Origin of the sequence: Mesorhizobium kowhaii (assembly GCF_042431665.1) — a bacterium.
GTDB lineage: Bacteria > Pseudomonadota > Alphaproteobacteria > Rhizobiales > Rhizobiaceae > Mesorhizobium > Mesorhizobium kowhaii.
In genome coordinates this window covers 503,833-559,526 of the sequence record NZ_JBHLYT010000033.1, presented here as the reverse complement: position 1 = coordinate 559,526, position 55,694 = coordinate 503,833, and the positions used below count along the sequence as shown (strand labels likewise).

Here is a 55,694-nt window from a genome sequence, read left to right as displayed (position 1 = left end):
CGCCGCCTGGGTGATCTACAAGACCGAAGGCGATCTGCAGAGGAAGGCGGTGCGCTGGCTGCGCACCGCACTTGTGCTGACCGCGCTCGGCATGGCCGCAGTGTCGCTGGCAACGCCCTTCGCCAGCCCGCGCATCTTCGACAAATGGTTCGTCTGGCCCTCGATGCTCTATCTGTCGCCGCTGCCGATCCTGTCGGCACTGTTGTTCCTGTGGCTGTGGCGGCAGACTTTTCATCTGCCCAGGCCCGACGACCGCCATTCGCTGACGCCGTTCCTGACGCTGGCCGCCATCTTCGCGCTCGGCTTTGCCGGTCTCGCCTGGTCGTTCTATCCGTTCGTGGTGCCCGATCGTCTGACCATCTGGCAGGCGGCTTCGGCGCCGGAAAGCCTGGCCATCATCCTGGTCGGCACCGTGGTCGTGCTGCCGGTCATCATTTTCTATTCGTTCTATGCCTACCGGGTGTTCGGCGGGAAGGCGACCGACCTGACCTACGACTGAGAGCGGTTCTAAGCACGGACCTCAGGCGCCAGGCACCCCCTCTGTCCTGCCGACGCCTCCTTCGATCAAATCAGCTCAGTTGCTCGCCGACAGCACCAGCACCGGCTTGTCGCTGTACAGTGCCGGGAACAGCTGCTTCAGGTTCGCCACCTTGGGCAGGTCGTTGTAGACGATGTAGGGATAGGTCGGGTTCAGGGTCAAAAAGTCCTGGTGGTAGTCCTCGGCCGGATAGAAGGTCTTGCCGGTTTCCAGCGTGGTGACGATCGGCTTGGGGAAGACCTTGGCCTGGTCGAGCTGGGCGATGTAGCTCTGCGCGATCTTCTTTTGCGCATCGTTTTCGGCAAAGATCGTCGAGCGGTACTGCGTGCCTGAATCGGGACCCTGGAAATTCAGCTGGGTCGGGTTGTGGGCGACCGAGAAATAGACCTGCAGCAGCTGGCCATAGGTGACAACAGACGGATCGAAGGTGATCTCGACGGATTCGGCATGTCCGGTGCGGCCTGAGCCGACCGTCTCGTAGACGGCGGTGTCCTTGCTGCCGCCGGCATAGCCGGAGACCGCCTTGCTGACGCCCTTGACGTGCTGGAAAACGCCTTGCACGCCCCAGAAGCAGCCGCCGGCGAAGATCGCCTTCTCACTGCCGCTGGCCGCCTTCTCGTCGATCGACGGCGGCGGGATGACCACCGCGTCCTCGGCAGAAACCGCTGGCGTCAGCCAGAAGGCGGCGCCCGCGGCGGCAAGCGCCAACGCGGCGAGCGCGCTCCTGAGAAAATTCGACGACAATCTGGCGGCTGGTTTTCGAATGTCGGTCATGGCTGAGCTCCTGTGACGTCCATCATGTGGAGTCTATTGGATAAGAGTGGATCATGCGACGGGTGAGTTGCGGCCGAAGCCTCACTTTCGCGTGCGCCCGGATCCGGTCCTGGGGTCAGGACCGAAGCCGGAAACAGCGCTAGTTGGTCGGGGCCATGGCATCCGTCGCCGGCTTCATGGCGTCTGTTGCCGGCTTCATCGCATCGGCCGCTGGCTTCATGGCATTGGCTGCCGGCTTCATGGCATTCGTGCTCATCGCGTCGGGTGCCATCGCGCCGGCCGGTTTCATCGCATCGGTCGCCGGCTTCATGGCGTTGGCGGCGGGCTTCATCGCGTTGGTCGCGTCGTCGGCTCGGGCGGCGGCAACCAGCGCCGTCGAGCACAAAGCGAGAGCGAGCGCCGGCAGCGTCAGGCGGGAAAAAGCGGTCATGATGGTCTCCTGGTTGGTCGTTGGGGATGATGGCGCACCTCTTCGGTGGCCGGGCTGTTGCGGCGCCGCTCATGCGGCGTTGCGCGGTCTGCGCATGATGCTTTCTGGGATCATGCGCGGGGAATTTCAGTTGGTGGCGGCGGCGAGGATCGGTCCGCCGGCCGGCGACTGGACGAGCACGGCGGTGCTGAGCCCGCCGGAAGCGGCCGGCACATCCAGCGCCGTGGCGTCGCCGGTCCAGCTGCCGAGCTTCTTCAGCGAATGCACGACATTGGCGTGCGGCAAGGTGCGGCCGGTGTTTTCGCCGCGCGCCACCGGCACCTCGACGACACCCTTGGCATAGCGCACCAGCCAGACATCGGCCCGGCCGCCAGGCGCCGAGCCGGCGCCGATGCTGACCTTGCCGCTGTCGAGCGACAGCGACGGGCCGCTGGTGTGGCCGCCGCTCGAGATCAGATGCTGGATTTCGCCGGGTGCGGCGCCGACGACATCGGCACGGCCATTGACCACCACTTGCGGGGTGAACGGGCCGTCATGGCCGAGCGAGGGTTCGTAAGTGACCTGGCGCTGGGTGAATTCCTGGCGGCCGAACGTGTCCTTCCAGCCGAGATAGTCCCAGTAGGTGACGTTGAACGACAGAGCCAGCACATCCGGCTGGTCCTTGACCTTGATCAGATTGGCGTTGGCCGGCGGGCAGGACGAGCAGCCCTGGCTGGTGAACAGCTCGACCACGGTGAGCGGCTGAGCTTGCGCCGCACCGAGCGACACTGCCAGCGCAAGCGCGCCCAGGCTGGACACGACGATAGACTTGCAGGATCGCGACATCGGCTGGCTCCGTGGGTGGCGGCGCCTGGATGCACCGCTCATGTCCCCACTTCGCCGCAGGCCGAGGCTTCGTTACAGCGCTCACCGGTTTGTGATGCAAGTTCGTCGCCTTTGCGACGCTGGAGATTGGCAAAGCCGGCCGCAACAGCCGATCTCCCCCCTCGTGGGGGAGATGTCCGGCAGGACAGAGGGGGGCGCCGTAGAGCACCAAAGGCGCGATTCGACGGCGGCGTCGCGCAACAGTGGGCAACAGTAGAATGGTGGTCAGATCGGTCTGAGAAGCGTGGGGGCGAATATCGCCGACAATGGCAAGGCTGGCGGGACAGCGCCCCCCTCTGGCCTGCCGGCCATCTCCCCCACGAGGGGGGAGATTGGCAGCCTTACTGCGTCAGCACCGTGTTGGAGGGCCGCTTGTTGAAGTCGCACTTGCCGGTGACGGAGTAGGAGAAGTCGGTATTGGAGACCGGCGCCGGCACCGGGTTGCCGCCATCCTCCCAGGCCTGGGTGCTGGGCTGGCCGCAGGGCACGGCGGAGAAGATGTCGACGACCGTGCCGTTGGGCACCTCGGTGCCGTCGATGTAAAGCCGGTTGGAGGTGGTCGCGTCGTTCGTACTGAGGTTTTGCGGGTTGCCCTGTTGCACGTACATCTGCAGATTGAGGCCGCCCATCAGGCTGACGTCGATCGCCGCGCCGGCGCTGTTGGCTGGAACCATCGTGTCGACACAGTAATATTTCGTGCCATACTGGTCGGTGTTGAGCGTCACCCCGCTGGGGGGTTTTTTGCCGACCTTGCAGACCTGCGTCTGGACCACCGTGGAGACGCCCAAATTGTTGATGGTGCTGACGGTGGTGGTGCCGTAACCTTTGGGATCTGTGCCGCCGCCGTAGACGTAATCGATCGTCATCAGCGGCTTGGCAACCGCCGCACCGAATTGCGTGCCGTAGAGCGTCATCGTCTTGTTCCAGTAACCTGACACCCCGATCACCTTGAAAGTGGACGTTACCAACGCCGGCTTCTTGCTAACCGCAGACGCGACGGCGACCGGCACAGTGTTGATCCTGGCGATCTGCATGAAAACGGTCGGCATGGAGTAACTTGCCGTGGCCTGCGCGGTGGCGGTGCCGCCGGCGTCAACCGCGAAACTGTTCAGCGTCGCGGTGGCCCCCGCCGGTGCACCGTTGGCGGCGAAGGAATCCTGCAACACCACCTGGCGCTGCGCCAGCGTCGAGGTCGTATCCATCGTGGTGATCGCCAGGATCCCGGCATCGAGCGCTGACTGCATGTCCGCCCTGGTCTGGACCGCCGAGGTGTAGTCGACCGAGAAGCCGATGGCGGCAATGAGCGGCATCATACTAAGGATGAGGATCGGCGCAAACGAGCCGCTCCTCGATCTGACAAACCTGCCTGGTAGCCCCCACATGCCTTGATCCTTACAAACGAATATCTCTCCCGGCTAACATGACAGTCACAAATTATGCTCTAACGCACGTGGTTAAAATTTATCGATTTTTCGGGAACCCGCCCGATAAAGGCGACAAGTCCCCGCGCCCCGCAGCGGGCAGCATAATCGCTTCAGGTTTGGGTTCGCCCCCACCCTTCTCCAGATGTCGGTGCTGCCGACTTTCGACAATTGGTGGTCTCCGCCACAAGTTGGAACTGTCATAGGTCTGCAGCGATTGCCCCGGCAGCGGGACGCCCCGCTTGCCCGGCAGCGGTACACCGCTTGCCTCGGTATCGGCGGTGCCGCTTGCCGCAGCAACAAGCCCCTGCTAAACGCGCGCCATGAGCACGCCCCTCGACCACATCCGAAATTTCTCCATCGTCGCCCATATCGACCATGGCAAATCCACGCTTGCCGACCGGCTGATCCAGCTGACCGGCGGGCTGGAGCTGCGCGACATGAAGGAGCAGGTGCTGGACTCGATGGACATCGAGCGCGAGCGCGGCATCACCATCAAGGCGCAGACCGTGCGGCTGAAATACCACGCCAACAATGGCGAGGACTATATCCTCAACCTGATCGACACGCCCGGCCATGTCGACTTCGCCTATGAAGTGTCGCGCTCGCTCGCCGCCTGCGAGGGCTCGCTGCTGGTGGTCGACGCCTCGCAGGGCGTCGAAGCGCAGACGCTGGCCAATGTCTACCAGGCGATCGACAACAATCACGAGATCGTCGTGGTGCTGAACAAGGTCGACCTGCCGGCCGCCGAGCCGGAGCGCATCCGCGAGCAGGTCGAGGAGGTGATCGGCATCGACGCTTCCAACGCCGTGCTGATCTCGGCCAAGACCGGGCTTGGCATTCCCGATGTGCTGGAGGCCATCGTCCACCAATTGCCGCCGCCGCGCGAGGGCGATGCCTCCGCGCCGCTCAAAGCCATGCTGGTCGACAGCTGGTACGACGCCTATCTCGGCGTCATCGTTCTGGTGCGCATCATCGACGGCGTTTTGAAGAAGGGCCAGACCATCCGCATGATGGGCACCGGCGCCAAGCATCTGGTCGAGCGCACCGGCGTGTTCACGCCGGCCCGCATCAATGTCGACGAGCTCGGCCCCGGCGAGTTCGGCTTCTTCACCGGCTCGATCAAGGAAGTGGCCGACACCCGCGTCGGCGACACCATCACCGAGGACAAGCGCCAGACGGCCAAGGCGCTGCCCGGTTTCAAGCCGGCGCAGCCGGTGGTGTTCTGCGGCCTGTTCCCGGTCGACGCCGCCGATTTCGAGGATTTGCGCGCCGCGGTCGGCAAATTGCGCCTCAACGACGCCAGCTTCTCCTATGAAATGGAAACCAGCGCCGCGCTCGGCTTCGGTTATCGCTGCGGCTTCCTTGGCCTCTTGCATCTCGAAATCATCCAGGAGCGGCTGGAGCGCGAGTTCAACCTCGACCTGATCGCCACCGCGCCGTCGGTCGTCTACCGGCTGCTGCTCACCGACGGCTCGATGAAGGAATTGCACAACCCGGCCGACATGCCCGACGTGGTCAAGATCTCGGCCATCGAGGAGCCGTGGATCCGCGCCACCATCCTGACCCCCGACGACTATCTCGGCGGCATATTGAAACTCTGCCAGGACCGGCGCGGCATCCAGGCCGACCTGTCCTATGTCGGCAAGCGCGCCATGCTGATCTACGATTTGCCGCTCAACGAAGTCGTCTTCGATTTTTATGACCGGCTGAAGTCGATCTCCAAGGGCTATGCCTCGTTCGACTACCATCTGACCGACTACAAGGAAGGCGACCTGGTGAAGATGTCGATCCTGGTCAATGAAGAGCCGGTCGACGCGCTGTCGATGCTGGTGCACCGCACGGCGGCGGAAAAGCGCGGCCGGCAGATGTGCGAGAAGCTGAAGGAGCTGATCCCGAACCATCTGTTCAAGATCCCGATCCAGGCCGCCATCGGCGGCAAGGTCATCGCCCGCGAAACCATCTCGGCGCTGCGCAAGGACGTCACCGCCAAATGCTACGGCGGCGACGTCTCGCGCAAGCGCAAGCTGCTGGACAAGCAGAAAGAAGGCAAGAAGCGGATGCGGCAGTTCGGCAAAGTGGATATCCCGCAGGAAGCGTTTATCCAGGCCTTGAAGATGGGGGATTAAGCGGTTCGGCCTTAGGCCGAACGCATCGACCCGGTGGGTCGATGCGAGCGCAAGTCCGGGTGGGAGCTGCCGAAGGCAGCGGGTCCCACCCCGGGGGTTGCGGCAGTGCGTTCCACCACCCTTGCGGTTGGAGCTCCACCGCCTCTACCTCTCGGCACCTCACCTCACCCGCCATGTCCGCCTCGTCTAAATCAGCAACAGCAACTCCGGGAAGCACTTTCCCGCACGTGGGCCGCCCATCGGCGCAGCGCTCGGCTGTGTCCCAGGGAAGGGTTGGTACGCGTCCGCACCAACCCTGAGTTGGTTGATCCTGCAGCACCGTAGCGGTAGAGAAATCGGGCGGCGGACCTTAATCAGTTCGCCAGTGGCCGGCGCGGGCTCAGGCAACTGCCCTCACCGGCATTCGCGCCGGCCATTTCCCGGGATGGTATGGGGGTGGGTGGCAATCACCCGAAGCAGACGGCGACCGCTCGACGCCTCTGCCGCTTTCGTTTTGCGACTACCCTCCGGACAACGGCTTTTAGATCGCCCCGCCTGGGAGTATCCTCTGCACGGCTTGGGGGAGATCTCAAATGCGTTCCAGCCCTCTGGACATCGTTGCCGCGATCGGCCTTGCCATCGGTGGCGCTTTCGGGCTTGCCGGCACCTTTGTGGGCGGCGACGCGCTGCGCGAAACGCTGTGGATGATCGACGGCGCAGCACTTGTGGTGGCGACCGCGCTGCTGACGATGAAGTATCAGCGGCTGGGCAACGACTGCGTCGCGGCCGGATTTCTGACCTTCCTCGCCGGCGAGAGCCTGCTGCTCGCCGGCAACGCGGCAGGCCTTCAGGCCAGCGTTCCCTCCTATGTCGGAGGCATCTCGCTGTGGGCGGCAGCGCTGGTCATGGTCAGTGTGCCGAGAACCTTCGCTGTGTGGATGCGGCTCACCGCTGTCGTGGCGGCCGCGCTGTTTGTCGTGTCGGCAGGCCGGATCATCTGGGGCACTCCCTTGCTGCCGACCTCGTCGCCACTGCCCGCCGCCGGCTATCCGTTCCTGGTGCTTACCTTCATTGGGTGGATCTGGACCTTGCTCAGGCCTGGGCGGTGAAGAGGGCGGCGGGCCTGTGCCCCTTGCCTTCCCCCCCTGTGGGAGAAGGGAAGATCGCAGGGCAGCGAATCCGGTTAACGGGTCTCTTCGAAGCCTTCGCCGACGCGTTCTTTGACGAAGCATCAAACGTAAAAACCCGCCTCGGCAGCGGGTCATTGGCGCAAATCAGCACCATGGGGAAATATGTAGCATAGCTGCCCTCACCCTGTCAAGAATAAATTCCTATCGACATGAGAACCTACCGGCACAAAAGGCGCTGTTGCCCGCCGCCGGCTATCCGTTCCTGGTGCTCACGTTTGTTGGGTGGATCTGGACGCTACTGCAGGGCGAGCGGTGACAGTGCTGACCTTCTCCCCTTGTGGGAGAAGGTGGATCGGCGCGCAGCGTCGAGACGGATGAGGGGTGCTGGACGGAACGAGGCGTTGGTGGTTCTCGCTCAAATGCACTGTTGACGTACAGCCAAGCTGGAACACCCCTCATCCGTCTTGCCGCTTCACCAGCGATGAGGACCTAAGTACAGATCAGGTCTCAATCCACACTTTCTCAAAATGCTGTTCCAGCGCCTGGTGCTGCTCGCAACCCTCAACACCCTTGCGGTAGGTGCGGTAGACCGAGCGCCAGTAGGGTTGGATGATGATGCCGGAATCGCGCAGATTCTGCTCGATCTTGGCCATGATCTCCTGGCGCGCCTTGGCGTCCGGTGTCGCCAGCGCCTTGTCGAGCAAGGTGTCGAACTCGGGATTGGCGTAGGCGCTTTCGTTCCAGGCGGCGCCCGATTTATAGGCCAGCGCCAGCACCTGGACGCCGAGCGGGCGGCCGAGCCATTCGGTGCAGGAGAACGGGTATTTGCTCCAGTCGTTCCAGAAGGTGGCGGCGGGCAGCACGGTGCGCTTGATCTTCAGGCCGGCCTCGCGCATCTGCGCGGCAATGGCATCGCCGGTGCTCTTTTGCCATTCGACATCGACGGAGATGAGGTCGAACTCGTGGTCAGCCTTGCCGGCCTCGGCGAGCAGTTTCTTCGACCCCTCCACGTCACGCTTGGCCGGGCCGATATCGGCATATTCGGGGTGCATGGGGCCGACATGGTGGTTGTCTGCGGGCTTGCCGCGGCCGCCGAGACCGAGCCTCAGCACCGCCGAATTGTCGACCGCGAGTTGGGCAGCGCGGCGCACCTTGGCGTCGTCATAGGGCGCGTTGCCGACATTGAAGCGGGCGACGATGGTGGAGCCGGTGGCGATCTCGGAATTTTTGAGCCCCATCTGATCGGTCTGCGAGACAGCATCGGAGGCGGTTTCGTGGTCGGTGTCGATCTCGCCGGATTCGAACGCCGACAGCATGGCGTTGGGGTCGGAGCCGTAGTCGACCCATTTGATGCCGTCGAGCCAGAACTCGCCCTTCCACCAGGGCTTGGCCTTGAGCTTCACCTCGGCGCCGGTCTCGGCATCCCAGCTGACCAGCTCGCACGGGCCGGTGGTGATGGAAAGCGCCTTCATGGGATCGCCGTCGCCCTCGTAGGAGCGGTGCATGATCAACGCCGGGTAGTCGGCCATGCCGGCGATCAGCGAGATGTCGGGTTTCGGCAGATTGAGTTTTATGGTGAAGTCGTCGACCTTCTCGATGCCGCCGTCGACAAGCTTCTTGGTGTCGGCATTGACCAGCGCGCCCATGCGCGCGGCGACCGAATTGCCTGCTACCGAGGCGTCGCACCAGCGGGTGAGATTATGGATGACATCGTCGGCGTTGAAGGCATCGCCGTTCGACCAGGTGATGCCCTTGCGGACGTGCAGCGTGAGCGTCTTGGCGTCGTCGCTCGCCTCCCAGCTTTCGAGCAGCCAGGGCTCGAAGGAGAAGTCGGTGTTCCAGCGCACCAGATATTCGTTGCAGTGGCGGGCGACATTCGACATCTCCACGCCGTCGAAGGTGCGCGGGTCCTTGAAACCCTTGACGTTCATGGCGACGCGCAAGGTGCCGCCACGCTTGGGCTCAGCCGCGCGGGCAGGGGTGGGGGCAAGGCCGCCCAGCGCCAGCGCGCCTGCGGCGCTGACGCCGAGGCCGGCCATCAGCGCGAGATATTCGCGGCGGTTGATGCCGCCTCTCCTGAAATCGTCGGCGACGGGTTTTGCCCGGGGGTGCAATTTTGCGTCGGTCAGCATGAATTTCATCGTCGTTCCCTCTTGTTGGGCGCCCGGCGGAACGCGGGGCCGGACGCGACCGCCGGGTGCCTGAGAGCCGATGATAGGGCGGGGTGACGCTGGGGAGTGTTCGGTTTTCCGCAGTTCTTGTGCGGTGCTCCGCAGGGCGTACAGCCGATCTCCCCCCTTGTGGGGGAGATGTCCGGCAGGACAGAGGGGGGCGCTGTCCCGCCAACCTCTCAGCCAAGTTCAACTGAGCCCTCAAAGGATTTCGGAAGATCAGAGGATCGAAGGTCGCGATCCTTCGCGCCCCCCTCTGCCCTACCGGGCATCTCCCCCACGAGGGGGGAGATTGGCGCTTCACCGTTGGCGTTTCAATACGGCCACTCGCCCTTACCCAGGGCAGCAACCGCGGCAATGATCCGCGCAAACGCTCCCGCCGCCGCCGGCACGGTCGTGCGGGCGCGCAGGAAGCTGTGCACCAATCTCGGCTCCTCGTGCCGCCATGCCTTGCCGCCGCTGGCCAAAATGCGGTCGCGGTAGGTCTCGCCATCCGACGACAGCGGGTCGCAGTCGGCGGTGACGATCACCGTTGGCGGCAGGCCGGAGAAGTCGCGGTCGCGCAAGGGCGAGAAGGTTGGATCGTCTGATGATTGCGCCTTGGTCGAGCGGACGTCGCGGTAGAAGGCGATGTCGTGCAGCGACAGCAGCGGAGCGTCGGCGTGCTCGACATAGGAGCCGGTGCTCTGGTCGCCGCCAAGCTCGGGATAGATCAGCACCTGGCCGATCGCGGCGCCGCGGCGCGTTGCCTGCGCCACCCCTGCCGCCAGATTGCCGCCGGCGCTTTCGCCGCACAGCACGAGCGGCAGGCCGGTGGTCGCCGCCGCCCATTCGAAGGCGGTGACCGCATCGTCGAAGGCGGCGGGGTGCACATGCTCCGGCGCCAGGCGGTAGTCGACCGACAGCACGTCGAAACCGGTGCCGGCGCAGATCTCGGCGCAGATGTCGTCATGGCTTTCGAGCCCGCCGAGGATGAAGCCGCCGCCGTGATAATAGACCACCATCGCCGCTGCCGCCTTGCCGGCAAGCCGGTAGCGGCGGACCGGGATGTCGCGGCCGGCGGCGGCAATCAGGCCGTCTCTGGCCTTGACCCCTGGCGGGCGGCCCTGGTGGAAGGCCCGGCACATCTTGTCATAGACCGCGCGCTGCTTGTCGATCGGCAAGCCGATGATCTCCGGGGGATACCAGGCGTTGAGCGCGTCGATATAGGCCCACAGAGCGGGGTCGAGCCGAGTTTCGTATTTGCCGTGGTTGGTCATGTCCGTCTTTGCCGACAAAGACACATCAAAGCTCGCTGTAAAGATCGGCCGCGTTTTCAAAAGTGAAGCGCAGCGGCACTGAGCCTTCGACCTGCCAGGCGGTGACGCTTTCGCCCGCCAGCAGCCGGCAGGCGCCGTCGGTGTCGGTGACGGCGCCGCCATAGAGCCGGTTGGCGAGGTTGAGAATGCCGGTCTGGTGCATGGCCGCACTGCCGCTGCCGCAGGCATCCTTGACCAAGAGCACGCGAAAGCCTTTGGCGACGGCGTCCTTCACCGTGGCGTCGATGCAGGCCTCGGTCCACACGCCGGCGATAACAAGCCATTCGATGCCGACCGACTTGAGGTCGCGGGCCGCCGGGCCGGTGCGAAAAGCGCTGGCCTCGGCCTTGATCAGCAGGGCCTCGCCATTGGCGGGCGCGACCTCGTGGCAGATCTCGGTCAGCGGGTCGCTCTTGTCGGAAAAAGCCGATTTGCCGTCGGCACCGACCGGATGAAACGGGCGATCCTGCTTGTCGAGATCGACGATGTAGGCCCAGTGGTAGAGCGGCACATGGTTTTGCCGCGCTGCCGCCTGCAGGCGCTGGACGTTGGCGAGGATGTCGGCAAAACCCTCGACCAGATAGCGCTGGTCCTGCCGGTGCTCTTCCTGCAGGTCGATGAAGACCGCGACCACGGTGCCGCGTTTGAGGGCGATGGGGGTTTTCATGGGGCAGTGCCTGAGAGAGGCGACGCAGTCGCCTTCAGCGGGCTATCGCCCTTGGGGGTTGGCCGAAGCGCCCGCGACTTCGTCATCCACGGGCGGAGCGGGAGCGAAGCGGACACGCAGACCCGAGGATCCATGCCGTGACGTTGATCGACAGCGGAGCAGATCAGCACCGCAGCAGCGCTCTGAAGTCGCGGCATGGATCCTAGGGTCTGCGCCGCGTCGCTGCGCTCCTTGCTTCGCCCTAGGATGACGACGGCGTGGTGGTGGGCAGCTGATATCAAACCTGCTTCTCCAGAAACTCGTCCTCATAGGGGAAGCGCGACAGGAGTTCGGTTCCGGTGTCGGTGATCAGGATCTCGTCCTCCAGCTTGACGCCCTCGCGGCCGCCCTTCTCGCCAATATAGCTTTCCACGCTCACCACCATGCCTGGCACGATATGGCCGTCGCGGCCATAGGTCTCGTAGTCCATGGCATGGGCGATGAACGGCGTTTCGCCATGCATGCCGACGCCGTGCATGACCGAGGTGTAGCGCTGGTCGACGAAACGGTCGGGGATTTTCCAGGCCTTTTCGGCGATCTCGCGGAAGGCCATGCCGGGCTTGACGATCCCGATGTTGTGCTGAACCTGGTCATGCGCCATGCGGTAGAGCGATTTCTGGTAGGGCGTAGGCTTGCCCGGCCCGCAGCGGAAGGTACGGGAGAAGTCGGAATAGTAGCCGTAGCAGCCGATGGTGTCGGTATCGAGCGCCAGCAATTCGCCGGGCCGGATCTTGCGGCCGCTGGCTTCGTTGAACCACGGATTGGTGCGCTGGCCGGAGGTCAGCAGCCGGGTCTCGATGAATTCGCCGCCCTGGCGGATGACCTCGCCATACATGATGGCGAACAGGTCGTTTTCCGATACGCCGGGCTTGATCGCCTCGCGCACCGCATAGACGGCGGCCTCGGCGCCGGCCATCGACACCTGCAGACATTTGACTTCCTCGGGCGTCTTCACCGCGCGCACCGCGAGGATCTCGCCCTGGCAGTCCCGGACCTCGCAGCCGCGCTTTTCCAGCGCGAGGGCCTGCAGATGGCTGCAACGGTCGAGGCCGAGCTTCATCGAGCCGCCGCCGTGCTGCTTCAAAAGCTCGGCGATCTCATCGGCGAAGGGGCCGGCGGTTTCGTCGTCGCGGCCGGAGACCGACGACCAGACCAGCTTGGAAGGACGCGCCTCGTCGATCGTGTCGAGCACCATCGAGACATGGTAGCTCTGCGGGTATTCGAACAGCACGATCGGCCCGACGGTGGGGATGAAGAAGTAGCGGGTCGAGTTGCGCAGGAAATAGCCGAACATGTTGCGCGAGCCGGTGGCGTAGCGCTGGTTGTAGGGGTCGAACAAAACGACGCCGCCATAACCCGCCTCGCGCATCCAGCCGCGCAGCTTGGCCAGCCGGCCTTTGCGCAGGGCGTCGGCGTCGATGAAGGACGGCTCGGTGTCGGACAGCCACATGCCGCCGGCCGGATCGGCCGCGGCGGGGTGGCGCATGCGATCCTTGAAGTCGACGTCCTCGGTGCTGTCGGGATCGAATACGACGATGCTCATGGGTGTGCGGCCTTGGCTGGGTTGCGAGGTCTGAGCATGGCGCATGAGGGGCGAGAGCATTGTGCGGAAAACCGCGTGGGTTGTGCGGGATGCCGCTGACCTTACTTACGTGGCGCTACCCCCGCACCCTAATGCCGCCTCGCCAGCTTCGGCGGATGCCCATGCTCCTCGCGAAAGGCCCGGGCAAAGCTCGACATCGAGGCAAAGCCGCAGGCGAGCGCCACGTCGCGCACGGCGAGCGTCGAATGCGCCAAGAGGTCGGCGGCGCGCTTCAGCCTGAGGCGCCGGTAGTAGCCATTGGGCGAGATGGCGAGTTCGGAGCGAAAGCTGCGTTCGAGCTTGTCGGACGACACGCCGAGCCTGGCCGTCAGCTCGGCCATGCCCAGCCTTTCCTCGACCGCATCCTCCATGATGGCGATGGCCGACAGCACCAGCTCGTTCTGGACGCCGGTCCGCAGGCGCAGCGGCATCATCTTGCGGTCGATGCTGGAGCGCAGCTGGCTGTGCACGAACCATTCGGCGACGCCGGCGGCGAGCTCGGCGCCGTAGTCGCGGGTGATGATCTCCAGCATCATGTCGAGGCTGCCGACGCCACCGGCCGAGGTGAAGCGCTTGCGGTCGATGACATAGAGGTCGCGCCTGAGCTCGATGTTGGGGAAGGCCTCGGTGAAGGCGGCCTGGCTGGTCCAGTGCAAGGTGCAGGCATGGCCATCGAGCAGGCCGGCGCGAGCGAGAAAGAACGCCGCGTCCGCCACCGCGCCGATATGGGCGCCGTTGCGCAGGCTTTTGCGGATCCAGTTGGCGGCGTCCTCGGCGACGAGGTGATCGGCATCGCCACCCGAGCAGACGACGATGCGGTCGACCTTGGGCGCATCCTCGGCGTAAAAGCCCGGCTGGATGACGACGCCGTTCGAGGCCTCGACCGGGCCTGGGGTCGCCCCGACGATAATCCAGCGATAGCACTGCCGCTTGGCCAGCACATTGGCGGCGCGCAGCGGCTCGATGACCGAGCTGAACGCCATCATCGGAAAGCCTGGAAACACCAGCACGGCGAAGGTGAGGGGCGTCTCGGCGGATTTTGGTGGGGCGTGCGCTGCCATGGGGCGCTACAATTCGGGCAGATGGGGTTCGGGGTCAACCGGGTGGTGGAGGTTGGCGCCGCCCCTCACCTGCCTACCGGCATCCTCTCCCCGTATAGTGACGGGGAGAGGGACGCTGTCATCGATGGTTTCGCCAATCACCAGCATTGCAAGGAGGACGACGGCGTTGCGACCAGCCTCTTTCTCCCCGTCACTATACGGGGAGAAATGCCCGGCAGGGCAATGAGGGGCAGCGCCGACATTGGTAAATATTCACGCGTGCGAGCTGCGGCGTGCCTAACCCCCCAGCGCCTGGTCCAGATCCGCGATCAGATCGTCGCCATCCTCGATGCCGGCCGACAACCGCACCAGCGAATCCGAAATGCCGATCTCCGTCCGCTTCTCGGCCGGGATCGAGCCATGCGTCATCAGCGCGGGGTGTTCGATCAAGCTCTCCACCCCGCCGAGGCTTTCGGCCAGCGTGAACAGTTGCGTGCGTTCGAGGAAGCGCTTTGTGCCGGCAAGGTCGCGGTCGAGCACGGCTGATATCATGCCGCCGAAGGCGTGCATCTGCCGTTTGGCAATGTCGTGCTGCGGATGGCTGGCGAGGCCGGGATAGATGACGCGGCGCACGTCTTTGCGGCCTTCCAGCCATTGCGCGATCTTGAGGCCATTGGCGGAATGGCGCTCCATCCTGAGCGCCAGCGTCTTCAGGCCGCGCAGCGCCAGAAAACTGTCGAACGGGCCTGAGATGGCGCCGATGGCGTTCTGCAGGAATTTCAGCTGGGCGGCGAGATCCTTGTTGTCGCCGACCACGGCGACGCCGCCGACCATGTCGGAATGGCCATTGAGATATTTGGTCGTCGAGTGGACGACGATGTCGATGCCGAGTTCCAGCGGCCGCTGCAGATAGGGGCTGCAAAACGTGTTGTCGGCGACGGTGAGAACGCCCCTGCGTTTGGCCAGTGCGGCGACACCTTCGAGGTCGACGATGCGCAGCAGCGGGTTGGTCGGCGTCTCGACCCAGAGCAATTTTGTTTCGGGGCGGATCGCCGCCTCGACGGCGGCGAGGTCGGTGAAGTCGACGAAGCTGACCTGCAGGTTGGCCGAGCGCTTGCGCACCCGCTCCATCAGCCGGAAGGAGCCGCCATAGATGTCGTCGGTGGCAACGATATGGGCGCCGCTGTCGAGCAACTCCAGCACGGTGGCGATCGACGCCAGCCCGGAGGCGAAGGCGAAGGCTGCCGTGCCGCTTTCAAGGTCGGCCACCGCGCGCTCGAAGGCAAAGCGCGTCGGGTTCTGGCTGCGGGCATATTCAAAACCCTTGTGCACGCCGGGCGACTGCTGGCCATAGGTCGAGGTGGCGTAGATCGGCACCATCACCGCGCCGGTCAGCGGGTCGTGGCTCTGGCCGCCATGGATGGTGCGCGTCGAAAAGGCCAGGCGGTTCTTGCCCGATGAAGATGGGCCTGGTGGCGGGGTGTGGGTGGTCATCGTGCGCGCCTCAAATGGTTGATCAGGTCGATGCGGGTTATCAGGCCGACGAACTCGTCGCCGTCGAAGATGATGGCGACCTCGTTGCGGTCGAACACCGGCAGCAGCGCGTCCAGCGTCTGGCTCGCCTGCAGCGTGTGCAGGTTGGAGGTCATCGCCGTGCGCACCGGACCGTTGAAGCGCTCCCAGCGGCCGTCATAGGGACCGTCGACATGGGCGAGGATATCGCTCTCGTCGACGATGCCGACGAGCTTGCCGTTGTCGAGCACCGGCAGCTGCGAAACATCGGAGCGGCGCATGCGGCCATAGGCGTTGAGCAGGCTTTCGTCCGGGCCGACATAGACGGTGTCGCCGGTGCGGTGCGTGCGCATCACCAGGTCGCGCAGGTCGCCATGCTGCTCGTGCTCGGCCAGGCCCTGTTCGGCCAGCCAGAAGTCGTCGAACACCTTCGACAGATATTTGTTGCCGCTGTCGCAGACGAAGGTGACAACGCGCTTGGCGACAGTCTGTTCGCGGCAATAGCGCAGAGCGGCCGACAGCAGCGTGCCCGACGACGAACCGGCCAGAATGCCTTCCTTCGACAAGAGGTCGCGAACGGCCAGCATGCTCTGCTTGTCTGATATGGCGTAGGCCTTTTTCACCAGCGACAGGTCGGCATTGGGCGGCACGAAATCCTCGCCGATGCCTTCCACCGTCCAGCTGCCGGCCTCTTCCATCTTGCCGGTCTTGATCAGCGGCGCCAGCACCGAGCCGACCGGATCGGCCAGCACCATCTCGGTCTTCGGCGACACTTTGGCGAAGTAGCGGCCAAGCCCGGTCAGCGTGCCGCCCGAACCGACGCCGACGACCACCGCGTCGACATCGCCGTCGAGCTGGGCGAAGATTTCGGGACCGGTTGTGGTTTCATGCGCCAGCGGGTTGGCCGGGTTGGCGAACTGGTTGGCATAGAAAGCGCCGGGCACCTCGGCGGCGATCTTCTCGGCCATGTCCTGATAATATTCGGGGTGGCCCTTGCCGACGTCGGAGCGGGTCATATGCACCTCGGCGCCGAGCGCGCGCAGATGCTGGATCTTTTCGCGCGACATCTTGTCGGGCACGACCAGCACGATGCGATAGCCCTTGGGGATGCCGACCTGGGCGAGGCCAAGGCCGGTATTGCCGGCGGTCGCCTCGACGATGGTGCCGCCCGGCCTGAGCTTGCCCTGTTTTTCGGCGGCGGCGATCATCGACAGGGCGATGCGGTCCTTGATCGAGCCGCCGGGATTCTGGCTTTCGAGCTTGATGAACAGCCGGCACTTGCCGGTGTCGAACTTGGTCAGTTCGACCACAGGCGTCTGGCCGATCAGGTCGAGAACCGACGCATAGGGCGGACGCAGGCGGGATGTTGTGCTTCCCAAGGGGGCGCTTTCCGACGGCGCGCTGCCTGCTGCGGCGATCTTCTGCTCGCTCATATCGATGCTCCATGATCAAGCGACCGCCTCTGGGCAGAGCGGCAGCGTATCCTCTTTTCCAGCCCTTTGCAGTCGGAAAGAAGATAGATCGTGCCAATCAACCGGCCAGATGGAGAATGTCATTCCAGGTTTGGGGCCAGAATTTGCAGCTTGGAGCGTTCCACCCTGACAGGCTGATTTCCTCGACACGGCCACCGGCCGTTTCCACGCACCATCTCGTTCGTTGCGAGCTGCAATTTCCGCATGCTAGCCGGGATGCATGAGGCGCCCTGATGCGGTCGCGGATGGCGCCGGCAGCCATGGATCGCGAGCGGGTTGGTTCGGGGCCAAACGCAGAGAAACCTTCAATGAAGATCATCGCCTATGACAACTTCAAACCCGGCGTCACCATCGACGATTTGAAACCCTATCTGCGCGACGAGGTCTCGAATGTCTGGCGGCTTTGGAAGGCGGGGATCGTGCGCGAAAACTACGCACGCGCCGATGTCGGCGGTGTGATCATCGTCTTCGAGCTCGACAGCGTCGAGGCGGCCAGGCGCTACACCGACGACTTTCCGCTGTCGAAGGCAGGGCTGCTGGAATGGCATTTTCTCGCCTTCGACGCCGCACCATTACCGCTCGAATATCTGTTCGACCCCACCGTCGACATCGCCCAACCCTGGGACCGGACGGCCGCATGATCCGGTCAAGCGAAGGCATCGAGATCCCGACCAATATGGCGGAGTGGTGCGATCCGCCCCGCATGGCGCTGGTGATCTACGACATGCAGGTCGGCATCTGCCGCCAGATCGCCGGTGCGGCTGATATCGTCGAACGCACCGGCATCGCGCTCGAAGCGGCCCGCTCGGCGGGCATGCGGGTGGCGTTCACGCGCCATTTGTCCCTGCCGCGCAAATGGATGGGCGCAACCCAGCTGCGCACCGCCATGGCCTGGCAGCGGCGCGACCGCCCCGACACGGTCGAGCCGTGGTTTCCGCGCGATGCCGAAGCCACGCAAATCGTCCCCGAACTCGCGCCACGCGCCGATGAAGCCGTGTTCGACAAGCTGACCATGTCGGCCTTCGATTCCACCGCGCTCAGCTTCGCCTTGCGGGATTGTGGGGTGCGTGCTGTCGCGCTCGCCGGAGTGGCGATGGAAATCGGCATCGAGCCGACGGTTCGGCAGGCGACCGACAATGGCTTCGTGGCGGTGGTGATCGAGGACGCCTGCGGCTTCGGCAACCGGGAAGCGCGCGACCGGTCGATGGCCACGCTGGGCTTCCTTGGCGAAGCAGTCGTCACCGATGTCGCGGGTTTTTGCGGCGCGCTCGCCACTGGGAGATGAGCGCCTTGTCAGGCCTCGATCTCGGTGCGGAAGCGGACGCCGACAGCGCGTCCGTGCACGTCACCCCAGTCGTAGAGCGCCTGCAAGGGGGCCGCCAGATCGCGGCCACGGTCGGTCAAGGTGTAGCGCCCCTTGCCATCGGGCGACGCCTCCAGCACGACAAAGCCGATGTCGACGAGATCGGCCAGCCGCTGCGTCAACATCTTGTCGGACAGCGACGGGATCGTCCGCCGCAGTTCGGAATAGCGCATCGGCTGTTGCTTGATCCGCGCCAGGATCACCGTCCTCCATTTGCCGCCGAGCGCATCGAGCGCGAACTCGACCGGACAGCCGTAAAGTCTACCGCGTTGGGTCATGCGCGCATCGTAGGCAAGGCCGGGAAGCGACGGAAGCAGAATTTGCCAGGCCATGTGGCCAGCTAGGCGCCGCACGGCCGCGTCCGTATCTGTCGGCAACAGGCTTCAAGGGGAGAGCGACGATGAGTGTACGGGATGCCAATCCGGTCAATGCGCTGAAGCCTAAGCGCGTGGCGATCGTTATCGCCAACCCGGCTGTCTCGACCACGACCGGATGGCCGGTCGGCTTTTGGTGGAGCGAGCTCACCCACCCGTGGTTCGCCTTCACAGAACGCGGCTACGCGGTGGAGATTTTTTCGCCCGATGGCGGCAAATGCGAGGCCGATGCGCTGAGCGACCCGCGCGATCCATCGGGCTATTCCGAGACCGACCTTATCTCGCTCGGCTTCCTGTCGAGCCCGAAGCTTGCGGCCCTGGTCGACAACACGCGGCCGGTGGCGGAGATCGAGGTCGAAAGTTTTGACGCGATTGTCGTCGCCGGCGGCCAGGCGCCGATGTTCACCTATGAACACGCGACAGGCCTGCAACGGACATTCGTCGCCTTCCATGAAGCCGGCAAAGTAGCCGCCGCTTTGTGCCACGGCACCGCGCTGCTGCGCTATGCCCAGCGCGCGGACGGATCGCTGCTCGTGGCCGGCAAGACGGTGACGGGCTTCGCCAATGTCGAGGAGGATTTTGCCGACAAGGCGACCTGGGAGATAGGCGCGCTCGAGCGTGGAAAGCATCTGATGCCGTGGCGGATCGAGGATGAGTTGAAGGCCCTCGGCGCCAACTACATCTACGCCGGGCTGTGGCGTCGCTTTGCCGTGCGCGACGGCAATTTGATCACCGGGCAGCAGAATTTCTCGGGCGCGGAGACCGCGCGCGTCGTTTGCGAAGCGCTAGGCGGCTAGGCTTCTAGCCGAGCAGCCGCTTGCTCAGCCTGGCGCATTGAACGCGAATGTCGGGAATGGCGTCGATCTCGAAGAAGGTGCCGCGCGTCAGCGGGCCGACGGCCAGGATCTTGGCCGAAACAGTGCCGTCGCTGGCGAGGATCTCGCAATTGGCCGACACGTCGAGGCCGATGCGCAGCGGATCCGGTCGCGCCAGGCCGCGGTCGACCAGCGAGCACACGACGCTGTTCGACGAGGTCGAGATGTCCCTGACGATGCCGGCGCAATCATAGATACGGGCGACCTCGAATGTCTCGAGGCGCTGCGTGTGGCGCGACTGGACCTCGACCGCCAAGTCGCCGTCCCGCGCGATGTCGACAACGCGCCCGGCGACCAGGCGGATGCGGCCGGATTGCACGGCCTCGGTCACGCGGGCATAGACTTCGGGCGCCATGCGATGGCGGTGGATGTCCCACCAGGCCTTGGTGTGTTCGACGAAGCGGCGCTTGGCGGATGCGGGCCAGTTCTGCCAGATCTTCTGGTTGAACGGCCGCAAGCCGTCGACGACGTCGCGCCAGTCGATGCCGGCCTTCTGGTTCTCCTTGATCAGGTCGCGGAACCAGCCGACGAAATAGGACAATTGGGTGCCGAGCGGAATGTCGGCGACGTCGAGCTTGATCGGATTGCCCTTGCGATGCGGCGAGGGCAGCAGGCCGCGCCGCGACACCGCGATGATGTCGCCGCGATGGCCGCGCTGCTCTAGGGAGAGGAAGGCGTCGACCATGCTGAGACCAGTGCCCAGCACCATGACGCGGCTGTCCGAGGGCAGTGCCGTGTCGGCTTCCGAGCCCATCCTGATCGCATGCCCCTGCGCCGGCTCCTCGTCATGGCCGGTGGCCAGCACGGCGAGATGGGCGACGACGCTGGTGCCGTTGGCCAGCGCGACCTCGACGCCGGAGGTGGTCGGCGTGATCGAGAGGCTCTCCTCGCGGATCAGGCGCAACCGGCCGGTTTCGCGCTCGCGCGTTTCCAGCTCGTCGAGCAATTCCTTGAGGTAACGGGCATAGAGGCTGCGCGGTGCGTAGACCGGCGCCTGGTCCGGGGCAGCCAGGCCGCGCTCCAGCAGCCAGCGCCAGAAATTGCCGGGATCGTCGGCATAGGCGCTCATGCCGGCGGCACTGACATTCAGCACATGCGCCGACAGCAGCGTCGAATAGGCGATGCCCTGGCCGAAATGCGGGCGCTTTTCGATCAACGTGACGCGCAGATCGGGATTGGGCGATTTCAGGAGATGCGCGGCCATCACCACGCCGCTGGCGCCGCCGCCGACAATGATGATCGAGTTGGCGCGCCCGGTCATGCGCCCGGCCTTGTGCGAAATGCGCGCGTCAGGCCTGGACCTTCACCGGCAGGTCGTCGATGCCCTTCGCGACCGGAAGGTCGTCGATGGCGATATCGCGCATCTCGGCGAGGCTGCGCTGATCGAGCACCTCGGCGATCGCCTGCCGGACCTCGAGCATCAGATGTCGGACTTGGCATGTCGCCTCGTTGCAATCTTCACAGCGCTGGTACTGGGTGCGGCTGGCGCAAGGAATCGGCGCCAGCGGCCCGTCGAGCACGCGCACGACATGGCCCACCTTGATCTCGTCGGCAGGCCGCGCCAAGCGATAGCCGCCCTCCTTGCCCTTGCGGCTCTGGACGAAGCCGGCATTGCGCAGCTCGCCGAGGATGGCGTCGAGAAATTTCTTCGGGATGTTGTTGCCGGTAGCGATGTCGTTGACGAAAGCGAGCTGTCCGGCCGGCAGTTGCGCGAGGTGTACGAGCGCCTTGAGGCCGTACTTGCCCTTTTTCGTGAGCATGAGATCAAAATTTCTCTGTCATGCGACGGCGCGGAACCATCGGTTGCGAAACGCCTGGCGTGCGTTCCCGCCGCGTCCAAGCCCACATGACACATAAATTCTAGTGACATGATGTACAAGCCGAGAGCTGTTGATTTTGCTTCGTTTTCAAGCCGCTATGGCCATTTTGTCAGGACTTTGTGCCCGCAGGGACACAACGGCACGGCTTTGACGGCCAAAGCGCGTCGTCAGCGATCATCGCGATACGGTGGCCGCTCATCGTCGCCTCCAGTTCCCAATGTCGATAAGATTACTATACTTACCTTCGAACACGCGGAACAGGTTTTTAAATCCACGGCTATTTGAGGCATGGATTTGCCTGGGATGGGGCAGGACAGGAATTCTCGTTCATTCTGGATGGCGTCCCCAGCTGTCGACAGTCCCGACCTCGTCATCCACGGGCGGAGCAGGAGCGAAGCGACGTCGCGGAGACCCGACGAAGCTGGTGGGCTTCACCGACCTCCAAAGACCGCAGCCTCCTTGTCCGCTTCGGCACCGCACCGCCGATGCATTTTTTCTAATAAGCCTGTCCTGGCTGGAAGGATTTAACTCTACAAGAACGATAGAATTAGCGGACTATCATAGGGCATTCCGGTTTTCTCTTTTTCAGGAGCCCTTCATGTCCACAATTTCGCGACGCATCATTCTGCTTTCATCGGCGGCCCTTGCGGGTGCTGCCTTCCTCGGCCCGGCCTTTGCCGACGACCTCAAGATCACCATCGGCTACCAGACGGTGGTCGAACCTTCGAAAGTGCCGCAGGCCGACGGCACCTATGAAAAGGCGACCAAGGCGGCCATCGACTGGCGGAAATTCGATTCCGGCGCCGATGTCATCGCCGCGGTCGCTTCCGGCTCGGTCGACATCGGCTATCTCGGCTCGAGCCCGCTGGCGGCTGCGGCGAGCCGCGAGCTGCCGATCCAGACCATCTTCGTCGTCGGCCTGATCGGCGAGTCCGAAGCGCTGGTTGCCCGCAACGGCGCCGGCATCGAGAAGGTCGCCGACCTCGCCGGCAAGAAAGTAGCCGTGCCTTTCGTTTCGACGACGCATTACAGCCTGCTCGCCGCGCTGAAGCATGAGGGCGTCGATCCGAAGTCGGTCGAGATCCTGAATCTGCGGCCACCGGAAATCGCGGCGGCCTTTGCGCGCGGCGACATCGATGCGGCCTATGTCTGGGATCCTGCGCTCGGCCAGATCAAGACGACGGGCAAGGTCGTGCTGGACTCTTCGCAGGTTGCCGCCTGGGGCGCGCCGACCTTCGATGCCTGGATCGTGCGCACCGACTTTGCCGAGAAGAACCCGGAAGCGGTGCGCGACTTCGTCAAGGTGACGGGCGCGTCCTATGCCGAATTCCTGGCCAAGCCGGATGCGTGGTCGGTGTCGTCGCCGCAGGCGGCCAAGATTGCCAAGCTCACCGGCGCCAAGCTGGAGGAGGTGCCGCAGCTGCTCAAGGGCTATGTCTTCCCGACGCTGGAAGAACAGGCGTCGGACAAGTTCCTCGGCGGCGGCACGGTCAGGGCGGTCGAGGCAACCTCCGCCTTCCTCAAGGAGCAGGGCAAGATCGACGCCGTGCTGCCTGACTATTCCAAATACGTGTCGTCGAAATATGTCACCGAGGCGCTGGCCTCAAACTGAGCGCAATGAACCCGACGCGCGCGGATTTTCTTCCCTGACGCCGCGTGCTGACTGCCCCGGGACTGCTGACGAGGAGCGGTTCCGGGGCAGTCGGATTCTCCATTCGTTTGAACATGATCTCTAGCGAAAACCCGACGCCACTTTTCGGGATCATGCTCTAGAACCTCCTGCGAGGGCTCCATGTCGCATCTCGTGCTCGAAGGAATTTCGATCCACTATGACGGCCAGCCGACGCCCCCCGTCGAACGGGTGTCGATCGACGTTGCCAAGGGTGATTTCGTCGTGCTGGTCGGCCGCTCCGGCTGCGGCAAGACCTCGCTGCTCAATGTCGCCGCCGGCCTGGTCGCGCCGGCGCGCGGCTCCGCCGCCATCAATGGCAAGCCGATCACCGGGCCTGGCTCTGACCGGGCGGTGGTGTTCCAGAACGATGCGCTGTTTCCGTGGCTGACGGCGCGCGAGAACGTTGCCTTCGCGCTGCGGCTGCGCGGTGTCAGGCCAGCCGAGCGGGCGCGCCGTGCTGATGAATTGCTTGATCTGGTGAAGCTCGCGGACGCCGGCGACAAGCGCATCTGGGAGCTTTCCGGCGGCATGCGCCAGCGTGTCGGCCTGGCCCGGGCGCTGGCCGCCGAACCCGAATTCCTGCTGCTCGACGAACCGCTCGGAGCGCTCGATGCGCTGACACGCGAGCGCATGCAGACGACGCTGCTCGACCTGTGGACGGCAAGCGATGTCGGCGTGCTGATGGTGACGCATGGCATCGAGGAGGCGCTGGTGCTCGCCACCCGCATCGTCGTGCTGGCACCCGGACCGGGCCGAGTGGTGCAAACCTTCGAGCCCGGCTTCTCCAGGCGCTACGCGGCCGGCGAGGCCATTCGCTCCATAAAGGCCGACCCGGCCTTCGCCGCGGCGCGCGGCGAGCTGACCGACGCGATCTTCGAAGGAGAAGCGGCATGACCATTTCCTCCTATACGGAACGGCCGGGCCACAAGGTCGACGAGGCCGACGGCCTGTCGGTGCCATGGTCGCGACCCAGTCCGAAGCGCAAAGGCGTTTCGGCGCGCATGGTCAGCGCGGTCACCATCCTGGTGGTGCTGGCGGTGTGGGCGCTTTCGGCCCGACTGCAACTGGTGTCGCCGGTTTTCCTGCCTTCGCCTGCCGCCGTGTGGAACAAGTTCATCGTCGTCGCTCGCGACGGCTTCGTCGATGCGACACTGCTGCAGCATGCCGTCGCCAGCCTGGCCAGGGTGTTTGCCGCGCTGATCGCCGCCATCCTGATTGGCGTGCCGGTTGGTCTGGCCATCGGCATCAGCACTGTCGGGCGCGGCATCTTCGATCCGCTGCTCGAATTCCTGCGGCCGATCCCGCCGCTCGCCTACCTGCCGCTGGTCATCATCTGGTTCGGTATCGGCGAGCCGTCGAAGATCCTGGTGATCGCCATCGCCATGCTGGCGCCGGTCGCGCTGTCGACCGCCTCGGGCGTGCGCGGCGTCTCGCAGGAGCGCATCAATGCGGCCCGCTCGCTTGGCGCGACGCGCGCCCAAGTGGTCCGCCATGTGATCCTGCCCAGCGCGCTGCCGTCGATCCTGACCGGCTTGCGCATCGCGCTCGGCGCCGGCTGGTCGACGCTGGTCGCCGCCGAACTGGTGGCGGCGACGCGCGGACTTGGCTTCATGATCCAGTCGGCCGCCCAGTTCCTCGTCACCGACGTGGTGGTGATGGGCATACTGGTGATCGCGGCCATCGCCTTCGTGCTCGAATTCACCATCCGCAGAATCGAGCGCGTGCTCGTCCCGTGGGCGGGAAAGGAATGATCGGAAAAGGGAGAATGACGATGACCCATTCCACCGCCGTGCTGTTCAGCCATTTCGGCGCCTGGCTGCTCAGCCTTTCCAGGGACAAGGCGCACAGGCTGCAAGAGGACGGCCCGGCGTCGCCGACGCCAGTCCAATTGCAGGCCAGGCACAACCGCCTGCCACCGCGCGACGAGAGTTTTTACTGGGCCTGGCAGTATTGGTCGCAGTGAAGGGCGGCGGTGCCGGTTGGCGTCGATCGGCAGCGAACGTCGACACTCAGCAGCCAGTCGCACGCCCTCTTCGTGATCCACGGGCGGAGCGGGAGCGAAGCGGACGCGCAGACCCGAGGATCCATGCCGTGACGTTTGAGCGCTGCGGCGGTGCAGAAGTTTGTGCGATGTCGGCAGGACAGAGGGAGTGGGAAGGATCGCTACAGAGCAAGCTTCTCTTCTGCGCCGCTGCATTTTCCTCGTCGTCACGGCATGGATCCTAGGGTCTCCGCGACGTCGCTTCGCTCCTGCTCCGCCCTAGGATGACGAAGGCATGGGGCTTCCAGCAAATCGCCTGCGTTGGTGATTTGCGCCGATCGGCAGCAAAACAATTCCATCTTTCCCACCTAACTCGCAAAATCGTTTCTCTACTAAGTTTATAGACCTACCTAGCCTGATCCATCTTCCACCCGGCGAGGACATTTCCCGACGCCGATCCGCATCGAAGGAGAGGGATCATGTTCAACCTAACAAGACGTGTTTTCGGCATCGGCCTGCTGGCGGCCAGCGTTGCCATGTCGTTCGGCGCCGCGACGCAGGAGCTGAAGCAGTTCAGCATCGGCTATCAGAAGACCGGCCTGCCGGTGATCGCCAGGCAGCAGCAGGTGATTGAAAAGGCGCTGAGCGACAAGGGCGTCACAGTGAAGTGGGTCGAGTTCACCGCCGGTCCGCCGCTGGTCGAGGCGCTCAATGTCGGCGCCATCGATGCCGGCTGGACAGGTGATGCGCCGCCGATCTTCGGCCAGTCGGCCGGCGCCAACATTGTCTATGCGGCAGCACTGCCGGCCAACGGCGACGGCGAGGCGATCTTCGTCAAGCCGACGTCGCCGATCCAGTCGGTCGCCGACCTCAAGGGCAAGCGCGTCGGCGTCGGCAAGGGCACCAGCGCGCATAATCTGCTCGTCGCGGCTTTGGAAAAAGCGGGCGTTCCCTTCGACCAGATCACGACGGTCTATCTCAGCCCGGCCGATGCGGCCGCCGCCTTCGCCAGCGACCAGATCGACGCCTGGGCCGTCTGGGATCCGTTCTTCGCCATCGCCGAAACCCGCTACCAGCCGCGTGTGCTGGCCCGCTCCAGCGAGGTGCTCAAGGTCAACACCTATTTCCTCGCCAACAAGGATTTCGCCAAGGCGCATCCCGAGATCGTCACCACGACGATCACAGCCCTTGGCGAGGCGGCGAAATGGGCCGACCAGAACCGCGACAAGGTGGCCGCGGCGCTGCACGAGGTGACCGGGGTGCCGCTCGATGCGCAGACCATCGCCGCCAACCGCACCAAGTTCGGCATCTTTCCGATCACCGACGAGATCATCGCCGGCCAGCAGGCCACCGCCGACCGCTTCTACAAACTCGGGCTGATCCCGAACGCGGTGCGGATTTCCGACGCGGTGTGGACCGCACCGGGCAATTGATTTTTGTCCAGGCGGCGCCGGGTGAGACCACCCGGCGCCGTCTCCCGTTTTCGCCTGCATCTCCGAGAGGCCTGCCATGACCGCGTTAGCCAGCCCACTTGATTTCTTCTGGTTCATCCCGACGCATGGCGATGGTTCCTATCTCGGCTCCGAGCAACAGCAGCGGCCGCCGGAGTTCGGCTATTTCAAGGAGATCGCCCAGGCGGTCGACCGGCTCGGCTTTCCCGGCGTGCTGTTGCCGACCGGGCAGAACTGCGAGGATTCCTGGATCACCGCGACAGGCCTCGCGACACTGACCGAAAGACTCAAATTCCTCGTTGCACTTAGGCCCGGCGTGACGCTGCCGACCTTCGCCGCCCGCCAGACGGCGGCCCTCGGCCGGCTGAGCAACGGTCGCCTGTTGCTCAATGTCGTGGTCGGCGGCAACCCGACCGAACTCGCCGGCGACGGCGTCTTCCTGCCGCATGACGAGCGCTATGCCCAGGCGCATGAATTTTTGACCATCTGGCGCGGCCTGGTGTCGGGCGAACGCGTCAATTTCGACGGCAAATACTACCGCGTCGAGAACGGCCGCCTCGACCTTCTGCCGCTGCAGGAGCGGCCGCCGCTCTATTTCGGCGGATCGTCTGATGCCGGGCAAGATCTCGCCGCCGACCTCGTCGACATGTACCTGACCTGGGGCGAGCCGCCGGCACAGGTTGCCGAGAAACTCGCCTCGGCACGCAGCAAGGCGGCGCTGCGCGGCCGCACGCTGCGCTTCGGCATCAGGCTGCATTTTATCGTCCGCGAAACCGAGGACGAAGCCTGGCGCGCCGCCGACCGGCTGATCAGCCACGTCACCGATGCCCAGATCGAAAACGCGCAGGCGCGCTTCCTCAACCAGATGGACTCGGTCGGCCAGCGCCGCATGGCCGAACTGCATGGCGGCCGCCGCGACCGGCTGGTGGTGTCGCCCAACCTGTGGGCCGGCGTCGGGCTGGTGCGCGGCGGCGCCGGCACGGCACTGGTCGGCACGCCGGAGCAGATCACCGAACGCATCCGCGAGTATCAGGCGATCGGCATCGATACCATCATCGGCTCGGGCTACCCGCATCTGGAGGAAGCCTATCGCGTCGCCGAGCTTTTATTCCCTCGGCTCGGGCTCGGCACCAGGCGGCTCAGGGCGCGCGAAGACATCGCCAACGAATTCTCAGTCGGCTTCCATGGCGCGGCTCGCCTGCAGGCCGCGTCATGAGCTTTTCCACGCGGCTCCACAGGAACGGCATCGGCTGGCTGCTGCCGGTGCTGGTGATTGCCGGCTGGGAAATCGCCAGCCGCGCCGGTTTGATGCCGCCCAACGTGCTGCCGGCGCCAAGTGCCGTCGCCGAGGCCTTCTGGCGGCTGACGCTATCGGGCGAACTGATCCGCAACATCGGCGTCAGCACGGCGCGCGCGCTTGCCGGCTTCGCCGTCGGCGGCTCGATCGGCTTTGCGCTCGGCCTTGCCAACGGGCTGTCGACGCTCAGCCGTGGCCTGACCGACACGACGCTGCAGATGATCCGCAACATTCCGCACCTGGCGCTGATCCCGCTGGTCATCCTGTGGTTCGGCATCGACGAGGAGGCAAAACTGTTCCTGGTGGCGCTCGGCGTGTTCTTCCCGATCTACGTCAACACGCTGCTCGGCATACAGAGCGTCGACCCGCAGCTGGTCGAGATGGGCCGCGTCTACGGCATGGATCGCCGCGCACTGTTTTTCCGGGTGATCCTGCCCGGCGCGCTGCCGGCGATCTTTGTCGGCCTGCGCTATGCCTTGGGCATCATGTGGCTGACGCTGATCGTCGCCGAGACGATTTCCGCGAGTTCCGGCCTCGGCTACATGGCCATGCAGGCGCGCGAGTTCCTGCTGATCGATGTCGTCGTGCTGTCGATCCTGATCTATGCGCTGCTCGGCAAGCTGGCCGACAGCCTTGCCCGCCTGCTCGAGCGACTGTCGCTCGGCTGGCATCCCGCCTTCCAGAACGCCTGAGGTTTTCAATGCCCGCAGCCAGCCTCGCCGCCGTCCGCTCGTTTGTCGCCGCGCCGCAGCAGCCGCAGCCGGAACAGACCATAGAAAGACCGCGCGCCTTTGCCTTCAAGGGTGTCGGAAAATCCTTTGGCGACAAGGTCGTTCTCGACGGCATCGATCTGGACGTGCCGGTCGGACAGTTCGTCGCCGTCATCGGCAAGAGCGGCTGCGGCAAGAGCACGCTTTTGCGGCTGCTGGCCGGACTCGACCGGCCGACGGCTGGAGCGTTGACATTTGGATCAGAAGAGGAAGGCCACAGCCGCACGCGCTTCATGTTCCAGGAGCCGCGCCTGCTGCCCTGGGCCAGCGTGGTGAAGAACGTCGAGGTCGGGCTGACCGGCATTGCCACGGGCGCCGACGCAAGGCAACGGGCGCTCGCCATTCTTGGCGAGGTCGGGCTCGCCGATCGCGCCGACGAATGGCCGTCGGTATTGTCCGGCGGCCAGAAGCAGCGCGTGGCGCTGGCCCGCGCGCTGGTCGGCCACCCGCAGATCCTGGCGCTCGACGAGCCGCTGGGCGCGCTCGACGCCTTGACCCGCATCGAGATGCAGCAGTTGCTGGAACGCATCTGGCTCGCCCAGAAGTTCACCGCCGTGCTGGTCACGCATGATGTCGCCGAGGCGGTCGCGCTCGCCGACCGGGTCGTGGTGATCAGCGCCGGCAAGATCGCGCTTGACCTCGATGTGCCCGTGGCCCGGCCACGCCGGCGCGGTTCGGTCGAGCTTGCCCGGCTTGAGGGCAAGATTTTGGATCGGCTGTTCGGCTAGCTTTATCGGGGCAGCACAACCCTTCGAGAGGGGGGGCGCGAAGGATCGCTAGCGCTTGTCCTGCACAGAGCAGCTCACCCCCGCGAACGGTTTGCCCACACCAGTCCCAGCAGGCCGACCAGCATGGTGACGAGGCCGACATAGAGCCATTGCGACTGGCCGGTCATGAAGCTGCCGCCGACCACGCCGATGCCCTGCAGCGACCACAGCGCGCCGATGGCAAGCACAATCAACGCCAGCAGATTTTTGGTCAGTCTCATTGACGGATCTCCCTTTCAAAGTCGATCGGTTGCGGCGCTGTGGGCGCGATGAATGAACTGAGGAAGGGACCCGACCGCGTTCACTTCTACTTGGATATCAACGCTCGATCTTGTCAAACAAGTCCCCGACTTCAGCATAAAGATCATCGAGAATTGATCACCGGCCTGCCGAAAATCCCTAACAGACTGTTACCCATCGACTCCAAACGTGTGCCATCGCCATGGAACCGCCAGATACTTGCCGCATTTGTCGCCTTATTCGACACATAACGGCTGGGGTCTGTCAAAAACGGAGCCATCCCCCAAATATGAATACTACAAAACAGACCGCGCTTGTCGCGGTAACGATCGCTGCTGGCCTGATGGCCGGCGCATCTTCGGCGGCCGCCGCCGGCCAGTGTGGCCGTGCCTCCTGGTACGCCCTGCACTCCAGGACCGCATCGGGCGAGCGCATGAACCCGTCGGCGTTGACCGCCGCCCACCGCACCTTGCCTTTCGGCACCAAGCTTCGGGTGACCAACCAGAACAACGGCCGCAGCGTCATCGTGCGCATCAACGATCGCGGTCCGTTCATCAGGGGTCGCGTGCTCGACCTGTCGAAGGGTGCCGCCGGCCAGCTCGGCTTCATCGGTTCCGGCCATACCGCCGTCTGCATGGCGCGCGTTTGATATTGCTATTGCTTGGACCAGGATCTTTCCGAAAACCGCAATCCACTTTCGGGATCATGGTCGGGTAGTCCGGCGCCAAGGCCGGACACATTTCGTACACACTTCGCAACGCACAGTGAGCCGGCTGCGCCGTTCGGGCCGGATTTTCAAGGCTTTGGACGAAAGAAGCGTTAGTCACGCCACGTGACGTATTGCATCGCAGCAATTAGTTGTTAACTTCCCCGCGAGATATATCAAAGGCATGGCGCTGCTCGTCGTCCCTTCGGTCGCAGGCAGCAGCGGGGTTCTCGATGTTCTACCAGCTCTATGAAATGAACCACGCCGCCATGCAGCCCGCGCGCCTTTATGCCGATGCGGTGCGCCTGTTCTACACCAATCCGCTCAATCCGTTTTCGCACACGTCCTGGGGCCGTTCGGTCGCGGCGACCGCCGAACTGTTCGAGCGCACCACGCGCCGCTACAGCAAACCGACATTCGGCCTCGACAAGACAGTGGTCGACTGGAAGAGCGTCGAGGTCACCGAGAAGACCGTGTGGTCGCGGCCGTTCTGCAATCTCGTCCGCTTTGAACGCGCTGTTCCCGCCGGGCGCCGCGCGGATCCGAAGCTGTTGATCGTGGCGCCGATGTCCGGCCACTATGCGACGCTGCTGCGCGGCACGGTCGAGGCGATGCTGCCCTATGCCGACGTGCATATCACCGACTGGGTCGATGCCCGCATGGTGCCGCTCGTCGACGGCAGTTTCGATCTCGACGATTATATCGACTACATCATCGACATGCTGCACGCGCTCGGCCCCGACACCCATGTGATGGCGGTGTGCCAGCCTTCCGTGCCGGTGCTTGCGGCCGTGGCGCTGATGGAAACGCGCGGCGACCCCTTCGTTCCCTCGACCATGACCTTGATGGGCGGCCCGATCGACACCCGCCGCAACCCGACCGCGGTCAATCTCCTGGCCGAGGAAAAGGGCATCGAATGGTTCCGCGACAATGTCGTGATGCAGGCGCCCTGGCCGGTGCCGGGCTTCGGCCGCGAGGTCTATCCCGGCTTCCTGCAGCTGTCCGGCTTCATGAGCATGAATCTCGACCGCCACATCATCGCCCACAAGGACTTCTTCATGCACCTGGTGAAGCATGATGGCGACAATGCCGAGAAGCACCGCGATTTCTACGACGAGTATATGGCTGTCATGGACCTGACGGCGGAATTCTACCTGCAGACCGTCGACACCGTCTTCGTGCGCCATGCCTTGCCCAAGGGCGAGATGACCCATCGCGGCATCAGGATCGATCCGTCGGATATCCGCAACGTCGCGCTGTTCACGGTCGAAGGCGAGAACGACGACATTTCCGGCCTTGGCCAGACCAAGGCGGCGCATGATCTGTGCCCCAACATCCCTGCCGACAAGAAGGCGCACTACATGCAGCCGGCGGTCGGCCATTACGGCGTATTCAACGGCTCGCGCTTCCGCTCCGAAATCGTGCCGCGCATCGTCGACTTCATCACCAGCTATGGTCGCCAGGACCGTGTTGCGGTGAAGCCGAAGCTGGTCGGCGTCGCCAGAAGATAGATCTCGCAGCGACAATCCGCGCCAGTTCGCCGGCAAAAGGCGGCCGGCCGGCCGATTCTGTTGCAGCCGATTCTGTTGCACAAGTGCCGCTGTCCTACCCCTCGGGTAACCATGCCAACAATCCGACCGTCGTCGTAATTGACACGGACTGTAAATCCCCCTTAACCTTTCGTTAATAACAAAGGGTGGACGGGGACAATGATATCCTCATCAATGGCGCGAAGGCTGCGCGTGTATGTGGCAGCCGGGCTGGCAGTAACGGGAGGCTGGGTGGCACCGGCTTTGGCGGCTGGAGCGATGGCGACCGGGGGCCTCACCTCGCAGCCGATCGGCCACTATGATTTCTGCAAGCTCCATCCGGGCGAATGCTCGATCCGCCCGAGCAATCTGGCGCCGGCCGCGATGACCGACGGGCTGATGCGCAAGCTGATCAACGTCACCGCCAGGGTCAACGCCGCCGTCAAGCCGATGAGCGACATGGAAATCTACGGCAAGGACGAAGTCTGGGCCTATCCCGACAAGGGCGTCGGCGACTGCGAGGACTATGTGCTGGAAAAGCGACGCCAGCTTTCGCGCATGGGCATCTCGCTTGCCGACCTTCTGATGACCGTCGTGCGCAAGCCCGACGGCGAGGGCCATGCGGTGCTGACGGTGCGCACCGACAAGGGCGACTATGTGCTCGACAATCTGAACGACAAGGTCAAGTCGTGGGACCAGACCGGCTACCGCTTCCTCAAGCGGCAGGCGATCGACAACACCGGCCGCTGGGTCTCGATCCGCGGTGGCCAGCAGGTCCTGGTCGGCTCGGTTCAGTAGCGGGCGACGTATTCGAAGCACGATCACGCGTCTTCAGCTGCTTTCGGTGGATACCGGAACTCGGCGCCGCCCCTCATTGTCCTGCCGGACATTGCTCCCCGTATCGTGACGGGGAGAAAGACGCTGTCATCAATGATTTCGCCAATTGTCGTCGTCGCAAGACGGGCGCCAACGTCGCGGCCATCACCCTTCTCCCCATCACCATACGGGGAGAAGGTGCCGGCAGGCGGATGAGGCGCGGCGCCGCGCTACAAGCTCTGCACTTCGCGCCTTCCAACAGTTCCGCATTTCTCCATGAACCATTTCCTCCCGGCCAACGACACACAGCCGTGGACAGAAACCGACCATGGAGACTTCAGATGACTGCACTTTTGCGAAATGCCCTTCTCGCCGCCGTCGCGGTATCCGGCATGGCCGGATCCGCTTTGGCCGATCAGACCTTCACAAGCTGCGCCAAGACATCAACCAACGATTTGTGGAGCGGGCGCTGTTGCAGCGCCGGCGACTCGAACTGCCTGGGCGGCGGAAACGGCGGTCAAAACCATGGAGACAAGGGCGGCCGGGGAAATAATGGCGGCGCGGCCGGCAAAAAATGATCTCATCAGTGCTGACCGCCGGCGGCCAGCCGGCGGGCAGCTCTTCGGGTAAAGCGGACGCCTTCGCGCGCGCAGGCAAACGCGCACCTCTGGCGTAGCTAGGGCTGCCGGCCCAGCGCCGCGCGGATCGACGCGGTAATGCGGCGCAATTCCGCCTCGTCGAGTTTCTCAATGTTCTCGGCCAGCAGATTGGCAAGCTCGGTGGCGGCGGGACTGAGGCCCGACGTGTCAAGCTTCACGCGCGGGTGCGAGGCTTCGGCCAGCCGCGCCAGCTCCTCGGCGTCATCCCAAATGATGTTGAAATAGCCGATGATCTTCTGGATCAGCGTCCAGGTCGGCGCACCCCGCCTGCCATGCTCCAGCGCCGACAGATAGGCGGCGCTGACGCCGATCGCCGCCGCCATGTCCTTCTGGCTGACACCGCGCTCGCTTCTGAGCGCCCGCAGCTTCTCGCCGAACGGGGTCATGCCGCCATCCTCATGCGCGCAGCCGCCGCAGCCGGATATAGAGCGCACCAGAACCGCCATGATTGCGGGCGGCGTGGTCGTGGCTGGAGACGAGCGGCCGGAAGGCGGGCGTCGACAGCCACGCCGGTACCGCGCGCCGCAGCACCCCGTCGCCGCCGGAGGACGAGCCCTTGCCGGTGATGACCAGCACATAGCGGATGCCGCCGGCATGCGCCCGGTGCAGGAACGAGAACAGCAGCGAATAGGCCTCGTCCTGGGTCAGGCCGTGCAGATCGACGCGGCCCTCGATCGGCAGCCGGCCTTTCGACAGCTTGTCCAGCGTCGGTTCGTCGAGCGCATGGGCGACATGCTGCGTCTTCGGCTTTGCCGTGCCTGCCTGGTTGGCAATGGGCTGGGCCGCTTGCACCGGTGTTGGCCTGGCTTCGGCAGGGATGTCGGGGATATCGACGGCAATCCTGCCCTTAAGCGGCTTGGCGGTGCGCGCCACCAGGTTCCACAGAACTCGGTCGTCCTCGCTGAGCTTATCTGGGCGCCGGGTCATCGATTCGCACCCGGAACAAGCGCGCGCGGGATCAGCGCATGAAAATCGGCCGCATGGCGCACCACCCCGGCGATCTCGCCGGCCGCGTCGCCCGAGCCGGCGAACAGGTCGCCGCGCGCCGGGCCGGTGATGGCGGAGCCGGTGTCCTGCGCGATCATCAGGCGCCGAAACGGTTTTGCGTCGAAAGCGATCAGCGATGGCGCGTCGATGTGGAACGGCGTGCCGAATGTGTGCAGCAGCCGGTCGACGGCGATGGAGCGGCCCGGCGTCAGCGGCACCTTGGCGGCGGCGATCGGGCCAAGGGCGGCGTCCTCGACATCAGCCTCGCGGAAGAAGATGTAGGAGCGGTTCTGCCAAAGGATCTCGTCGACACGGTCGGGATGCGCCTTGAACCAGGCGCGGATCGACTGCATCGTCACCTTTTCCAGCGGGATTTCGCCGGTCTCGCTTAAAATCTTGCCGGGTCCGGTGAAGCGCTGGCCGGATTTGGCGGCGTAGGTGACGCGCCGAAGCCGGCCATCGGTCATGTTCAGCCGCGCCGCACCCTGCACATGGATAAAGAAGGCATCGACCTTGTCGGCCAGCCAGGCGATTTCCAGCCCCTTGCGATCAAGCGCGCCGCGTTCGATGTCGCCGCGGTCGGGATATTCGACCGGTCCTTCCGGCGTCTGGCGGGCGAAGGCGAGGTAGGGGTCCAGTCCGGGCGGCCGGTTGGCGTCGTCGATGTCGACGAGATCGGCCGGACGCGACAGCAGCGGCACCGAAAACCGCTCCGTCCGCACCGGTGACGCCTCGACTTCGGGCTCGTAGAAGCCGGTGACGAGGCCGGAGCCGCCATTCTCGGCGCGGATATTCATCGGGATAAAATAACGTTCGAAGAAGGCGCGAGCCTGCGACCGATTCGCCGGCGAAACAATGCGGGCCTCGGCGTAGGCTTCCGCGAAAGCGCTGAAGTCGACACCGAGCGCGCCGCTGCGATAGGGCTTGGTCAGGACATGGAAGGCCGAGCGGCGAAAGGCCGCGAAGGCCGCCAGATGGTCGTCGTCACCCCAGCCGGGGATATCAGCAAAAGACCTGGCGACAAAAAGAGGCGATAGCGACACCGGAGCCTCGCCACTTGTACCGGGTTCAGTCTTCTTCCTCGGTGGCGACGAGCTTCCAGTTCGGATCGCGCGAGCGCGTGTCGCGGGCGAAGGTCCAGACGTCCTTGACCTCGGCGACGGTTTCGGGGTCGCCGTCGATGACGGCGCCGGCCTTGTCGCGGGTCGCCGAAATCAGCTCGCTGATGATGCGCAGCGTGACATGCGCCTCGCCGCCCTTCATCTCGGCCGAGACGATGTCGGCCTTGTCGATGCCGACGAAAGAGGACTGGATCTTTTCCGACTTGGCCTCGCGCTCGCCGATGGCGGCGACAAAGCCGTCAAAGACCTCGCGCGACAACAGGTTCTTCAGCGTTTTGCGATCGCCGTCGGCATAGGCCATGACGATCATCTCGTAAGCCATCTTGGCGCCGTCGACGAAACCCTTCGGCTCGAAGGACGGATCATTGTCCTTGATCGTGCGCAGACCCTTGTTGAGGTCGGTGTCGGGCTTGGCGAAAGCGTCGATCGCCGCATAGGTCTCGGCCGCCGGCTCGCCCGGCAACCGCTTGCGTGGCAGCGAGACGACATTTTCGGGTTTCTGGGCAGCATCCTTGTCGCCGCTGCGGGCCGCCGTGTAAGGGTCGAAGGGCGGCCGTTCGCTGCCGGTGCGACGGCCCAGCACATTGCGCAGCTGGAAAAAGATGACCACCGCCGCAATCAGGAAGAAAATCGTGCCGAAGTCGAAGAATCCCATATCTTCCGCCAATCAATCCCTGCCCTGTCGCCAGACCATCAGCCCCAGGGGCCACGGTCGCATAGCGTTCAACATTCAAAGCATATAGAACGCAAGGCGCAATCATTCAAATCAAAGGCAGGCATACCTATCTAACAGGCTCAGTGCCAGCGACGATTGCTCGCCGGCGGCCAAAACATCGAAACGGCCAAAACGATCGAGAGAGTTTGCAAGACTTGCGCATTTCGTTCCTTCCCCTTTTTGTCCTCGCGCTGCCGCTGCTGGAAATCGCCGGCTTCGTGGTTGTCGGACGCCAGGTCGGCGCCCTGGCGACGGTCGGCCTGGTGCTGGCGTCGAGCATCGCCGGCGCGCTGCTGCTCCGGCACCAGGGTTTCAGCGTCATGACGCGGATCCGGGCCGAGATGGACGCCGGCCGCGATCCGAGCCGCCAGCTCGCGCATGGCGCGATGATCGTGCTGGCGGCAATCCTTTTGATCATCCCCGGCTTCATCACCGATATTATCGGCCTGCTGCTGTTCCTGCCGCCGGTCCGCGATCTCGCCTGGCGGGCATTGAAGGGCCGCGTCGTGCTGGCCACCAATTTCAGCACCGGCGGATTCCGCGGCCGGCAGCGCGACAAGACCATCGACCTCGACGATGGCGATTATTCGCGCAGCGACGACTATGCGCGCGGCCCGGACCACAACTCTCCCTGGCGCCGCCTCAAGGACGAGTAAGGCGGCGTTCCCGGAAGGGAGGCGGCAAACCTTGTCTTGTCATGCCGACCATGGTAGCGAACGCCCGATTTCAATTCGGTCAGCGTTGCTGCCCAGGCAAGAGGACAAAGGCTTATGGCCAGCAAAGATGACGCGCCGGTCGGCGCAGCCAACGGAAACGGCAACACTGCGGCGCAGCCGTCGCTCAACGTTCTGGCCCAGTATGTGAAGGACCTGTCCTTCGAAAGCCCCGGCGCGCCGAATTCGCTGCGCGGCCGCGACAAGGCGCCCGGCATCGCCATCAACGTCAATGTCAACGCCAACCCGCTCTCCGACAAGCAGTTCGACGTCAATCTGACGCTGAACGCCAAGGCCTCCTTCGACCAGGAAGTGCTGTTCAATGTCGAGCTGGTCTATGGCGGCGTGTTCGCGATCAGCGGCTTCCCGCAGGAACACATGCTGCCGATCCTGTTCATCGAATGCCCGCGCCTGCTGTTCCCGTTCGCCCGGCAGATCATCGCCGAGGCGACGCGCAATGGCGGCTTCCCGCCGCTGATGCTGGACCCGATCGATTTCGCGCAGATGTTCCAGCAGAAGCTGGCCGAGGACCAGGCGGCGTCCAAGGTCCAGGTGAGCTGAGGCCTGCCTTGCAGAATTCATGAAAAGCCCGGCCTTGTGCCGGGTTTTTTGTTTGGGATGCCGGCCATCGGTAATCGGCTCGCGCGACGGGCAAGCGGCTGTATGGCAAGCGTGAGTTCATTCCTCGAACCCAGTCGAATTGAGCAGGGCGACCTGTTTTCCATCGATGAAAAAGCGGATCGCATGCGCACCGCCGTCGACTTCGATGCGCGTCGGCTCGACGGCCTGCGCTACGGGGGTGCCGTTGACATGCCGCTCCTGAATTTCTCCGGTCGGTCCGAAGTTCAGGAGCAGCAGAAGCGCGGCGCATCCAGTCGCGACCGCGACGTAGGGAGTTGCGGGAGAAGTGGACCAGGACATCTAATCGTTCCTTCCTTGTGAGGGGCGACATTTGCGGTTGGTATGATCGTTTTGAAAGCTCGGCGTCGGCAGTGCTCGACGGCCGTTTCACGGCTTTGGCCAAAGGAAGGGGATCGGCCCGATATAGTGCGAGTTTCGTGAAGGTTTTTTGCCCCTTGCCGCCGCCAGCTTAGCGCCAGCCCCCAAATGGCAAAGGGCGAGCGCGTGGAACAGCGTGGAATTCTGCGGATTTCCTGGAATACAGGCCTGTGGAAAAGCTTTGGGTGCCAATGCTGGCACGTGTTATGCGTGCAAAGGGCAAGTGGGGCGTCGGATGGCACAGCATATCGCGCAGAAGCTAAGGCTGACCTCGACCCTGCTCGGAACTGTCTCCCGCAAGGATCTCGCGGCTGCATTCCGCGCTGTCAACCCGAAGACGGCTTTCGATGTCGGTCGCGCCGACAAATGGCTGCAGGGCCGCGCGCAGCCGCGCGAACTCAGCGTCTATGACGACTGGTCGAAGCTTCTCGGCCTGGAGCAGCCCGGAGCCTGGGTTGCCGCGAGCGACCTGCCAGCCTTCACCGCGGCGATCTGCGCCCGCCACGGCATCGACAGGGCTGAGCTGGAGCGCCGTGCCAGTGCGCCATCGAAGGGATCCTTGCACGAGGATGGGAGTCTTGGCCTGGCCTTGGTCGGCACCTATGCCTGCTATTCGCGCGCCATGTCGCCCTATTATCGCGGCCAACTCATCAAAGGCAGCATGTCTATAAAAGCCGGGCCGGATGGGCACGGCCTGATTGCAGCCTATCGCGAGATACTGCCGACCGGGCAGCTGCTGATCGGCGGGCCGGTCACGCCGGCAAAACGCGGCCTCTATGCGCATCTGAAGGAACCCGGCGGCGACGCTCATTTCTTCTTCTGTCTGTTCCCGCAGTCGCAGCCGGGAAGCGTGCTCGGCGGCTATCTGTGCGGCGGCGCCATCATCGGTCCGGAGCCGCAGCCGTCACTGAGCAGAATCCTGATGATCCGCTTGCCCGATCCGCCGCACGGGACCGAGTTATGGGGCGGATATCTGGCGTCCGACCGGTCGATCGTCGCGGATCTGGCAGCGCTCGGCCTGATCATCGATCAACCGGAAGCCGTCAACCGGCAGCTCGCGCAGTTCCTGGCTGGAGACAGCAGCGACGGCGGCGCGCTCCAGATCCCGCCGGCCGAGTTCCACGCCATCCTCGACGTGTTCGACCGTCAGTGGCTGCGGTACCCGGCATAGTGTGCTGATTCCGAGGTTCGGGACCTTCGCCCATCAAAGCTTTAAGTCTTTTGATTTCGATCTGGCGGACGTTCTCGCCGCCCTGCGCCGGCGCGGTTGCGCTGTCGAGGATGAGTGCCGCCTGCTTGCTGCCGATCAGCTCGACATAGACTTCGGCCAGCAGCTCAGAATCGAGCAAGGCGCCATGCTTGGTGCGCCTTGTGTTGTCGATGCCGTAGCGCCGGCAGAGCGCGTCGAGCGAATTGGGGGCCATCGGGTGTTTGCGGCGCGCCAGCGTGTCGACGACACGGCCATTGTCGATGACCGGATGACCCAGCCGCCCGAATTCGACATTGAGGAAGCCGGGGGCGCCACAGGAATATATCGAGGGCGCGTAATTTGGAATGCGCTGCCCGCCTATGCCTCGATTGAGGCAGCTGCAAGTCGCGCAACCGTGGTCGTTATCGAACTCCTCCGACGCCGGGATCGTTGGTGGACCTACCCGTGAGGAAGAAAAGTGGCATTTGGCCCTTACCCTTCACGTTGACCGTTCCACGCTCCTCGAACGTGTAGCTTGCTCCTAAGACGCGCTTCACTTCTGGTGTAATTTGAATACGCCCGGGCACACCGGAGGACTCCATCCGAGCCGCTACGTTTATCGTATCACCCCAAACATCGTAGAATGGCTTGCGACGGCCTATGACACCTGCGACAGCAGGTCCGGAGTGGAATCCGATGCGAACTGCGACTTCCTCACCGAATTCGACGGTCAGGCGCCCTGCCACTTTGATCATGTCCAAAGCCATATTCGCGACCGAGTTTGTGTGCCCTTCAGCAGGAATCGGCATTCCTCCGGCCACCATGTAAGCGTCGCCAATCGTTTTGATTTTCTCCAGGCCGTGCTTTTCCGCCAACAGGTCGAATTCCCCAAAAATGCGCTCAAGGAATGCCACCAGTTCCTCTGGCCGCTTGCGCGCTGCACTTGATGTGAAACCGACAACATCCGCGAAAAGAACGGTCACCGAATCGAACTTGTCCGCAATGACGCTGTCAGGACGCTCCCTGAGGCGCGTTGCTATGGGATTTGGCAGGAGGTTCTGCAGGAGAAGCTCAGACCGAGCGTATTCTCGCTGTAGGGATGCTTCGGCCGACTCCGCCAGGCGGAAGGCAACGAACGTTGTGCAGGCCAAAATTGCCTCAAGGGCGAACATCGACAAGATGAAGACGCTATCGTCAAATCCAATATCCAGCGACTCGGAAAACGGATTGCGTATTTGCGGAAGCCAAGGGCGCCCGGGGAACACCAGCGTCGGTAGTGTGAATTCAAGCACCAGGAACGTCGAAATGGCGACAAATGTAAGCGCTGCAACAAGTATCGGCCGCCGGGTACCCAGCAGCAGCGGAAGAACCGGTCCGGCGGAAATTAGAAAGAAATGTGCCCCGGAATCCCTCCCAGACAGCAGCGCCAACAGCACCACAATCGCGAACATTAACGCTAGCAGAAGGTATGCTGCAGCGGCGTTTGAGAAGCCATTTTGTGAATGGCACCGACAGAAATAGCAAACTGGCGACAAAATTTATCGCCAGGAACCTATCGTGATGAACGGCCCCTGCCGCGAAATTGAAGCCGCAGAAAAACAGACAGATCGAAGCCGCTCCCAACGCCACCACGTTTACCAGATAAACGCGCCGGCCCGATGCCACTCCGTCTTGCGGAATCCCTCGGCGCAGCACCGCTTGGAGGACCGCATTGAACCGCATGACCAATCGACGGATGTGAGTTTTCATCGGCCACCCAATCCGCACAAGCGCTCAGAGTGGCGCCCTAACGGAAATTTCGCCTCCTATTCCATTGCTTTGCCTCTGAGGGATCGACGGGAGCGGCTCTGCCCGACCGATACATGTACTCCACATTCCAACCCGCGGATGTGTTGCCATTCTTCGCCGCTTGTCGGTACCAGGCAATCGCCTGATCATCGTTTGGCGAAGTACCAAGCCCGGTTTCGTACATCCAACCCAGTTCATTCTGGGCAAATGGCAGACCCTGATCGGCAGCCAATTGCATCAGACGAAATGCCTCGTCTGCGTTTTGTCGGACGCCGCGGCCGTCAAGGTGAGCGAAACTTAGTTCAACCAGCGCCCACGGAAGACGCTGGTCAGCCGCAGCGCGAAGCCAAGTTGTCGCTTGGGCTTCATCAGCGCTAACGCCGCGGCCATTCAGATACGCATCCCAAAGGTTCAACTGCGCAGCCGGCTGGCCTTGGGTTGCGGCCTTGAGGAACCAATTCACCGCACGGGCTTCATCGCGAGCGACGCCTAAACCTTCATAGTAGAGCCATCCAATATCATTCTCAGCCACTGCGTCCCCAGCGTCTGCAAGCGGCTCCAGCATTCTCATTGCGGCTGCATAATCTGCGCGCGCGATTGCGTCTTCAGCATCGTCTAAGATGGAAGCGTGCGCGAACGACGAAACGCCGATCAATACAGCCGCAATGATTTCTCGCCGCCAGCTCATGAATGGCAGTCCTTTAACGCGGGACAACCTGGGCGCAAACTTATGGCATACCTAAAACTAGTTCGATCATGATCTCGCTCTAGGTGGTCGGTCAAGGCGCAAATGCGACCCAAGGCTTGGTCGAGGCGACGGCCGACTTCCGGTCCGAAGCGCAGCGTCAGCGGCGCGCGGGGTGTCCGCGCGAGTTCAGCGACGCGCTCATGACTGCGAGCCAGAAGGGCGGCACCTATAATCGGTGTCACCAACGATCCCGGCCGCCGCATGCCAGAACACAAATCCGGCGAGGGTTCGGGTTCTACCTGTCGCTACGGCGTCCAACGGCTGGTTTGGTAATCGGCAATTCGCCAGAAGAACAGGCCTGTCTCGAAGGTCTGCCTGCATAACCCCGCGCTGCCAACCAACCTTAGCTGGTCGCTAGTTCCCAAGAACCTTCAACCACAGCGCCTTTTCGCCGAGCGTAGCGACCATGCCTGCGTGCGCGCCGCGCTCGGCTTCGGTTAGGCGCAATGGCAAGGGTGCCGGGCGCTGGCTGATGGTGATTTCGATCTGGCGGATATTCTCGCCGCCCTGGGCCGGCGCGGTTGCGCTGTCTAGGATGAGTGCCGCCTGCTTGCCGCCGATCAGCTCGATATAGACTTCGGCCAGCAGTTCGGAATCGAGCAAGGCGCCGTGCTTGGTGCGCCTTGTGTTGTCGATGCCGTAGCGCCGGCAGAGCGCGTCGAGCGAATTGGGGCCCATCGGGTGCTTGCGGCGCGCCAGCGCCAGCGTGTCGACGACACGGCCATTGTCGATGACCGGGTGACCCAGCCGGCCGAATTCGACATTGAGGAAGCCGACGTCGAACGTCGCATTGTGGGCGACCAGCTTGGCGCCATCGATGAAGTTGAGCCACTCCTCGGCAATCTCGGCAAAGGTCGGCTTGCCCGCCAGGTCCGCCATGCTGATGCCGTGAACCGCCTGCGCTTCGGCGTGGATCGCGCGGCCCTGCGGATTGATATAGTGGTGGAAGGTCTTCCCGGTCGGAAAGCGGTTGACCAGTTCGATGCCGCCCAGCTCGATGACGCGGTCGTCACGCGAATCAAGGCCGGTGGTTTCCGTGTCGAAGATGATCTCACGCATCGAATCAGTCCGCTCCAAACGAGCAGAATCATGAGACCGGAACAAAATGGCAATGGGCAATGCTGACGGCCTGCCCTCAGGAGCCTGCCTTGCCAGACTTATCCCCGGAGAGTTCGGCAATGATCGCGGCGACGGCGGCGCGGGCGGCGTCCATCCCCTGTCCGGTGTCGATGACGAAATCGGCCTGACGACGCTTTTCCGCATCCGGCACCTGCTTGGCCAGGATCGACGCCAGTTTTTCCTCCGTCATGCCGGGCCGCGCCAGCACCCGCTGGCGCTGGACCTCGGCCGGCGCGGTGACGACGACGACCTTGTCGACGCGGTTGCGGCCGCCGGTTTCGAACAGCAGCGGGATGTCGAGGACGGAAAGCGATGCGCCGGCGGCGCGATGCCTGGCCAGGAAGGCACCGGCATCGGCGCGCACCAGCGGATGGATGATGGCCTCGAGCCGCTTCAGCGCGGTGGCGTCGCCGAGCACACGCTCGCCAAGTTTTGCGCGATCGACCACGCCGGCACTAGTCGTGCCGGGAAAGGCAGCCTCGACCAGGGGGGCAGCCTTGCCGGCATAGAGGCGATGCACCGCCTCGTCGGAATCGTGAACCGGCACGCCGGCCTCCGCAAACATCTTTGCCGTCGTCGACTTGCCCATGCCGATCGAGCCGGTGAGACCGAGCACGATCATAGTTTCGGCACCAGGTCCGCCACGATGAACGCGCGCAGTTCAGCCGTCACCTGCGGCCTGACGCCGAACCAGCGCTCGAAGCCGGGCACGGCCTGGTTGAGCAGCATGCCGAGACCGTCGACGGTCTTCAGCTTCCTTGCGCGGGCCGCGGCAAGCAGCGGCGTCTCCAGCGGTACATAAACGATGTCGTTGACAATGGCGTGATCCGGCAGCAGAGCCGGATTGGCGGCAAGCGCCTCGTTGCCGTGCATGCCGAGCGCCGTGGTGTTGACCAGCAGGCCGGCATCGGCAAGCAATTCATTGGTCGCCGCCATGCCATGCGCCGAGACGCCGGCGCCGAAACGATCGCGCAATTCCTGCGCCCGGGCCAGCGTGCGGTTGACGATGCGGATGTCGGGGACACCGCGTTCTTTCAGCGCATGAATGACAGCGCGCGACGCGCCGCCGGCGCCAAGCACGACCGCCGGGCCGTTGCTCGCCCAGCCCGGCGCATGATCGTCGAGGTTGGCGGCAAAGCCGTGACCGTCGGTGTTGCCGCCCCACAAGGTGCCGCCCTCGAACCAAAGCGTGTTGACGGCGCCGATCTCCTCAGCCGCCTCATCGCGGCGGTCGACCAGCGCGAAGGCGGTCTCCTTGTGCGGGATGGTGACATTGCCGCCCTGGTAGAAGTTCGCCTGCAATGTCTTGAGGAATTCGGCAAAATCCTGCGGCGCCACGTCGATGGCATGGTAGCTGCCGTCGATGCCATGTTCGGCCAGCCAGTGGCCATGGATCTTCGGCGAACGCGAATGCCGGATCGGATGACCGGTGACGAAGGCCTTTTTCGACGCCTCAGCCATCGATTGCTCCAAGGTCACGAAGTTCGGCCAGCAGCGGCAGCAGCGGCAGGCCGACAATGGTGAAATGGTCGCCCTCGATTTTCTCGAACAGCTCGATGCCTTCGCCCTCGACCTGGTAGGCGCCGACGCTTGCCAGCGCCTTGGCGCCGACACGGGCGAGATGGCGGCCGATGAAGGCAGGGTCGAGCTTGCGCATGGTCATGCTGGCGATGCCGACATGCCGCCAAAGCACCTGACCATCGCGGACCAGCACGGCGGCGCTGTTGAGCTGATGGGTCTTGCCCGACAGCGCCAGCAGGTGACGGCGCGCGCCCTCCATGTCGGCCGGCTTGTGGAACACCTCGTCGCCGAGCGACAATGTCTGGTCGCAGCCGAGCACCAGCGCACCGGGCCTGCGTTCGCTGACTTCAGTCGCCTTGGCCTCGGCCAGCACCAGGGCAACATCCTCCGGCGAGACACCGCTGTCCTGCAAGGGTGCCTCGAGCGCCCGCTCGTCGACATCGGCCGCAACCGCCTCGACGTCGACACCGGCATTGACGAGCATCGCCTTGCGGAACGGACTGCCCGAAGCGAGGATGATTTTCTCAGTCATGATTTTTTCGCGCCTGGTTTTCTGGCACCACCTAGGGGTGTTGAGATTCGGGTCAGGCCGCGCCGAAAATGGTGGCTCCCGAGAACCGGAGCGGAGCGTACTTTTCGTACGTGAGCACCGGAAGCGCAGGAAGCCGCCGTTTGCAGGTCGGCATCACCTGAATATCGACACCCCTAGCGCGACTTCCCGCGCAGGGCAACGATCGCCGCCGCGGTTTCCTCGATCGAGCGGCGGCTGACATCGATCATCGGCCAGCCATGCCGCGTGCAGATCTTGCGGGCGTAGGCGAGCTCCTCATTGATGGCGGCACGGTCGACATAGTCGCTCGCCTCGTAGGTGCTGCTGTTGCCGAGGATGCGGTTTTGCCGGACATGCGAGATGCGCTCGGCGGTCGCGATCAGCCCGACGATCAGCGGCGTCTTGGCGTTGACCAGGCTCTCCGGCACCGGCACGCCGAGCACGATCGGAATGTTGGCGGTCTTGATGCCGCGGTTGGCGAGATAGATGCTGGTCGGCGTCTTCGACGTGCGCGAGATGCCAACCAGCACGATATCGGCATCGTCCATATTGGCCGGCAGCTGGCCGTCATCATGCTCCATGGTGAAATTGAGGGCATCGATGCGGCGGAAGTATTCGGCGTCGAGCACATGCTGGGCGCCGACGCGGCGGCCGGCCGGCGTGCCGAGATAGGACTGGAACACGGTCAGCACCGGCTCCAGCACCGACACACAGGGCAGGCCCATGGTTGCGCAGCGCTCGTCGATGCCGCGCGCCAGCTTCTGGTCGACGACCGTATAGAGGATGATGCCCGGCTCCTCCTCGATGTCCTCGAACACCTTGGCCACCTGCTTTTCGGTGCGGATGAGCGGGTAGATATGCTCGATGGCGCGCGCATCCTTGTATTGCGCCGAAGCCGCGCGGCCGGCGGCGAGCAGCGTTTCGCCGGTCGCATCGGAAATCAGGTGCAGGTGGAAGAAGCTCTGGGGTTTGTTCACAGGGGGTCACTCCAGGCTGTGGGCGGCTGTGGATAAAGCGGGATGGAAAGACCGGCCCGTCACAGGCGACTGTATCAGATGGCAGTTTGTCCACAATTCGTTGTGCTGTCAGCTTTGTCTGGCGGCTGGGGACAAGTCTGGGGACGGCTGCTTTTGCCTCTCGTTCGTCCACAGGGACGGCTTTTCTCGACACTTCCTAACGCCTTGACTCCAGTGATGGATTCCCGGCTTTCCCCAGAACCCTACAGTTTGGCTGGGCAAGCGCGCGACAATATGCTGGCTGGTGTTTTTCGAGGCAAAGCGGGACAGGAGACAACCACCAGAACCAACAGACTCTTAGAATCAGAAGAATCTTAGATATAAAGATATTTGATTATAGAGAGGCTTGGAGAAGCGAGCGCTCGATGCCCCAGAACCGGATCATGCTGGACGTCCTGAAGGGCAAGACGGTGTTCCCTCCCCCGCTCTGGATGATGCGTCAGGCCGGGCGTTACCTGCCGGAGTATCGGGAGACACGCCGGCGGGCCGGTTCGTTCCTCGACCTTTGCTACGATCCCGACCTTGCCGTCGAAGTGACCATGCAGCCGATCGAGCGCTTCGGCTTCGATGCATCGATCCTGTTCTCGGACATCCTTGTCGTTCCGCATGCGCTAGGCCGCGACGTGCGCTTCGAAGAGGGACGTGGTCCGCTGCTGACGCCGATCACGGCGGCCGAGATTGCGGCTCTGGAAAGCAAAACGTTTCACGTGAATCTCGAACCGGTCTACGAGACGGTTCGCCGGCTGCGGGCAAAACTGCCCGACGAGACAACGCTGATAGGCTTCTGCGGTGCGCCGTGGACGGTGGCGACCTACATGATCGCCGGCCATGGCACGCCCGACCAGGCGCCGGCGCGGCTGTTTGCCTATCGCGAGCCGGCAGCCTTCCAACACTTGCTGAAAGTGCTGGCCGATCATTCGGCTGCCTATCTCATCCGCCAGATCGAGGCCGGTGCGGATGTGGTGCAGATTTTCGATTCCTGGTCAGGCGTGCTCGATGATGCATCGTTCGACCTGTTCTGCGTGCAGCCGGTGGCCGAGATCGTTGGTCGGGTTCGGGCGGTTCATCCCGATGTTCCGATCATTGGCTTTCCCAAGGGAGCCGGTGCGCGCTACCGGACTTATCGCCAGAAGACCGGCGTAACGGCCCTGGGGATCGACTGGACGGTGCCCCTGATAGCGGCGAAGGATTTGCAGCGCTTGGGTGCGGTCCAAGGCAACCTTGATCCCTTGCGGCTCGTGGCTGGCGGCAAAGCCCTTTCCGATGGTGTCGAGGCCATCCTGAAAGCGCTGGGAGACGGGCCGCTGATTTTCAATCTCGGCCACGGCATCACGCCGGAGACGCCGATAGCCCATGTCGAGGCAATGGTGAAACTGGTGAGGAGCGCGACACGCTGATGACTGATTCAAACAGCACTGGTAACACGAACAGCACCGGCCAGGCGATGATGCGCATGATATCTGGCATTGCCGTGCTGGTCGTTCTCACGGCACTTTTGTATTTCGTCGCGCCCGACAGTTTCTATCCATGGGCGAAGGCGATCCACATCCTTGCCGTCATCGCGTGGATGGCCGGCATGCTTTATCTGCCGCGGCTGCTGGTCTATCACGCCGATGCCGAGAAGGGCTCGGTGCAGTCCGAAACCTTCAAGGTGATGGAGCGCCGCCTGCTGCGCGGCATCATCAATCCGGCAATGATCGTTACCTGGGTGTTTGGTCTGTGGCTCGCCTGGAAAGGCTTTGGTTTTCACGGCGGCTGGTTGCACGCCAAGATCGGTGCCGTGCTTCTGTTGTCCGCCGTTCATGGCTATCTGGCTGGCGCGGTGCGCAAATTCGCCGAGGACCGCAATGAAAAACCGGCGCGGCACTGGCGAATCGTCAACGAGATCCCCACATTGCTGATGATCGCAATTGTGATCCTGGTTGTCGTCAAGCCGTTTTGATGCATGTCGCTCAAAAGCGGCTACGGTTTTGAGACCGCGGCCTGCATGATGCGGTAAGGCCCACAGGCCCATAAAACGCAGCTTGCTCTTTCACCCGACCGACGATAAAAGACGGGTCTTCCTTCCCGTCATGCGCCGCCCTTCGTTGCTTTCGGCCGCGCCCGGCATTTGTCGCATCCCGCCGATATTTTTCCCAAAGCTTACCCAGACTCCATCTATTCAAGGTCCGTCTATGCAAGAAATGAAACTCGCCGAGTTCAAGAACAAGAAACCGCCAGAGCTGATCGCTTATGCCGAATCGCTCGAGGTCGAAAACGCCAGCGTCATGCGCAAGCAGGAGTTGATGTTCGCGATCCTGAAGAAACTGGCCGCCCAGGACGTCGAGATCATCGGCGATGGCGTGGTCGAGGTGCTGCAGGATGGTTTCGGCTTCCTGCGCTCGGCCAATGCCAACTATCTGCCAGGTCCCGACGACATCTATATTTCGCCGTCGCAGATCCGGCGCTTTTCGCTGAAGACCGGCGATACGGTCGAAGGGCCGATCCGCAGCCCGAAAGAGGGCGAGCGCTATTTCGCGCTGCTCAAGGTCAACACCATCAATTTCGACGATCCCGAAAAGATCCGTCACAAGATCCACTTCGACAATCTGACGCCGCTCTATCCGACCTCGCGGCTGAAGATGGAAATGGAGGTTCCGACCTCCAAGGACATCTCGGCCCGCGTCATCGACCTGGTGGCGCCGCTCGGCAAGGGCCAGCGCGCCCTGATCGTGGCGCAGCCGCGCACAGGCAAGACGGTGCTCTTACAGAACATCGCCCACTCGATCACCACCAACCATCCCGAATGCTACCTGATCGTGCTTCTGATCGACGAGCGGCCGGAAGAAGTCACCGACATGCAGCGCTCGGTGAAGGGCGAGGTCGTGTCCTCGACCTTCGACGAGCCGGCGGTGCGCCACGTGCAGGTCGCCGAAATGGTCATCGAAAAGGCCAAGCGGCTGGTCGAGCATGGCCGTGACGTCGTCATCCTGCTCGATTCGATCACCCGTCTCGGCCGCGCCTACAACACCGTGGTGCCGTCATCCGGCAAGGTGCTGACCGGCGGTGTCGACGCCAACGCGCTGCAGCGGCCGAAGCGCTTCTTCGGCGCCGCCCGCAACATCGAGGAAGGCGGTTCGCTGACCATCATCGCCACGGCGCTGATCGATACTGGCAGCCGCATGGACGAAGTCATCTTCGAAGAGTTCAAGGGCACCGGCAATTCGGAAATCGTGCTCGACCGCAAGGTTGCCGACAAGCGCATCTATCCGGCCATGGACATCCTGAAGTCCGGCACCCGCAAGGAAGACCTGTTGGTCGCCCGCCAGGACCTGCAGAAGATCTTCGTGCTGCGCCGCATCCTGGCGCCGATGGGAACCACCGACGCGATCGAGTTCCTGATCGACAAGCTCAAGCAGACCAAGACGAATGCGGATTTCTTCGATTCGATGAATACGTAAGGGGCTGGGGGGCAGGCGTTAGCGATCCTTCGCGCCCCCCTCTGTCCTGCCGGACATCTCCCCCTCAAGGGGGGAGATCGGATGTCACCTCCGCTTTCGCCAATTTCCAATGTTAAAAATGTTAAAGAAGGCGAGCCGGCGCCGAAGCTGCCAATCTCCCCCCTCGAGGGGGAGATGCCCGGCAGGGCAGAGGGAGGCGCTGTCCCGCGGCCGTCTTGCAAAGTTCTAAGCCGGCCTTTCGGGAGGCACCTTACCGCCGTCGCAACAGACGCTCGAGCTCTTCAGCATCCGTCACCACCGGCAAACACACCTGCCCCGTGCACAACCATGCACCCGGCCTGTCGGTTGGCGGCAAGATACCGCCGGGCAGCAAGGGTCGATTCGCTTCCGAACCGACCGAAACGACAATATCGACCCGACGCGGGTCCGGACTTCGATTCGCAACCGGTACAAGCCCGGGATTGGCCAGGTCGTCGATCAGCACCAGTTTCAGCGGCTCGATCGCCAGTGCGCAGGCGTTGACGATGCCGGCCTGGCCATAGGCTTGCTGCGCGGCGCGGCCGGCAGCGTGCTCGGCGACTGTCCAGGCTTTCTCCTGCAGGTCTAGATCGCCGGTGACGGAAGCGAGCCGAACTAGCGCTTCGATGATCTGGCCGGTCGCGGAAGGAATGGCCTCGTCGACATCGCCCCTGATGCGGATCGGCACGTCGGTGCTGTCGGAGGCGGTCAGATAATAGCCGGTCCTGTCGGCGTCGGCGTGCCAATGGTCGAGCTGCGCGATGAATTGACTGGCCTGGTCGACGTAGCTCCAATTGCCCGTTGCTTCGAACAGTGAGATCGCCGCGTTGGTCATGGCGGCGTAGTCGCTCGATAGGGCGGGAAACAACTTCCTGGCGCCGAGCATCGAATGCGGCAAACGGCTGTCGCGGCTGGCGGCGCTGATATGGGCGAAGGCCTTTGCCGCCGCGTCGATCCAGTCGCGCCGCGCCAGCGACCGGCCGGCCTCGGCAAGCGCTGCAATCATCAGGCCATTCCAGTCGGTGAGTGTCTTTGCGTCCAGGCCGGGCCTGACTCGCTCTTCCCGGATGGCGAGAAGTTTCGCATTGAGCGGAATGAGTTTTTCGCGCTCGGCCACACTTTGGGACTGCTGCGAGCGGGTTTGATGGACAACCGGCTTGCCTTCCCAACCGTGCGGGCTGGAGAGCGTGAAGTATTTGAAAAACAACGTTGAATTGTCGCCGAGCGCGGTTTCGATCTCTTGCCCACTCCAGGTGTAGAACAGCCCCTCCTCGCCGTCGCTGTCGGCGTCGAGGCTGGCGGCAAAAGCACCGCCGTCAACGCGCATTTCGCGCAACAGCCAGTCGACCGTGTCTTCGATTCGTATCCGGAACAAATCATTTCCGCTCGCCGCATAGGCCCAGTTGCAAAAGCGGATGAGCTGGGCGTTGTCGTAAAGCATCTTCTCGAAATGCGGCACCAGCCATTCGGCGTCGGTCGAGTAGCGGCTGAGCCCGCCGCCAATGTGGTCGTAGATGCCGCCGCTCAGCATCCGGTCGAGGCTGAGCAGGACATCGTCGCGGTGGGTGGCATTGCCGTCGCGCAGCCAGGACAGCCAGAGGGTGAGCATGAACGGCGCGTTGGGGAATTTCGGCGCGCCGCGCAGGCCACCGAGATCGCGGTCGATCATGCCGTCGATGCCCCTGGCAAGGTTTTCCAGCGTGTCGCGATCAAGTGCGGTTCTGGCATGCGAACCGGCAAGCCGCGCCTCGACATGCGTGGTCAGGCCGTCGGCGCTCTGGTTCAGGCTCGCCCGCTTCTCGCGCCAGGCCTTGTCCACCGCCTGCATCACCTGGATGAAGCCTGGACGGCCATAGCGCGGCTCGCGCGGGAAATAGGTGCCGCCCCAGAACGGCTTGCCGTCCGGCGTCAGGAACATGGTCAGCGGCCAGCCGCCCTGCTCGCCCATCGATGACAGGGCGGCCATGTAGATCTGGTCGATGTCCGGCCGCTCCTCGCGGTCGACCTTGATATTGACGAACAGACGGTTCATGACGGCGGCGACGTCGTCATTCTCGAAGCTTTCGTGCGCCATGACATGGCACCAGTGGCAGGCGGCATAGCCGACCGAGAGCAGGATCGGCCTGTCCAGAGCCCTCGCCTCTTCAAGCGAAGCCGGCGACCAGGCCCGCCAATGGACGGGATTGCCGCTGTGCTGCTGCAGATAGGGGCTGGCTTCTTCAGCAAGCAGGTTTTGTGGAGGCAATGTCACGATCAGGCTACCCGGCAATGATTGAACGGGAAGCTAGGGCGGTTCAACAGAGCGGGCAAATGATTTCAAGGGATTCTATCGTTGCGCTGTCGAGCGGCCGGCTTCCGGCCGGCGTTGCCGTCATCCGCATTTCCGGCCCCCGGACTCGATTCGTAGTCGAAACGATTGCCGACGGTATGGTTAAGGACCGGACGACAGTTCTACGCAAGTTCAGGGCGCCGGACGGAAGCGTGCTGGACAACGGTCTGGTGGTCTTTTTTCCCGGCCCCGCAAGCTTTACGGGCGAGGATGTCGCGGAATTCCACGTCCATGGCGGACGTGCCGTGGTGACCAGGATGCTGGAGACGATCACCGGCTTTGACGGCGTCCGACATGCCGAACCTGGTGAATTTACGCGCCGCGCCTTCCTCAATGGCAAGGTAGACCTGGTAGAAACCGAAGCGCTGGCCGATCTCGTCAATGCCGAGACCGAAGCACAGCGGCGCTTTGCGGTCCAGAACGCCGAAGGCGCGCAGAGCGAACTCTATCTCAGCTGGCGCCGCCGGCTGGTCCATGCCCGCGCCATGATCGAGGCCGAGATCGACTTTGCCGACGAGGATGATGTACCGGGTTCCGTTTCGGATACGGTCTGGTCCGACGTGCGGACGATGATCGGTGAGATCGACCGGCACGTCGCCGGGTTTCGCGCCGCCGAAATCATCCGCGACGGGTTTGAGGTCGTTATTCTCGGTGCGCCCAATGCCGGCAAATCGAGTCTGTTCAATGCCTTGGCGCGGCGCGATGCCGCTATTGTAACGGATGAGCCCGGCACGACCCGCGACCTGCTCTCGGTAGTGCTGGATCTCGATGGGCTGCGCGTCCGGCTGACGGACACCGCCGGACTGCGCGACGCGCCGGGGAAGGTCGAGGCGATCGGCATTGAAAAGGCGAGGGCCAAGGCCGACCGCGCCGACCTTTTGCTGCTGTTGCAGGACGTCGCCGATCCGCAGGAGGTCGACTCGCTCCCGATGGCGATACCAACCTTGCGCGTCGGCACCAAGTTCGACCTGCTGGACGGGCAGGCGGCGCGCGATGCCGACAGTCGCTACGATCACACAATCTCGGTTGTGGAGGGGACGGGCGTGGGGGCACTGCTGGCGGAAATCGGCCAGCGCGCGGCGAGCGCTGCCGGCGACGTCGGCGATATTTTGCCGTCACGGCTGCGCCATGTCGAACTGCTCGGCGAGGCGAACCGGCATCTGCGCCGAGCCGTTGACGACCGGGCCATTGGGCAGGAACTGCGCGCCGAGGAGTTGCGGCTGGCGGCCGATCGGCTGGGCCGAATCGTCGGCGCCATCGACGTCGAGGACATGCTAGACGTGATTTTCTCGCAGTTCTGCATTGGGAAATGACTCACGTGAAACACAACGGTGCCGAATATCTCATTTCACGTGAGGCAGTCCCGAGCAACTTAGGAGATAGCGGCCGATGTTGGCGCCGCCCCTCATTGCCCTGCCGGGCATTTCTCCCCGTATAGTGATCAGGAGAAAGAAGCTGGCCATAGCGCCGACGCCTTTCTTGCAACGCCGGTGATTGGCGAAGCCCGCCGGCGACAGCATCCTCTCCCCGTCACTATACGGGGAGAGGATGTCGGCAGGCAGGTTAGGGCAGCGCTGACCAACAATGGATTGCCCCCTTGCGCTGATTCACGTGAAACATGGCTGCGAGGCCGTCGTCGCACTGTTTCACGTGAAACGACTCGCGGAGTTTTCTTGACAGCATCGCCTTGCGGGGACATGTGTCGCACAATCCTTTTCTGAGTCCAGGACGTTTGGAAATGACCGATCACTATGATGTGGTTGTGGTGGGCGGCGGCCATGCGGGATGCGAGGCGGCCAGTGCGGCCGCGCGCGCCGGCGCCAAAACCGCGCTCGTGACGTTGCGCTTCGACACGATCGGCGTGATGTCGTGCAATCCGGCCATCGGCGGGCTCGGCAAGGGCCATCTGGTTCGTGAGATCGATGCCATGGACGGGTTGATGGGCCGGGTGGCGGATGCCGCCGGCATTCAGTTCCGTCTGCTCAACCGCCGCAAGGGGCCGGCGGTGCGCGGTCCGCGTACGCAGGCCGACCGCAAGCTCTATCGCCTTGCCATGCAGGAAGCGATTCGGCTCCAGAACGATCTCGATGTGATCGAGGGCGAGGTTCTCGACTTCGAGATCGTCGATGGCCGGATCGCGGCTGTCCTTCTGGCCGATGGCCGACGGCTGGCCTGTGGCGCCGTGGTTCTGACGACCGGGACGTTCCTGCGCGGGCTCATTCATATCGGCGACAAGAAGATCGTCGCCGGGCGCATGAACGAGCAGGCGAGCATCGGCCTGTCGGCGACGATGAGCCGCGTTGGTTTCGCGCTCGGTCGGCTGAAGACCGGCACCCCACCGCGGTTGGACGGGAAAACCATTGATTGGGCGTCGCTGGACAAGCAGGCGGCGGATGAGGATCCGGTGCCGTTCTCGCTGATGACCGATCGCATTGAGACACCGCAGATCGAGTGCGGCATCACGCGCACAACTGCGGCCACGCATGATTTGATCCGCGCCAATCTCGGCCGGTCCGCCATGTATTCCGGCTCGATCGAAGGCGTGGGCCCGCGCTATTGCCCGTCGATCGAGGATAAGATCGTCAAGTTTGGCGACCGGGACGGACATCAGATCTTTCTCGAGCCGGAAGGGCTCGACGACGACACGGTCTATCCCAATGGCATTTCGACCTCGCTGCCGCAGGATGTGCAACTGGACATCCTGAAAACCATTCCTGGGCTTGAGCGCGCTGTCATGCTGCAGCCGGGCTATGCCATTGAATATGATCATGTCGATCCGCGCGAGCTGACCACGGGCCTGGAGACCAGGCGCCTCAGCGGGCTCTTTCTCGCCGGGCAGATCAACGGCACCACCGGCTATGAGGAGGCGGCCGGACAAGGCCTGCTGGCCGGCCTCAATGCGGCGCGGCGGGGGGCGGGCAGCGAGCAGATCGTGCTCAGCCGCACCGAGGCCTATATCGGCGTGATGGTCGACGATCTGACCAGCCGCGGCATCAGCGAGCCCTACCGGATGTTCACTTCGCGGGCCGAGTTCCGGCTGTCGCTGCGCGCCGACAATGCCGATGAGCGGTTGACGCCGTTGGCCGCGAAGCTGGGGATCGCCTCGGTGCAGCGGATGCAGCGCTACGGCAACATGATGCGGCAGCTCGACGAAGCGCGTCAGTTGGCGGTGTCGCTCGCCATGACCCCCAATGAAGCGGCGCGTCACGGGCTGGAGATCAACCGGGATGGCGTGCGCCGCTCCGGCTATGAGTTGCTGGCCTATCCCGGTGTCGATGTGGCCTGGCTGGCTCGCGTCGAGCCGAGATTTGCCGATATCGACGCCAAGACGGCGGAGCGTCTCGAAACGGAAGCGAAATATTCGGTCTATCTCGACCGTCAGAAGACGGACGTGGCGCAGATCCGGCATGAGGAGAGCCGGTTGATCCCGGAGACGGTCGATTTCGGCGGCGTGCCTGGGCTCTCCAACGAGCTGAAGCAGAAGATGCGGGCGCGGCGGCCTCGCTCCATCGCCGATGCCCAGCGCATGGAAGGCATGACGCCGGCGGCGCTTGCAATCATTGTCGCGCATGTCCGGCACGCCGAGAGCGCGCAGAGGCCCGAGACTGATCAAGAGCCCGAGGATACCCAAAGGATTAAGGGTACTCAAAGGATTGTTGCGTGAGCTCTTTCTCCTGGAAGAGCCTGCAGGACGCCGCCGGCCCGGTTTCACGTGAAACATTCGATCGCCTGGTCGCGTTCGAGCAGATGTTCCAGAAATGGAATCGCAGCATCAACCTCGTTGCGCAGTCGACAGCAGGCGATGTCTGGCAGCGTCACATCCTGGACAGCGCGCAGCTTGGACGCATCGAGCCTACCGCGAAACATTGGGTCGATATCGGTTCGGGCGGCGGATTTCCGGGCCTTGTCATGGCCTTCCTGCTTGCCGAGCGCGACGGAGCCAGCATCGATCTGGTCGAAAGCAACCGCAAAAAGGCGTCGTTCCTGCAGACGGTCATCGGCCAGTTCGGCCTGCCGGCGCGGGTCGTGGCGCGCCGCATCGAAGACAGCCATGCGCTGGTTCCGGCGCCGCAGA

General features: G+C 63.7%; 55 protein-coding genes and 1 pseudogene (2 of these 56 only partly in view). 27 read left to right on the top strand and 29 right to left on the bottom strand.

The window, feature by feature from the left end; all coding sequences use genetic code 11:
- Positions 1–499, top strand: the end of a protein-coding gene (locus ACFFNA_RS22260; RefSeq protein WP_378921638.1) for a cytochrome d ubiquinol oxidase subunit II. Its footprint begins 506 nt before the window's first position; the window shows 499 of its 1,005 coding nt (coding positions 507–1,005); its start codon lies off the left edge, out of view; it ends in the stop codon at positions 497–499.
- A gap of 75 nt (positions 500–574) precedes the next feature.
- Here the strand turns inward: ACFFNA_RS22260 and msrA are convergent, their stop codons facing one another.
- The 4 genes from msrA to ACFFNA_RS22240 form a co-directional block, all read right to left on the bottom strand.
- Positions 575–1,312 (bottom strand): peptide-methionine (S)-S-oxide reductase MsrA, encoded by a 738-nt coding sequence (gene msrA, locus ACFFNA_RS22255; RefSeq protein WP_378921636.1) that lies wholly within the window; start codon positions 1,310–1,312, stop codon positions 575–577.
- Between the two features lie 139 nt (positions 1,313–1,451).
- Positions 1,452–1,742, bottom strand: a complete 291-nt coding sequence (locus ACFFNA_RS22250; protein WP_378921634.1) for a hypothetical protein — start codon at positions 1,740–1,742, stop codon at positions 1,452–1,454.
- 126 nt (positions 1,743–1,868) lie between these two features.
- On the bottom strand, positions 1,869–2,567 hold the full coding sequence (locus tag ACFFNA_RS22245; protein ID WP_378921632.1) for a DUF1223 domain-containing protein: 699 nt from the start codon (positions 2,565–2,567) through the stop codon (positions 1,869–1,871).
- 380 nt (positions 2,568–2,947) lie between these two features.
- On the bottom strand, positions 2,948–3,988 hold the full coding sequence (locus ACFFNA_RS22240) for a TadE/TadG family type IV pilus assembly protein (protein WP_378921630.1): 1,041 nt from the start codon (positions 3,986–3,988) through the stop codon (positions 2,948–2,950).
- Positions 3,989–4,350: 362 nt separating this feature from the next.
- Here ACFFNA_RS22240 and lepA point away from each other — a divergent pair, with 362 nt between their 5' ends.
- Positions 4,351–6,156, top strand: coding sequence for a translation elongation factor 4 (gene lepA, locus ACFFNA_RS22235; RefSeq protein ID WP_111543997.1), 1,806 nt, complete (start codon positions 4,351–4,353; stop codon positions 6,154–6,156).
- A 572-nt stretch (positions 6,157–6,728) separates the two neighbouring features.
- A complete protein-coding gene (locus ACFFNA_RS22230; protein ID WP_378921628.1) occupies positions 6,729–7,244 on the top strand; it encodes a hypothetical protein in 516 nt (171 codons plus the stop codon).
- A gap of 521 nt (positions 7,245–7,765) precedes the next feature.
- Here ACFFNA_RS22230 and ACFFNA_RS22225 read toward each other — a convergent pair.
- From ACFFNA_RS22225 to ACFFNA_RS22195, 7 genes are all read right to left on the bottom strand, one after another.
- On the bottom strand, positions 7,766–9,406 hold the full coding sequence (locus ACFFNA_RS22225) for an ABC transporter substrate-binding protein (protein WP_378921626.1): 1,641 nt from the start codon (positions 9,404–9,406) through the stop codon (positions 7,766–7,768).
- A gap of 344 nt (positions 9,407–9,750) precedes the next feature.
- Entirely contained in the window at positions 9,751–10,695 is a 945-nt protein-coding gene (locus ACFFNA_RS22220) for an alpha/beta hydrolase (protein WP_378921624.1), read from the bottom strand.
- A gap of 25 nt (positions 10,696–10,720) precedes the next feature.
- Complete coding sequence (locus tag ACFFNA_RS22215; protein ID WP_378921622.1) at positions 10,721–11,401, bottom strand: isochorismatase family protein; 681 nt, start codon at positions 11,399–11,401, stop codon at positions 10,721–10,723.
- Positions 11,402–11,678: 277 nt separating this feature from the next.
- The gene (locus ACFFNA_RS22210) at positions 11,679–12,983 is read right to left on the bottom strand and encodes a M24 family metallopeptidase (protein ID WP_095083860.1); all 1,305 of its coding nucleotides are present in this window, start codon (positions 12,981–12,983) and stop codon (positions 11,679–11,681) included.
- Between the two features lie 128 nt (positions 12,984–13,111).
- Positions 13,112–14,083, bottom strand: a complete 972-nt coding sequence (locus ACFFNA_RS22205; RefSeq protein ID WP_378921620.1) for a GlxA family transcriptional regulator — start codon at positions 14,081–14,083, stop codon at positions 13,112–13,114.
- A gap of 276 nt (positions 14,084–14,359) precedes the next feature.
- Positions 14,360–15,556: a trans-sulfuration enzyme family protein gene (locus tag ACFFNA_RS22200; protein WP_378921618.1), complete on the bottom strand. Its 1,197-nt coding sequence runs from the start codon at positions 15,554–15,556 to the stop codon at positions 14,360–14,362.
- A complete protein-coding gene (locus ACFFNA_RS22195; protein ID WP_378921616.1) occupies positions 15,553–17,007 on the bottom strand; it encodes a pyridoxal-phosphate dependent enzyme in 1,455 nt (484 codons plus the stop codon). Before ACFFNA_RS22195 ends, ACFFNA_RS22200 begins: the two co-directional genes overlap by 4 nt.
- Before the next feature lie 347 nt (positions 17,008–17,354).
- Between ACFFNA_RS22195 and ACFFNA_RS22190 the strand changes: the two genes are divergently transcribed.
- Together ACFFNA_RS22190 and ACFFNA_RS22185 are read left to right on the top strand one after the other, a co-directional pair.
- Positions 17,355–17,687, top strand: coding sequence for a hypothetical protein (locus ACFFNA_RS22190; protein WP_111544009.1), 333 nt, complete (start codon positions 17,355–17,357; stop codon positions 17,685–17,687).
- Positions 17,684–18,331: a cysteine hydrolase family protein gene (locus ACFFNA_RS22185; RefSeq protein WP_378921614.1), complete on the top strand. Its 648-nt coding sequence runs from the start codon at positions 17,684–17,686 to the stop codon at positions 18,329–18,331. The genes ACFFNA_RS22190 and ACFFNA_RS22185 overlap by 4 nt, the downstream gene beginning before the upstream one ends.
- An 8-nt stretch (positions 18,332–18,339) precedes the next feature.
- On the opposite strand, the gene ACFFNA_RS22180 is transcribed toward ACFFNA_RS22185, so the two are convergent.
- Entirely contained in the window at positions 18,340–18,687 is a 348-nt protein-coding gene (locus ACFFNA_RS22180; RefSeq protein ID WP_378921612.1) for a winged helix-turn-helix transcriptional regulator, read from the bottom strand.
- A gap of 122 nt (positions 18,688–18,809) precedes the next feature.
- Between ACFFNA_RS22180 and ACFFNA_RS22175 the strand changes: the two genes are divergently transcribed.
- Positions 18,810–19,580 carry a type 1 glutamine amidotransferase domain-containing protein gene (locus ACFFNA_RS22175; protein WP_378921610.1) on the top strand — a complete coding sequence of 257 codons (771 nt, stop codon included), beginning with the start codon at positions 18,810–18,812 and terminating at the stop codon, positions 19,578–19,580.
- A gap of 4 nt (positions 19,581–19,584) precedes the next feature.
- Here ACFFNA_RS22175 and ACFFNA_RS22170 read toward each other — a convergent pair whose 3' ends face one another.
- Both ACFFNA_RS22170 and ACFFNA_RS22165 read right to left on the bottom strand, forming a co-directional pair.
- Positions 19,585–20,919, bottom strand: coding sequence for an FAD/NAD(P)-binding protein (locus tag ACFFNA_RS22170; RefSeq protein ID WP_378921608.1), 1,335 nt, complete (start codon positions 20,917–20,919; stop codon positions 19,585–19,587).
- Positions 20,920–20,947: 28 nt separating this feature from the next.
- Entirely contained in the window at positions 20,948–21,418 is a 471-nt protein-coding gene (locus tag ACFFNA_RS22165) for an RrF2 family transcriptional regulator (protein WP_111544013.1), read from the bottom strand.
- Positions 21,419–22,076: 658 nt separating this feature from the next.
- On the opposite strand from ACFFNA_RS22165, the gene tauA reads away from it, so the two are divergent.
- The 8 genes from tauA (at position 22,077) to ACFFNA_RS22125 (ending at position 29,377) form a co-directional block, all read left to right on the top strand.
- On the top strand, positions 22,077–23,090 hold the full coding sequence (tauA, locus tag ACFFNA_RS22160; RefSeq protein ID WP_378921605.1) for a taurine ABC transporter substrate-binding protein: 1,014 nt from the start codon (positions 22,077–22,079) through the stop codon (positions 23,088–23,090).
- Between the two features lie 180 nt (positions 23,091–23,270).
- Entirely contained in the window at positions 23,271–24,044 is a 774-nt protein-coding gene (locus ACFFNA_RS22155; RefSeq protein WP_378921603.1) for a taurine ABC transporter ATP-binding protein, read from the top strand.
- Positions 24,041–24,901 (top strand): taurine ABC transporter permease TauC, encoded by an 861-nt coding sequence (gene tauC / locus ACFFNA_RS22150; RefSeq protein ID WP_111544016.1) that lies wholly within the window; start codon positions 24,041–24,043, stop codon positions 24,899–24,901. Before ACFFNA_RS22155 ends, tauC begins: the two co-directional genes overlap by 4 nt.
- A 20-nt stretch (positions 24,902–24,921) precedes the next feature.
- Complete coding sequence (locus ACFFNA_RS22145) at positions 24,922–25,113, top strand: hypothetical protein (protein WP_111544159.1); 192 nt, start codon at positions 24,922–24,924, stop codon at positions 25,111–25,113.
- A 554-nt stretch (positions 25,114–25,667) separates the two neighbouring features.
- Positions 25,668–26,564: a sulfonate ABC transporter substrate-binding protein gene (locus tag ACFFNA_RS22140; RefSeq protein WP_378921693.1), complete on the top strand. Its 897-nt coding sequence runs from the start codon at positions 25,668–25,670 to the stop codon at positions 26,562–26,564.
- Between the two features lie 76 nt (positions 26,565–26,640).
- Positions 26,641–27,798, top strand: a complete 1,158-nt coding sequence (gene ssuD, locus ACFFNA_RS22135; protein ID WP_378921601.1) for an FMNH2-dependent alkanesulfonate monooxygenase — start codon at positions 26,641–26,643, stop codon at positions 27,796–27,798.
- Positions 27,795–28,571 (top strand): ABC transporter permease subunit, encoded by a 777-nt coding sequence (locus ACFFNA_RS22130; RefSeq protein ID WP_378921599.1) that lies wholly within the window; start codon positions 27,795–27,797, stop codon positions 28,569–28,571. Before ssuD ends, ACFFNA_RS22130 begins: the two co-directional genes overlap by 4 nt.
- Positions 28,572–28,579: 8 nt before the next feature.
- Positions 28,580–29,377: an ATP-binding cassette domain-containing protein gene (locus ACFFNA_RS22125; RefSeq protein ID WP_378921597.1), complete on the top strand. Its 798-nt coding sequence runs from the start codon at positions 28,580–28,582 to the stop codon at positions 29,375–29,377.
- Between the two features lie 74 nt (positions 29,378–29,451).
- Here the strand turns inward: ACFFNA_RS22125 and ACFFNA_RS22120 are convergent, their stop codons facing one another.
- Positions 29,452–29,637: a hypothetical protein gene (locus ACFFNA_RS22120; protein ID WP_167458442.1), complete on the bottom strand. Its 186-nt coding sequence runs from the start codon at positions 29,635–29,637 to the stop codon at positions 29,452–29,454.
- 308 nt (positions 29,638–29,945) lie between these two features.
- Between ACFFNA_RS22120 and ACFFNA_RS22115 the strand changes: the two genes are divergently transcribed.
- The 4 genes from ACFFNA_RS22115 (at position 29,946) to ACFFNA_RS22100 (ending at position 33,285) form a co-directional block, all read left to right on the top strand.
- On the top strand, positions 29,946–30,305 hold the full coding sequence (locus ACFFNA_RS22115) for a septal ring lytic transglycosylase RlpA family protein (RefSeq protein ID WP_378921595.1): 360 nt from the start codon (positions 29,946–29,948) through the stop codon (positions 30,303–30,305).
- A 290-nt stretch (positions 30,306–30,595) separates the two neighbouring features.
- Positions 30,596–31,873 carry a polyhydroxyalkanoate depolymerase gene (locus ACFFNA_RS22110; protein ID WP_378921593.1) on the top strand — a complete coding sequence of 426 codons (1,278 nt, stop codon included), beginning with the start codon at positions 30,596–30,598 and terminating at the stop codon, positions 31,871–31,873.
- 198 nt (positions 31,874–32,071) lie between these two features.
- Complete coding sequence (locus ACFFNA_RS22105) at positions 32,072–32,689, top strand: transglutaminase-like cysteine peptidase (protein ID WP_378921591.1); 618 nt, start codon at positions 32,072–32,074, stop codon at positions 32,687–32,689.
- A gap of 359 nt (positions 32,690–33,048) precedes the next feature.
- A complete protein-coding gene (locus ACFFNA_RS22100; protein ID WP_378921589.1) occupies positions 33,049–33,285 on the top strand; it encodes a hypothetical protein in 237 nt (78 codons plus the stop codon).
- A 98-nt stretch (positions 33,286–33,383) separates the two neighbouring features.
- Here the strand turns inward: ACFFNA_RS22100 and ACFFNA_RS22095 are convergent, their stop codons facing one another.
- From ACFFNA_RS22095 to ACFFNA_RS22080, 4 genes are read right to left on the bottom strand one after another with little or no spacing between them, the layout of a single operon-like run.
- A complete protein-coding gene (locus tag ACFFNA_RS22095; protein ID WP_111544025.1) occupies positions 33,384–33,752 on the bottom strand; it encodes a helix-turn-helix domain-containing protein in 369 nt (122 codons plus the stop codon).
- 10 nt (positions 33,753–33,762) lie between these two features.
- Positions 33,763–34,293, bottom strand: coding sequence for a Smr/MutS family protein (locus tag ACFFNA_RS22090; protein ID WP_378921588.1), 531 nt, complete (start codon positions 34,291–34,293; stop codon positions 33,763–33,765).
- A complete protein-coding gene (gene mltA, locus ACFFNA_RS22085) occupies positions 34,290–35,396 on the bottom strand; it encodes a murein transglycosylase A (RefSeq protein ID WP_378921586.1) in 1,107 nt (368 codons plus the stop codon). Before mltA ends, ACFFNA_RS22090 begins: the two co-directional genes overlap by 4 nt.
- Positions 35,397–35,421: 25 nt before the next feature.
- Positions 35,422–36,129, bottom strand: a complete 708-nt coding sequence (locus ACFFNA_RS22080; RefSeq protein ID WP_111544028.1) for a Tim44/TimA family putative adaptor protein — start codon at positions 36,127–36,129, stop codon at positions 35,422–35,424.
- A gap of 215 nt (positions 36,130–36,344) precedes the next feature.
- Here ACFFNA_RS22080 and ACFFNA_RS22075 point away from each other — a divergent pair, with 215 nt between their 5' ends.
- Both ACFFNA_RS22075 and secB read left to right on the top strand, forming a co-directional pair.
- On the top strand, positions 36,345–36,845 hold the full coding sequence (locus ACFFNA_RS22075) for an FxsA family protein (RefSeq protein WP_184872744.1): 501 nt from the start codon (positions 36,345–36,347) through the stop codon (positions 36,843–36,845).
- A gap of 114 nt (positions 36,846–36,959) precedes the next feature.
- Positions 36,960–37,463, top strand: coding sequence for a protein-export chaperone SecB (secB, locus tag ACFFNA_RS22070; RefSeq protein WP_111544030.1), 504 nt, complete (start codon positions 36,960–36,962; stop codon positions 37,461–37,463).
- Positions 37,464–37,580: 117 nt separating this feature from the next.
- On the opposite strand, the gene ACFFNA_RS22065 is transcribed toward secB, so the two are convergent.
- Positions 37,581–37,823: a hypothetical protein gene (locus ACFFNA_RS22065; protein ID WP_111544031.1), complete on the bottom strand. Its 243-nt coding sequence runs from the start codon at positions 37,821–37,823 to the stop codon at positions 37,581–37,583.
- Between the two features lie 313 nt (positions 37,824–38,136).
- Between ACFFNA_RS22065 and ACFFNA_RS22060 the strand changes: the two genes are divergently transcribed.
- Entirely contained in the window at positions 38,137–39,072 is a 936-nt protein-coding gene (locus tag ACFFNA_RS22060; protein WP_378921583.1) for a hypothetical protein, read from the top strand.
- Between the two features lie 52 nt (positions 39,073–39,124).
- Here ACFFNA_RS22060 and ACFFNA_RS22055 read toward each other — a convergent pair.
- The 8 genes and pseudogenes from ACFFNA_RS22055 to ACFFNA_RS22020 form a co-directional block, all read right to left on the bottom strand.
- Positions 39,125–39,415, bottom strand: a pseudogene (locus ACFFNA_RS22055) (3'-5' exonuclease family protein); the annotation flags it as partial.
- A gap of 97 nt (positions 39,416–39,512) precedes the next feature.
- Positions 39,513–40,625: an adenylate/guanylate cyclase domain-containing protein gene (locus ACFFNA_RS22050; protein WP_378921581.1), complete on the bottom strand. Its 1,113-nt coding sequence runs from the start codon at positions 40,623–40,625 to the stop codon at positions 39,513–39,515.
- Positions 40,626–40,876: 251 nt separating this feature from the next.
- Entirely contained in the window at positions 40,877–41,566 is a 690-nt protein-coding gene (locus ACFFNA_RS22045; protein WP_111544034.1) for a tetratricopeptide repeat protein, read from the bottom strand.
- Positions 41,567–41,980: 414 nt separating this feature from the next.
- Positions 41,981–42,685 (bottom strand): DNA polymerase III subunit epsilon, encoded by a 705-nt coding sequence (gene dnaQ, locus ACFFNA_RS22040; RefSeq protein WP_378921578.1) that lies wholly within the window; start codon positions 42,683–42,685, stop codon positions 41,981–41,983.
- A gap of 76 nt (positions 42,686–42,761) precedes the next feature.
- On the bottom strand, positions 42,762–43,367 hold the full coding sequence (gene coaE, locus ACFFNA_RS22035; protein ID WP_378921576.1) for a dephospho-CoA kinase: 606 nt from the start codon (positions 43,365–43,367) through the stop codon (positions 42,762–42,764).
- Positions 43,364–44,206 (bottom strand): shikimate dehydrogenase, encoded by an 843-nt coding sequence (locus ACFFNA_RS22030; RefSeq protein WP_378921574.1) that lies wholly within the window; start codon positions 44,204–44,206, stop codon positions 43,364–43,366. Before ACFFNA_RS22030 ends, coaE begins: the two co-directional genes overlap by 4 nt.
- Positions 44,199–44,798 (bottom strand): Maf-like protein, encoded by a 600-nt coding sequence (locus tag ACFFNA_RS22025; RefSeq protein WP_378921572.1) that lies wholly within the window; start codon positions 44,796–44,798, stop codon positions 44,199–44,201. Before ACFFNA_RS22025 ends, ACFFNA_RS22030 begins: the two co-directional genes overlap by 8 nt.
- Before the next feature lie 173 nt (positions 44,799–44,971).
- Positions 44,972–45,793 (bottom strand): pyruvate, water dikinase regulatory protein, encoded by an 822-nt coding sequence (locus tag ACFFNA_RS22020; protein ID WP_111544039.1) that lies wholly within the window; start codon positions 45,791–45,793, stop codon positions 44,972–44,974.
- A 404-nt stretch (positions 45,794–46,197) separates the two neighbouring features.
- Here ACFFNA_RS22020 and hemE point away from each other — a divergent pair, with 404 nt between their 5' ends.
- The 3 genes from hemE (at position 46,198) to rho (ending at position 49,272) form a co-directional block, all read left to right on the top strand.
- Positions 46,198–47,229, top strand: a complete 1,032-nt coding sequence (hemE, locus tag ACFFNA_RS22015) for a uroporphyrinogen decarboxylase (protein WP_378921570.1) — start codon at positions 46,198–46,200, stop codon at positions 47,227–47,229.
- Entirely contained in the window at positions 47,229–47,774 is a 546-nt protein-coding gene (hemJ, locus tag ACFFNA_RS22010) for a protoporphyrinogen oxidase HemJ (RefSeq protein ID WP_378921568.1), read from the top strand. The genes hemE and hemJ overlap by 1 nt, the downstream gene beginning before the upstream one ends.
- A 232-nt stretch (positions 47,775–48,006) precedes the next feature.
- The gene (gene rho, locus ACFFNA_RS22005; protein ID WP_109663581.1) at positions 48,007–49,272 is read left to right on the top strand and encodes a transcription termination factor Rho; all 1,266 of its coding nucleotides are present in this window, start codon (positions 48,007–48,009) and stop codon (positions 49,270–49,272) included.
- Between the two features lie 250 nt (positions 49,273–49,522).
- On the opposite strand, the gene ACFFNA_RS22000 is transcribed toward rho, so the two are convergent.
- On the bottom strand, positions 49,523–51,541 hold the full coding sequence (locus ACFFNA_RS22000; protein ID WP_378921565.1) for a thioredoxin domain-containing protein: 2,019 nt from the start codon (positions 51,539–51,541) through the stop codon (positions 49,523–49,525).
- Between the two features lie 59 nt (positions 51,542–51,600).
- Here ACFFNA_RS22000 and mnmE point away from each other — a divergent pair, with 59 nt between their 5' ends.
- From mnmE to rsmG, 3 genes are all read left to right on the top strand, one after another.
- Positions 51,601–52,932: a tRNA uridine-5-carboxymethylaminomethyl(34) synthesis GTPase MnmE gene (gene mnmE / locus ACFFNA_RS21995; RefSeq protein ID WP_378921563.1), complete on the top strand. Its 1,332-nt coding sequence runs from the start codon at positions 51,601–51,603 to the stop codon at positions 52,930–52,932.
- Positions 52,933–53,357: 425 nt separating this feature from the next.
- Positions 53,358–55,283 carry a tRNA uridine-5-carboxymethylaminomethyl(34) synthesis enzyme MnmG gene (gene mnmG, locus ACFFNA_RS21990; RefSeq protein ID WP_378921561.1) on the top strand — a complete coding sequence of 642 codons (1,926 nt, stop codon included), beginning with the start codon at positions 53,358–53,360 and terminating at the stop codon, positions 55,281–55,283.
- Positions 55,280–55,694 carry the 5' portion of a 16S rRNA (guanine(527)-N(7))-methyltransferase RsmG gene (gene rsmG, locus ACFFNA_RS21985; protein WP_378921559.1) on the top strand. 218 nt of this gene lie beyond the right edge of the window, so 415 of the gene's 633 nt are visible here — the first part of the coding sequence; its start codon is at positions 55,280–55,282; its stop codon lies beyond the right edge, outside the window. Before mnmG ends, rsmG begins: the two co-directional genes overlap by 4 nt.

Coding starts and splice junctions, on each gene's coding strand:
- ACFFNA_RS22165 (WP_111544013.1), bottom strand. CDS start 21,418: ATGCTCACGAAAAAGGGCAAGTACGGCCTCAAGGCGCTCGTACACCTC.
- ACFFNA_RS22080 (WP_111544028.1), bottom strand. CDS start 36,129: ATGGGATTCTTCGACTTCGGCACGATTTTCTTCCTGATTGCGGCGGTG.
- ACFFNA_RS22225 (WP_378921626.1), bottom strand. CDS start 9,406: ATGAAATTCATGCTGACCGACGCAAAATTGCACCCCCGGGCAAAACCC.
- ACFFNA_RS22175 (WP_378921610.1), top strand. CDS start 18,810: ATGAGTGTACGGGATGCCAATCCGGTCAATGCGCTGAAGCCTAAGCGC.
- ACFFNA_RS22105 (WP_378921591.1), top strand. CDS start 32,072: ATGATATCCTCATCAATGGCGCGAAGGCTGCGCGTGTATGTGGCAGCC.
- ssuD (WP_378921601.1), top strand. CDS start 26,641: ATGACCGCGTTAGCCAGCCCACTTGATTTCTTCTGGTTCATCCCGACG.
- ACFFNA_RS22215 (WP_378921622.1), bottom strand. CDS start 11,401: ATGAAAACCCCCATCGCCCTCAAACGCGGCACCGTGGTCGCGGTCTTC.
- rho (WP_109663581.1), top strand. CDS start 48,007: ATGCAAGAAATGAAACTCGCCGAGTTCAAGAACAAGAAACCGCCAGAG.
- ACFFNA_RS22185 (WP_378921614.1), top strand. CDS start 17,684: ATGATCCGGTCAAGCGAAGGCATCGAGATCCCGACCAATATGGCGGAG.
- ACFFNA_RS22145 (WP_111544159.1), top strand. CDS start 24,922: ATGACCCATTCCACCGCCGTGCTGTTCAGCCATTTCGGCGCCTGGCTG.
- tauA (WP_378921605.1), top strand. CDS start 22,077: ATGTCCACAATTTCGCGACGCATCATTCTGCTTTCATCGGCGGCCCTT.
- ACFFNA_RS22115 (WP_378921595.1), top strand. CDS start 29,946: ATGAATACTACAAAACAGACCGCGCTTGTCGCGGTAACGATCGCTGCT.
- secB (WP_111544030.1), top strand. CDS start 36,960: ATGGCCAGCAAAGATGACGCGCCGGTCGGCGCAGCCAACGGAAACGGC.
- ACFFNA_RS22250 (WP_378921634.1), bottom strand. CDS start 1,742: ATGACCGCTTTTTCCCGCCTGACGCTGCCGGCGCTCGCTCTCGCTTTG.
- ACFFNA_RS22100 (WP_378921589.1), top strand. CDS start 33,049: ATGACTGCACTTTTGCGAAATGCCCTTCTCGCCGCCGTCGCGGTATCC.
- ACFFNA_RS22125 (WP_378921597.1), top strand. CDS start 28,580: ATGCCCGCAGCCAGCCTCGCCGCCGTCCGCTCGTTTGTCGCCGCGCCG.
- ACFFNA_RS22155 (WP_378921603.1), top strand. CDS start 23,271: ATGTCGCATCTCGTGCTCGAAGGAATTTCGATCCACTATGACGGCCAG.
- hemE (WP_378921570.1), top strand. CDS start 46,198: ATGCCCCAGAACCGGATCATGCTGGACGTCCTGAAGGGCAAGACGGTG.
- ACFFNA_RS22230 (WP_378921628.1), top strand. CDS start 6,729: ATGCGTTCCAGCCCTCTGGACATCGTTGCCGCGATCGGCCTTGCCATC.
- dnaQ (WP_378921578.1), bottom strand. CDS start 42,685: ATGCGTGAGATCATCTTCGACACGGAAACCACCGGCCTTGATTCGCGT.
- ACFFNA_RS22140 (WP_378921693.1), top strand. CDS start 25,668: ATGTCGTTCGGCGCCGCGACGCAGGAGCTGAAGCAGTTCAGCATCGGC.
- ACFFNA_RS22065 (WP_111544031.1), bottom strand. CDS start 37,823: ATGTCCTGGTCCACTTCTCCCGCAACTCCCTACGTCGCGGTCGCGACT.
- ACFFNA_RS22060 (WP_378921583.1), top strand. CDS start 38,137: ATGGCACAGCATATCGCGCAGAAGCTAAGGCTGACCTCGACCCTGCTC.
- ACFFNA_RS22180 (WP_378921612.1), bottom strand. CDS start 18,687: ATGACCCAACGCGGTAGACTTTACGGCTGTCCGGTCGAGTTCGCGCTC.
- ACFFNA_RS22210 (WP_095083860.1), bottom strand. CDS start 12,983: ATGAGCATCGTCGTATTCGATCCCGACAGCACCGAGGACGTCGACTTC.
- ACFFNA_RS22095 (WP_111544025.1), bottom strand. CDS start 33,752: ATGACCCCGTTCGGCGAGAAGCTGCGGGCGCTCAGAAGCGAGCGCGGT.
- ACFFNA_RS22130 (WP_378921599.1), top strand. CDS start 27,795: ATGAGCTTTTCCACGCGGCTCCACAGGAACGGCATCGGCTGGCTGCTG.
- ACFFNA_RS22090 (WP_378921588.1), bottom strand. CDS start 34,293: ATGACCCGGCGCCCAGATAAGCTCAGCGAGGACGACCGAGTTCTGTGG.
- ACFFNA_RS22195 (WP_378921616.1), bottom strand. CDS start 17,007: ATGAGCGAGCAGAAGATCGCCGCAGCAGGCAGCGCGCCGTCGGAAAGC.
- ACFFNA_RS22030 (WP_378921574.1), bottom strand. CDS start 44,206: ATGGCTGAGGCGTCGAAAAAGGCCTTCGTCACCGGTCATCCGATCCGG.
- ACFFNA_RS22205 (WP_378921620.1), bottom strand. CDS start 14,083: ATGGCAGCGCACGCCCCACCAAAATCCGCCGAGACGCCCCTCACCTTC.
- ACFFNA_RS22025 (WP_378921572.1), bottom strand. CDS start 44,798: ATGACTGAGAAAATCATCCTCGCTTCGGGCAGTCCGTTCCGCAAGGCG.
- tauC (WP_111544016.1), top strand. CDS start 24,041: ATGACCATTTCCTCCTATACGGAACGGCCGGGCCACAAGGTCGACGAG.
- ACFFNA_RS22245 (WP_378921632.1), bottom strand. CDS start 2,567: ATGTCGCGATCCTGCAAGTCTATCGTCGTGTCCAGCCTGGGCGCGCTT.
- lepA (WP_111543997.1), top strand. CDS start 4,351: ATGAGCACGCCCCTCGACCACATCCGAAATTTCTCCATCGTCGCCCAT.
- ACFFNA_RS22120 (WP_167458442.1), bottom strand. CDS start 29,637: ATGAGACTGACCAAAAATCTGCTGGCGTTGATTGTGCTTGCCATCGGC.
- coaE (WP_378921576.1), bottom strand. CDS start 43,367: ATGATCGTGCTCGGTCTCACCGGCTCGATCGGCATGGGCAAGTCGACG.
- ACFFNA_RS22045 (WP_111544034.1), bottom strand. CDS start 41,566: ATGAGCTGGCGGCGAGAAATCATTGCGGCTGTATTGATCGGCGTTTCG.
- ACFFNA_RS22200 (WP_378921618.1), bottom strand. CDS start 15,556: ATGACCACCCACACCCCGCCACCAGGCCCATCTTCATCGGGCAAGAAC.
- ACFFNA_RS22170 (WP_378921608.1), bottom strand. CDS start 20,919: ATGACCGGGCGCGCCAACTCGATCATCATTGTCGGCGGCGGCGCCAGC.
- hemJ (WP_378921568.1), top strand. CDS start 47,229: ATGACTGATTCAAACAGCACTGGTAACACGAACAGCACCGGCCAGGCG.
- mnmE (WP_378921563.1), top strand. CDS start 51,601: ATGATTTCAAGGGATTCTATCGTTGCGCTGTCGAGCGGCCGGCTTCCG.
- mnmG (WP_378921561.1), top strand. CDS start 53,358: ATGACCGATCACTATGATGTGGTTGTGGTGGGCGGCGGCCATGCGGGA.
- msrA (WP_378921636.1), bottom strand. CDS start 1,312: ATGACCGACATTCGAAAACCAGCCGCCAGATTGTCGTCGAATTTTCTC.
- ACFFNA_RS22190 (WP_111544009.1), top strand. CDS start 17,355: ATGAAGATCATCGCCTATGACAACTTCAAACCCGGCGTCACCATCGAC.
- ACFFNA_RS22240 (WP_378921630.1), bottom strand. CDS start 3,988: ATGTGGGGGCTACCAGGCAGGTTTGTCAGATCGAGGAGCGGCTCGTTT.
- ACFFNA_RS22110 (WP_378921593.1), top strand. CDS start 30,596: ATGTTCTACCAGCTCTATGAAATGAACCACGCCGCCATGCAGCCCGCG.
- ACFFNA_RS22220 (WP_378921624.1), bottom strand. CDS start 10,695: ATGACCAACCACGGCAAATACGAAACTCGGCTCGACCCCGCTCTGTGG.